The 52,960-nt window shown below is 65.1% G+C and carries 61 protein-coding genes, 4 tRNA genes and 1 pseudogene (2 of these 66 running past the window's edge); 37 read left to right on the top strand and 29 right to left on the bottom strand.

Features of this window, described 5'->3' with window-relative positions; genetic code table 11:
- Positions 1–122 carry the 5' end (the start) of a tetratricopeptide repeat protein gene (locus ACZK33_RS16325; protein WP_423173787.1) on the bottom strand. It extends 865 nt beyond the left edge of the window, so only the first 122 of its 987 coding nucleotides appear in the window; its start codon is at positions 120–122; the stop codon falls past the left edge of the window.
- Between the two features lie 222 nt (positions 123–344).
- Here ACZK33_RS16325 and ACZK33_RS16320 point away from each other — a divergent pair, with 222 nt between their 5' ends.
- Both ACZK33_RS16320 and ACZK33_RS16315 read left to right on the top strand, forming a co-directional pair.
- Positions 345–1,535, top strand: coding sequence for a glycoside hydrolase family 18 protein (locus ACZK33_RS16320; protein ID WP_423173788.1), 1,191 nt, complete (start codon positions 345–347; stop codon positions 1,533–1,535).
- A 90-nt stretch (positions 1,536–1,625) separates the two neighbouring features.
- Positions 1,626–2,018, top strand: a complete 393-nt coding sequence (locus ACZK33_RS16315; protein WP_049401221.1) for a VOC family protein — start codon at positions 1,626–1,628, stop codon at positions 2,016–2,018.
- A 129-nt stretch (positions 2,019–2,147) separates the two neighbouring features.
- On the opposite strand, the gene ACZK33_RS16310 is transcribed toward ACZK33_RS16315, so the two are convergent.
- Genes ACZK33_RS16310 through ACZK33_RS16300 form a run of 3 tightly spaced genes read right to left on the bottom strand, consistent with a single transcriptional unit; the run spans position 2,148 to position 4,277 of the window.
- Positions 2,148–3,707 (bottom strand): PepSY-associated TM helix domain-containing protein, encoded by a 1,560-nt coding sequence (locus ACZK33_RS16310; RefSeq protein WP_329893986.1) that lies wholly within the window; start codon positions 3,705–3,707, stop codon positions 2,148–2,150.
- 10 nt (positions 3,708–3,717) lie between these two features.
- Positions 3,718–3,981: a hypothetical protein gene (locus ACZK33_RS16305; RefSeq protein ID WP_423173789.1), complete on the bottom strand. Its 264-nt coding sequence runs from the start codon at positions 3,979–3,981 to the stop codon at positions 3,718–3,720.
- Positions 3,981–4,277, bottom strand: coding sequence for a hypothetical protein (locus ACZK33_RS16300; protein WP_005410439.1), 297 nt, complete (start codon positions 4,275–4,277; stop codon positions 3,981–3,983). The genes ACZK33_RS16305 and ACZK33_RS16300 overlap by 1 nt, the downstream gene beginning before the upstream one ends.
- Before the next feature lie 429 nt (positions 4,278–4,706).
- Here ACZK33_RS16300 and thrS point away from each other — a divergent pair, with 429 nt between their 5' ends.
- The 11 genes from thrS to ACZK33_RS16245 all read left to right on the top strand — a co-directional run bounded on the left by thrS (position 4,707) and on the right by ACZK33_RS16245 (position 13,155).
- The gene (gene thrS / locus ACZK33_RS16295) at positions 4,707–6,608 is read left to right on the top strand and encodes a threonine--tRNA ligase (RefSeq protein WP_121504558.1); all 1,902 of its coding nucleotides are present in this window, start codon (positions 4,707–4,709) and stop codon (positions 6,606–6,608) included.
- Positions 6,609–6,656: 48 nt separating this feature from the next.
- Positions 6,657–7,199, top strand: a complete 543-nt coding sequence (gene infC / locus ACZK33_RS16290) for a translation initiation factor IF-3 (protein WP_005410437.1) — start codon at positions 6,657–6,659, stop codon at positions 7,197–7,199.
- Positions 7,200–7,465: 266 nt separating this feature from the next.
- A complete protein-coding gene (gene rpmI, locus ACZK33_RS16285) occupies positions 7,466–7,663 on the top strand; it encodes a 50S ribosomal protein L35 (protein ID WP_005410436.1) in 198 nt (65 codons plus the stop codon).
- An 11-nt stretch (positions 7,664–7,674) separates the two neighbouring features.
- Positions 7,675–8,034, top strand: coding sequence for a 50S ribosomal protein L20 (gene rplT, locus ACZK33_RS16280; RefSeq protein ID WP_006380762.1), 360 nt, complete (start codon positions 7,675–7,677; stop codon positions 8,032–8,034).
- A 193-nt stretch (positions 8,035–8,227) separates the two neighbouring features.
- Positions 8,228–9,223, top strand: a complete 996-nt coding sequence (locus tag ACZK33_RS16275; protein WP_005417865.1) for a phenylalanine--tRNA ligase subunit alpha — start codon at positions 8,228–8,230, stop codon at positions 9,221–9,223.
- An 85-nt stretch (positions 9,224–9,308) separates the two neighbouring features.
- Entirely contained in the window at positions 9,309–11,690 is a 2,382-nt protein-coding gene (gene pheT / locus ACZK33_RS16270; RefSeq protein ID WP_423173790.1) for a phenylalanine--tRNA ligase subunit beta, read from the top strand.
- Positions 11,691–11,717: 27 nt separating this feature from the next.
- Positions 11,718–12,017: an integration host factor subunit alpha gene (locus tag ACZK33_RS16265; protein ID WP_005410432.1), complete on the top strand. Its 300-nt coding sequence runs from the start codon at positions 11,718–11,720 to the stop codon at positions 12,015–12,017.
- Positions 11,998–12,354 (top strand): MerR family transcriptional regulator, encoded by a 357-nt coding sequence (locus ACZK33_RS16260; RefSeq protein ID WP_005410431.1) that lies wholly within the window; start codon positions 11,998–12,000, stop codon positions 12,352–12,354. The genes ACZK33_RS16265 and ACZK33_RS16260 overlap by 20 nt, the downstream gene beginning before the upstream one ends.
- Before the next feature lie 68 nt (positions 12,355–12,422).
- Positions 12,423–12,499, top strand: a tRNA-Pro gene (locus ACZK33_RS16255).
- 117 nt (positions 12,500–12,616) lie between these two features.
- Entirely contained in the window at positions 12,617–12,817 is a 201-nt protein-coding gene (locus ACZK33_RS16250) for a hypothetical protein (protein ID WP_014037933.1), read from the top strand.
- Entirely contained in the window at positions 12,814–13,155 is a 342-nt protein-coding gene (locus ACZK33_RS16245) for a low molecular weight protein tyrosine phosphatase family protein (RefSeq protein ID WP_110712974.1), read from the top strand. The genes ACZK33_RS16250 and ACZK33_RS16245 overlap by 4 nt, the downstream gene beginning before the upstream one ends.
- Here the strand turns inward: ACZK33_RS16245 and ACZK33_RS16240 are convergent.
- Entirely contained in the window at positions 13,134–13,571 is a 438-nt protein-coding gene (locus ACZK33_RS16240; RefSeq protein ID WP_032128661.1) for a GNAT family N-acetyltransferase, read from the bottom strand. The genes ACZK33_RS16245 and ACZK33_RS16240 overlap by 22 nt on opposite strands.
- A gap of 85 nt (positions 13,572–13,656) precedes the next feature.
- Complete coding sequence (locus ACZK33_RS16235; RefSeq protein ID WP_032128662.1) at positions 13,657–14,166, bottom strand: DUF3011 domain-containing protein; 510 nt, start codon at positions 14,164–14,166, stop codon at positions 13,657–13,659.
- Positions 14,167–14,406: 240 nt separating this feature from the next.
- Between ACZK33_RS16235 and ACZK33_RS16230 the strand changes: the two genes are divergently transcribed.
- Positions 14,407–14,802, top strand: coding sequence for a hypothetical protein (locus ACZK33_RS16230; protein ID WP_012511691.1), 396 nt, complete (start codon positions 14,407–14,409; stop codon positions 14,800–14,802).
- Positions 14,803–14,826: 24 nt separating this feature from the next.
- Here the strand turns inward: ACZK33_RS16230 and ACZK33_RS16225 are convergent, their stop codons facing one another.
- On the bottom strand, positions 14,827–15,519 hold the full coding sequence (locus tag ACZK33_RS16225) for an aspartate/glutamate racemase family protein (RefSeq protein ID WP_149909451.1): 693 nt from the start codon (positions 15,517–15,519) through the stop codon (positions 14,827–14,829).
- Positions 15,520–15,605: 86 nt separating this feature from the next.
- On the opposite strand from ACZK33_RS16225, the gene ACZK33_RS16220 reads away from it, so the two are divergent.
- The 5 genes from ACZK33_RS16220 (at position 15,606) to ACZK33_RS16200 (ending at position 17,921) form a co-directional block, all read left to right on the top strand.
- Positions 15,606–15,917, top strand: coding sequence for an ArsR/SmtB family transcription factor (locus tag ACZK33_RS16220; RefSeq protein ID WP_423173791.1), 312 nt, complete (start codon positions 15,606–15,608; stop codon positions 15,915–15,917).
- Positions 15,917–16,267, top strand: a complete 351-nt coding sequence (locus ACZK33_RS16215) for an SRPBCC family protein (protein WP_087923174.1) — start codon at positions 15,917–15,919, stop codon at positions 16,265–16,267. Before ACZK33_RS16220 ends, ACZK33_RS16215 begins: the two co-directional genes overlap by 1 nt.
- 37 nt (positions 16,268–16,304) lie before the next feature.
- Complete coding sequence (locus tag ACZK33_RS16210; protein ID WP_423173792.1) at positions 16,305–16,913, top strand: ATP-dependent Clp protease proteolytic subunit; 609 nt, start codon at positions 16,305–16,307, stop codon at positions 16,911–16,913.
- A 98-nt stretch (positions 16,914–17,011) separates the two neighbouring features.
- On the top strand, positions 17,012–17,653 hold the full coding sequence (locus ACZK33_RS16205; protein WP_032128667.1) for a LysE family translocator: 642 nt from the start codon (positions 17,012–17,014) through the stop codon (positions 17,651–17,653).
- 94 nt (positions 17,654–17,747) lie between these two features.
- Positions 17,748–17,921 (top strand): DUF1328 domain-containing protein, encoded by a 174-nt coding sequence (locus tag ACZK33_RS16200; RefSeq protein WP_006380555.1) that lies wholly within the window; start codon positions 17,748–17,750, stop codon positions 17,919–17,921.
- Between the two features lie 22 nt (positions 17,922–17,943).
- On the opposite strand, the gene ACZK33_RS16195 is transcribed toward ACZK33_RS16200, so the two are convergent.
- The 4 genes from ACZK33_RS16195 to ACZK33_RS16180 all read right to left on the bottom strand — a co-directional run bounded on the left by ACZK33_RS16195 (position 17,944) and on the right by ACZK33_RS16180 (position 19,479).
- The gene (locus ACZK33_RS16195) at positions 17,944–18,276 is read right to left on the bottom strand and encodes an SMR family transporter (protein ID WP_005410423.1); all 333 of its coding nucleotides are present in this window, start codon (positions 18,274–18,276) and stop codon (positions 17,944–17,946) included.
- A 13-nt stretch (positions 18,277–18,289) separates the two neighbouring features.
- Entirely contained in the window at positions 18,290–18,862 is a 573-nt protein-coding gene (locus tag ACZK33_RS16190; RefSeq protein WP_049401207.1) for a TetR/AcrR family transcriptional regulator, read from the bottom strand.
- A gap of 86 nt (positions 18,863–18,948) precedes the next feature.
- Complete coding sequence (locus ACZK33_RS16185; protein WP_032128669.1) at positions 18,949–19,182, bottom strand: DUF1653 domain-containing protein; 234 nt, start codon at positions 19,180–19,182, stop codon at positions 18,949–18,951.
- A 12-nt stretch (positions 19,183–19,194) separates the two neighbouring features.
- Complete coding sequence (locus tag ACZK33_RS16180; RefSeq protein WP_032128670.1) at positions 19,195–19,479, bottom strand: hypothetical protein; 285 nt, start codon at positions 19,477–19,479, stop codon at positions 19,195–19,197.
- Positions 19,480–19,883: 404 nt separating this feature from the next.
- On the opposite strand from ACZK33_RS16180, the gene ACZK33_RS16175 reads away from it, so the two are divergent.
- The 3 genes from ACZK33_RS16175 (at position 19,884) to ACZK33_RS16165 (ending at position 21,156) form a co-directional block, all read left to right on the top strand.
- A complete protein-coding gene (locus tag ACZK33_RS16175; RefSeq protein WP_049423877.1) occupies positions 19,884–20,090 on the top strand; it encodes a hypothetical protein in 207 nt (68 codons plus the stop codon).
- A gap of 131 nt (positions 20,091–20,221) precedes the next feature.
- On the top strand, positions 20,222–20,785 hold the full coding sequence (locus tag ACZK33_RS16170; protein ID WP_049401711.1) for a DUF3011 domain-containing protein: 564 nt from the start codon (positions 20,222–20,224) through the stop codon (positions 20,783–20,785).
- 167 nt (positions 20,786–20,952) lie between these two features.
- Positions 20,953–21,156, top strand: a complete 204-nt coding sequence (locus tag ACZK33_RS16165; protein WP_005417823.1) for a hypothetical protein — start codon at positions 20,953–20,955, stop codon at positions 21,154–21,156.
- 153 nt (positions 21,157–21,309) lie between these two features.
- Here the strand turns inward: ACZK33_RS16165 and dxs are convergent, their stop codons facing one another.
- The 7 genes from dxs to ACZK33_RS16130 all read right to left on the bottom strand — a co-directional run bounded on the left by dxs (position 21,310) and on the right by ACZK33_RS16130 (position 27,907).
- The gene (gene dxs, locus ACZK33_RS16160; protein ID WP_423173873.1) at positions 21,310–23,217 is read right to left on the bottom strand and encodes a 1-deoxy-D-xylulose-5-phosphate synthase; all 1,908 of its coding nucleotides are present in this window, start codon (positions 23,215–23,217) and stop codon (positions 21,310–21,312) included.
- 105 nt (positions 23,218–23,322) lie between these two features.
- Positions 23,323–23,988: an HNH endonuclease gene (locus tag ACZK33_RS16155; protein WP_019336875.1), complete on the bottom strand. Its 666-nt coding sequence runs from the start codon at positions 23,986–23,988 to the stop codon at positions 23,323–23,325.
- Between the two features lie 507 nt (positions 23,989–24,495).
- Complete coding sequence (locus tag ACZK33_RS16150) at positions 24,496–26,286, bottom strand: acyl-CoA dehydrogenase C-terminal domain-containing protein (protein WP_285302354.1); 1,791 nt, start codon at positions 26,284–26,286, stop codon at positions 24,496–24,498.
- 65 nt (positions 26,287–26,351) lie between these two features.
- On the bottom strand, positions 26,352–26,828 hold the full coding sequence (locus ACZK33_RS16145; RefSeq protein ID WP_032130304.1) for an LEA/WHy family protein: 477 nt from the start codon (positions 26,826–26,828) through the stop codon (positions 26,352–26,354).
- Between the two features lie 162 nt (positions 26,829–26,990).
- The gene (locus tag ACZK33_RS16140) at positions 26,991–27,542 is read right to left on the bottom strand and encodes a lipocalin family protein (RefSeq protein WP_049401708.1); all 552 of its coding nucleotides are present in this window, start codon (positions 27,540–27,542) and stop codon (positions 26,991–26,993) included.
- Between the two features lie 141 nt (positions 27,543–27,683).
- Positions 27,684–27,759 (bottom strand) — tRNA-Phe (locus tag ACZK33_RS16135).
- 72 nt (positions 27,760–27,831) lie between these two features.
- Positions 27,832–27,907 (bottom strand) — tRNA-Phe (locus tag ACZK33_RS16130).
- Positions 27,908–28,243: 336 nt separating this feature from the next.
- Here ACZK33_RS16130 and ACZK33_RS16125 point away from each other — a divergent pair.
- Positions 28,244–29,269 (top strand): NADP-dependent oxidoreductase, encoded by a 1,026-nt coding sequence (locus tag ACZK33_RS16125; protein WP_423173793.1) that lies wholly within the window; start codon positions 28,244–28,246, stop codon positions 29,267–29,269.
- Positions 29,270–29,348: 79 nt separating this feature from the next.
- Here the strand turns inward: ACZK33_RS16125 and ACZK33_RS16120 are convergent, their stop codons facing one another.
- On the bottom strand, positions 29,349–30,191 hold the full coding sequence (locus ACZK33_RS16120) for a bifunctional transcriptional activator/DNA repair enzyme AdaA (RefSeq protein ID WP_423173794.1): 843 nt from the start codon (positions 30,189–30,191) through the stop codon (positions 29,349–29,351).
- Between the two features lie 132 nt (positions 30,192–30,323).
- Here ACZK33_RS16120 and ACZK33_RS16115 point away from each other — a divergent pair, with 132 nt between their 5' ends.
- Entirely contained in the window at positions 30,324–31,085 is a 762-nt protein-coding gene (locus tag ACZK33_RS16115) for an SDR family oxidoreductase (protein ID WP_423173795.1), read from the top strand.
- Between the two features lie 20 nt (positions 31,086–31,105).
- Positions 31,106–31,452 (top strand): annotated as a pseudogene (locus ACZK33_RS16110) (TonB-dependent receptor domain-containing protein); the annotation flags it as partial.
- 335 nt (positions 31,453–31,787) lie between these two features.
- On the opposite strand, the gene ACZK33_RS16105 reads toward ACZK33_RS16110, so the two are convergent.
- A complete protein-coding gene (locus tag ACZK33_RS16105) occupies positions 31,788–32,468 on the bottom strand; it encodes a hypothetical protein (protein WP_423173796.1) in 681 nt (226 codons plus the stop codon).
- A gap of 74 nt (positions 32,469–32,542) precedes the next feature.
- On the opposite strand from ACZK33_RS16105, the gene ACZK33_RS16100 reads away from it, so the two are divergent.
- From ACZK33_RS16100 to ACZK33_RS16090, 3 genes are read left to right on the top strand one after another with little or no spacing between them, the layout of a single operon-like run.
- Positions 32,543–33,217 carry a vWA domain-containing protein gene (locus ACZK33_RS16100; RefSeq protein ID WP_423173797.1) on the top strand — a complete coding sequence of 225 codons (675 nt, stop codon included), beginning with the start codon at positions 32,543–32,545 and terminating at the stop codon, positions 33,215–33,217.
- Positions 33,218–33,240: 23 nt separating this feature from the next.
- Complete coding sequence (locus tag ACZK33_RS16095) at positions 33,241–34,026, top strand: PP2C family serine/threonine-protein phosphatase (RefSeq protein WP_478453594.1); 786 nt, start codon at positions 33,241–33,243, stop codon at positions 34,024–34,026.
- The gene (locus tag ACZK33_RS16090; RefSeq protein ID WP_423173799.1) at positions 34,027–35,961 is read left to right on the top strand and encodes a helix-hairpin-helix domain-containing protein; all 1,935 of its coding nucleotides are present in this window, start codon (positions 34,027–34,029) and stop codon (positions 35,959–35,961) included.
- Between the two features lie 61 nt (positions 35,962–36,022).
- On the opposite strand, the gene ACZK33_RS16085 is transcribed toward ACZK33_RS16090, so the two are convergent.
- From ACZK33_RS16085 to ACZK33_RS16075, 3 genes are all read right to left on the bottom strand, one after another.
- Positions 36,023–36,517 (bottom strand): hypothetical protein, encoded by a 495-nt coding sequence (locus ACZK33_RS16085; protein WP_478453592.1) that lies wholly within the window; start codon positions 36,515–36,517, stop codon positions 36,023–36,025.
- Positions 36,514–37,125, bottom strand: a complete 612-nt coding sequence (locus ACZK33_RS16080; RefSeq protein WP_423173801.1) for a hypothetical protein — start codon at positions 37,123–37,125, stop codon at positions 36,514–36,516. The genes ACZK33_RS16085 and ACZK33_RS16080 overlap by 4 nt, the downstream gene beginning before the upstream one ends.
- A 734-nt stretch (positions 37,126–37,859) precedes the next feature.
- Complete coding sequence (locus tag ACZK33_RS16075) at positions 37,860–38,090, bottom strand: hypothetical protein (protein ID WP_423173802.1); 231 nt, start codon at positions 38,088–38,090, stop codon at positions 37,860–37,862.
- 419 nt (positions 38,091–38,509) lie between these two features.
- On the opposite strand from ACZK33_RS16075, the gene ACZK33_RS16070 reads away from it, so the two are divergent.
- The 6 genes from ACZK33_RS16070 (at position 38,510) to ACZK33_RS16045 (ending at position 43,150) form a co-directional block, all read left to right on the top strand.
- Entirely contained in the window at positions 38,510–39,094 is a 585-nt protein-coding gene (locus tag ACZK33_RS16070; protein WP_423173803.1) for a hypothetical protein, read from the top strand.
- On the top strand, positions 39,091–40,020 hold the full coding sequence (locus ACZK33_RS16065) for a Kiwa anti-phage protein KwaB-like domain-containing protein (protein WP_478453589.1): 930 nt from the start codon (positions 39,091–39,093) through the stop codon (positions 40,018–40,020). Before ACZK33_RS16070 ends, ACZK33_RS16065 begins: the two co-directional genes overlap by 4 nt.
- A gap of 396 nt (positions 40,021–40,416) precedes the next feature.
- Complete coding sequence (gene yhhA, locus ACZK33_RS16060; RefSeq protein WP_423173805.1) at positions 40,417–40,590, top strand: YhhA family cyclophane-containing RiPP; 174 nt, start codon at positions 40,417–40,419, stop codon at positions 40,588–40,590.
- A gap of 220 nt (positions 40,591–40,810) precedes the next feature.
- Entirely contained in the window at positions 40,811–41,722 is a 912-nt protein-coding gene (locus ACZK33_RS16055; RefSeq protein ID WP_478453587.1) for a hypothetical protein, read from the top strand.
- Complete coding sequence (gene yhhC / locus ACZK33_RS16050; protein ID WP_423173807.1) at positions 41,719–42,303, top strand: cyclophane-containing peptide 2OG-Fe(II) oxygenase YhhC; 585 nt, start codon at positions 41,719–41,721, stop codon at positions 42,301–42,303. Before ACZK33_RS16055 ends, yhhC begins: the two co-directional genes overlap by 4 nt.
- On the top strand, positions 42,296–43,150 hold the full coding sequence (locus ACZK33_RS16045; RefSeq protein WP_423173808.1) for an aKG-HExxH-type peptide beta-hydroxylase: 855 nt from the start codon (positions 42,296–42,298) through the stop codon (positions 43,148–43,150). The genes yhhC and ACZK33_RS16045 overlap by 8 nt, the downstream gene beginning before the upstream one ends.
- 326 nt (positions 43,151–43,476) lie before the next feature.
- Here ACZK33_RS16045 and ACZK33_RS16040 read toward each other — a convergent pair.
- From ACZK33_RS16040 to ACZK33_RS16025, 4 genes are all read right to left on the bottom strand, one after another.
- A tRNA-Ala gene (locus ACZK33_RS16040) sits at positions 43,477–43,552 on the bottom strand.
- Between the two features lie 94 nt (positions 43,553–43,646).
- On the bottom strand, positions 43,647–44,573 hold the full coding sequence (locus ACZK33_RS16035; RefSeq protein ID WP_423173858.1) for an alpha/beta hydrolase: 927 nt from the start codon (positions 44,571–44,573) through the stop codon (positions 43,647–43,649).
- Positions 44,563–45,456 (bottom strand): alpha/beta fold hydrolase, encoded by an 894-nt coding sequence (locus ACZK33_RS16030; RefSeq protein WP_423173859.1) that lies wholly within the window; start codon positions 45,454–45,456, stop codon positions 44,563–44,565. Before ACZK33_RS16030 ends, ACZK33_RS16035 begins: the two co-directional genes overlap by 11 nt.
- A gap of 20 nt (positions 45,457–45,476) precedes the next feature.
- Positions 45,477–46,532: a sugar phosphate isomerase/epimerase family protein gene (locus tag ACZK33_RS16025; protein WP_423173860.1), complete on the bottom strand. Its 1,056-nt coding sequence runs from the start codon at positions 46,530–46,532 to the stop codon at positions 45,477–45,479.
- 101 nt (positions 46,533–46,633) lie between these two features.
- Here ACZK33_RS16025 and ACZK33_RS16020 point away from each other — a divergent pair, with 101 nt between their 5' ends.
- Entirely contained in the window at positions 46,634–47,215 is a 582-nt protein-coding gene (locus tag ACZK33_RS16020; protein WP_049401702.1) for a TetR/AcrR family transcriptional regulator, read from the top strand.
- 180 nt (positions 47,216–47,395) lie between these two features.
- The gene (locus ACZK33_RS16015) at positions 47,396–49,726 is read left to right on the top strand and encodes a TonB-dependent receptor (protein WP_032130294.1); all 2,331 of its coding nucleotides are present in this window, start codon (positions 47,396–47,398) and stop codon (positions 49,724–49,726) included.
- A gap of 74 nt (positions 49,727–49,800) precedes the next feature.
- Here the strand turns inward: ACZK33_RS16015 and ACZK33_RS16010 are convergent, their stop codons facing one another.
- Together ACZK33_RS16010 and rnd are read right to left on the bottom strand one after the other, a co-directional pair.
- The gene (locus ACZK33_RS16010; protein ID WP_032130293.1) at positions 49,801–50,874 is read right to left on the bottom strand and encodes a hypothetical protein; all 1,074 of its coding nucleotides are present in this window, start codon (positions 50,872–50,874) and stop codon (positions 49,801–49,803) included.
- Positions 50,875–50,964: 90 nt separating this feature from the next.
- Positions 50,965–52,044, bottom strand: coding sequence for a ribonuclease D (rnd, locus tag ACZK33_RS16005; RefSeq protein WP_423173861.1), 1,080 nt, complete (start codon positions 52,042–52,044; stop codon positions 50,965–50,967).
- Between the two features lie 84 nt (positions 52,045–52,128).
- Here rnd and ACZK33_RS16000 point away from each other — a divergent pair, with 84 nt between their 5' ends.
- A protein-coding gene (locus tag ACZK33_RS16000) for a formylglycine-generating enzyme family protein (protein WP_032130291.1) crosses the window boundary here: on the top strand, positions 52,129–52,960 show its 5' portion. It continues 1,055 nt past the right edge of the window; the window shows 832 of its 1,887 coding nt (coding positions 1–832); the start codon lies at positions 52,129–52,131; the stop codon falls past the right edge of the window.

Raw genomic sequence — 52,960 nt, 5'->3', positions numbered from 1 at the left:
GCCTGCTGCAGGTCGCCTTCGTGGAAGGCGTCGTAGGCGCGTGCCTCCAGGGCCTGGCATTCGTCGAGGGTTTCGTCGTCCAGCAGGTCGCCGTCGTCGAGATTGTCGTGGTTGGTGCTCATGTCCATGCGCGGTTGAAGGTCCGCGGCTACCTTAGCCGATGCGCGAGCCCGCGAAGGCGGCGTCGGCGTGTGTCCTGCTGCAGTGCATGAGGGTCGTTGCATGACTGGCGCGTTGTCGTCATCCGGCGGGATGCACTTGTCCACTGGACGACATGCCACGACAACCGTCCCACAGCCCCATCCGTTTGCTAACGTGGCTGCGCCTTCGAACCGGGAGATCCCATGTTCCGCCAGACTGTGGCTGCCCTTGCCGTGCTGATTGCCGGTGCTTTGCCCATGGCCGTGCATGCGGCACCCGCGCAGCCGCCGATCTTCGGTGCCTACTACCCCGGTGGTTCGGCCGAGCGCTACCCGGTGTCGAGCATTCCGGCCGAGCGCCTCACCCACCTGTTCTACGCGTTCTCCACCATCGAGGACGGGCGCTGCACGATCGGTGCGGAAGCGCCGAAGAATTTCGCGGCGCTGGCCGAGCTGAAGAAGGCGCACCCGCATCTGCGCACGCTGATTTCGATCGGTGGCTGGGGGGCAGGCGGATTCTCCGATGCAGCGCTGACCGAGGCCAGCCGCAAGCGCCTGGTCGACTCATGCATGGCGCTGTTCTTCGATCGTCATGCTGGCAGTTTCGATGGCGTGGACATCGACTGGGAGTTCCCGGTCAGTGGCGGGCCGAAGGAGCTGGCACACCGCCCGCAGGACCGCGCCAATCTGACCCGGCTCGCGCAGGCGTTCCGCGTGGCCCTTGATGCGCATGGACGCAAGGCGGGGCAGCCGATGCTGTTGACCGCCGCACTGGCCGCCGGTCGCCTGCAGACCGATGGCCCCTACGATCCAGCCGCAAGCTATGACCTGCCGGCGCTGGCCAAGGTGTTCGATTTCATCAACCTGATGAGCTACGACATGGGCACCGGCTTCTCGGCGGTGTCGACGTTCAATGCGCCCCTGCATGAAGTGCCGACCGATCCGCTGGCGCCGGAACTGCGGCGCTGGAACAACGTTGCCGGCGCGGTGCAGTACTACCGCGAGCGCGGGGTGCCAGCCCACAAGCTGGTGCTGGGTGTGCCGTTCTACGGGCGCGGCTTCAAGGTCACCGGCGATGCGCCGGATGGGCTGTACCAGTCCTACAGTGCACCGGCCGATGCCGGCGACTGGCGCGTGATCAAGGTGCGCTATCTCGACCAGCCGGGCTGGACGAAGCACTGGCAACCACAGGCGCAGAGCCCGTGGCTGTACAACGCCGAGCAGAAGGTTTTCATCAGCTATGAAGACCCGCGCTCGATCGGCCTGCGTGCGCAGTTCGCCCGCGAGCAGGGCCTGGCCGGCGTCTTCATGTGGGAGCTGACCGGCGACGACGAACAGGCCAGCCTGCTCAACGCCATGCTGGGCCCCTGGCAGAAGGCACGCATCGGCGATTGAGCTGCATCAGGCGATGTCCGGCGCAACGCCGCAACGCCATCGGCCCGACCCCGCACAGCATGTCCATGCCCGCAGCGCTACGCTGCGGGTATGATCCATCTCGAACGCCTGGACCATCTGGTCCTCACCGTCGCCGACATCGACCGCAGCTGTGATTTCTATCAGCGCGTGCTCGGCATGCAGGTCGTGCGCTTCGGCGCCGGTCGTACCGCGCTGCAGTTCGGCCAGCAGAAGATCAACCTGCATCCGGCCAGCGCCCCGCTGCAACCGCATGCGCTGCGGCCCATGCCGGGCAGCGCCGATCTGTGCCTGGTCACGCGCACGGCGACGACCGATGTGCTGGCTCACCTGCAGGCGCAGTCCGTTGCAGTGGAGGAGGGGCCGGTCGCACGTACCGGCGCGCTGGGGCCGATCGAATCGGTGTACTTCCGCGACCCGGATGGCAACCTGATCGAAGTGAGTCGTTACCCCGGCGAGGCATGATCCTGCTTGGGTAGCGTCGAACTTGCTCGACGGAGCTTGGCGCGAGATCAACAGCTGTCGAGCATGCTCGACGCTACAGGGGGCGTTGCGCGTAACGGTCGGTAGCGCCGGGCCATGCCCGGCGACGGCTCAGTTGGCCCAGACGCTGTTGGGGTCGCCATTGCGGGCGCGGCGTTGGCTGGCCACAGCCAGGCGGGCGAAGCCGAAGGCCATGGCCAGCGCGATGGCATCGACCCAGAACAGCGGCCAGTGGCCACGCGCGGCAGCACGCCACAGCCAGTCACCATTGAGCGCGCCATGCAGGATCGGCACCAGCGCGGTGCTGATCGCCGCCGCCCACAGCAGTTCGCGTGCCGCCTGCGCCGGGCGTCGCAGCGCGGCCCACAGCGCACAGGCCGCCCAGCTGCCGAAGCAGGCCCAGCGGATGCCGTGGTCGACCGCGGACGGTGCCAGCCGCTCCAGCACCAGTGCGGTGACGAACGCCACCGAAATCGCAACGCACAGCCCGATGCAGACGCCGACCGTGGCCCGTGCCATGTTCACCCCGGCACGCGGTTGCTGCGGCTGGCGACGCTTGCGCCGCGATTCGATCCACAACAGGTTGCCGGAGTAGAACAGGAAGGCACCGCCAAGGCCGAGCAGGAAGTACAGCCAGACCACTACGCCGTTGCCGAACTCGCCGAAGTGCAGGGCATAGGCCGCGCTGAGCGTGGCGTGGTTGGCGTCGCGCTGGCCGGGCAGCTGCGAGGCCAGGACGTTGCCGGTGGCCACGTCCAGTGCCACCGCGCCGAGCGGGCCGAGCGTGCCGGTGGATTCGCCGGTGATCTCGATGGTGGCGTTGGCATCGCCGGCGTTGGCCAGCTTCAGGTAGGCCGGTTCGAAATTGGCCACGCCCTGTGCGCGGGCCACTTCAAGCGCGCGTGCATGCAGCACGCGCAGGCTGCCCGGCGGTGCCGGGATGCCGCTGGCGTCGCGCACAGGCGCGGTGTCCATTGCGGTTGGTACCGCCTGCAGGGCCTTGCCGTCGTAGATCAGCGGGTTGAGCAGGGCCATCTGCACGAACACCAGGCAGAGCAGGGCGCCAGTGACCGCGAACATCAGGTGGAAGGGCAGGCTGAGCACGCCGATCACGTTGTGCGCGTCCTGCCACAGTTGTTTCAGGTTGCGGCCCGGACGCAGCGCGAACAGATCACCGAACAGCTTCGGCAGGTGGATCACCAGGCCGCTGAGCAGGGCCATGCCATACAGCAGGCTGACGATGCCCATCACGTAGATGCCGGCCACTGGCAGTCCGAGGCTGTAATGCAGCTCGTTGACCAGTTCGGCCAGCCCGGTCTGTGGCGGCGTGGTGCTGCCGGCGATCTGTCCCGGCCAGGCGTAGCGCCAGCTGCCGTCATCGGCCTGCCAGTAGGCCAGTGGCTGCGGGTGTTCGGTGCCGGGGAAGGTCATGCCGACGTGGCGGCGCGCTTCCGGATGCGCGGCAAGCACGTCCTCCAGCAGGTACTGCGCGTCGTCCAGGCCGGCGGGGAGTGCGGTGGCTGCACCGGGCGTCTGCCACAGCGGCAGGTCGTGGTGGAACAGGGTCAGCGCACCCGCGTAGAAGGCCACGAACAGGCCGAAGCCGGCAACCAGGCCGACCCAGGTGTGCAGGGTGGTGAACGTGCGCAGCGTCTGCGAACTGAACTTCATGGGAAAGGTCTCATTGCACCGCGCCGGTCAGGCGCAGCAGCCCAAGCACGGCGAAGCCGGTGGCGGCGCTGCCACCCAGCACCAGCCACGCACGCAGCGCGCTGCGGAAACTGAACGCCCACAGGGCGGCCAGCATCCACAGCGGGATGAAGGCGATGAGGGTCGGCACCAGCGCCCGTTGCCACGGGCCGGGCGGCAGCCACGCCAGCAGGCCGGTGACGGCTGCGGCGAGGAGGAAGCCGGCGATGATGCCGGCAAGGGCACGCGGCCACATCAGGGCGACTCCGTACCGGGGCGGTGCCAGGCCGCCAGCGCCGGCAGCAGCATGGCGGCCAGCATCCAGGTGCACAGCATCGCCACCAGGCCGGCGGCAAAACCAAGCTCGGCCATCCACAGCCACAGCGCGGCGGCAGCGGCGACCAGGCCGATCTGGCGGCCAAGGCGGCCGGCACGGCGCAGGCGCGGCCAGCGGCAGTGTGGCGAGGCGGCATAGAAGGCCAGCGCCGAGAACATCGCCGCCAGCATGCCCAGGCTGCAGAAGCCGAGCGTGGAAAGGCCGACGGTGATCATCGCGGGCGGCCAGCGTGGCAGCGGGCCGGCGAACGCGGGGCACGGGCGGGGCCGGCGGGAGCCGGTCGGAGCGGGTGGCGCATCACGGGGTCCTGGGGGAAAGCGGGCAGGCTGGCACAGGGCGGCCTGCGCCGACATGGTAATCATTGCAATTTCACGCCGCCAGCGAGACCCATTCAGCAGACCGTACGGTAGGCCTTGGGCTTTCCCCTGCGCTGGTTTAAGATCAGCGTAGAACCCTGACTGGAACAAGGTGGCCCGCGCCCAGCGCCGGCCGAGCGTGCGACATGAGCACTACCACCGCCCACTGTTGACCTGCCCCCGAAGGCCCTGTGTTCCAGGCGCCCTCGCGGCGCTTTTTTATTGCCCGGGCGCCGCCCCGGGAACGCTTTCCAGCCCGCCCCGCGGGCCCCGCACGAAGCCACTGCGATGATCAACATTACTCTTCCCGACGGCAGCCGCCGCGAATTCGAAAATCCCGTCAGCGTCATGGAGGTCGCCCAGTCGATCGGCGCCGGCCTGGCCAAGGCCACCATCGCCGGTGCCGTGGATGGCGTGCTGGTCGATGCCAGCGACGTCATCGACCACGATGCCAGCCTGCGCATCATCACCGCCAAGGACGAGGAGGGCGTGGAGATCATCCGCCACTCCTGCGCCCACCTGGTCGGCCACGCCGTCAAGCAGCTGTACCCGGACGTGAAGATGGTGATCGGCCCGGTGATCGCCGAGGGCTTCTACTACGACATCTACTCCGAGCGCCCGTTCACCCCGGACGACATGGCCGCGATCGAGAAGCGCATGGGTGAACTGATCGCCCAGGACTACGACGTCATCAAGAAGGTGACGCCGCGCGCCGAAGTGATCGAGATCTTCAAGACCCGTGGCGAGGACTACAAGCTGCGCCTGATCGAGGACATGTCCGACGACATCCAGGCGATGGGCATGTATTACCACCAGGAATACGTGGACATGTGCCGCGGCCCGCACGTGCCGAACACGCGCTTCCTGAAGGCCTTCAAGCTGACCCGCATCTCCGGCGCCTACTGGCGCGGTGACGCGCAGAACGAGCAGCTGCAGCGCATCTACGGCACCGCCTGGGCCGACAAGAAGCAGCTCGAGGCGTACATCAAGCGCATCGAAGAAGCCGAGATGCGCGACCACCGCCGCATCGGCAAGCAGCAGGACCTGTTCCACCTGCAGGAAGAAGCGCCGGGCCTGGTGTTCTGGCACCCGAAGGGCTGGGCACTGTGGCAGGTGGTCGAGCAGTACATGCGCAAGGTGTACCGCAAGACCGGCTACGGCGAAGTGCGCTGCCCGCAGATCCTGGACGTGAGCCTGTGGCAGAAATCCGGCCACTGGGACAACTACCAGGACGCGATGTTCTTCACCGAATCGGAGAAGCGCACCTACGCGCTCAAGCCGATGAACTGCCCGGGCCACGTGCAGGTGTTCAACCAGGGCCTGCACAGCTACCGCGACCTGCCGATCCGCTATGGTGAGTTCGGTGCCTGCCACCGCAACGAGCCGTCCGGCGCGCTGCACGGCATCCTGCGCGTGCGTGGTTTCACCCAGGACGACGGCCACGTGTTCTGCACGGAAAACCAGGTCGAGGCGGAAGTGACCGCGTTCCACCAGCAGGCGCTGGCGGTCTACCAGCACTTCGGCTTCGATGAGATCCAGGTCAAGATCGCGCTGCGTCCGGAATCGCGCCTGGGCGATGACGCCACCTGGGACAAGGCCGAGGGCGCGCTGCGCTCGGCACTGTCCAGCAATGGGGTGGAGTGGCAGGAGCTGCCGGGCGAGGGCGCCTTCTACGGCCCGAAGATCGAGTACCACCTGAAGGACGCGATCGGCCGTACCTGGCAGCTGGGCACCATGCAGGTCGACTTCATGATGCCGGGCCGTCTGGGCGCCGAGTACGTGGACGAGAACAGCCAGAAGAAGCACCCGGTCATGCTGCATCGCGCCATCGTGGGCTCGATGGAGCGCTTCCTGGGCATCCTGATCGAGCACCATGCCGGCCAGTTCCCGACCTGGCTGGCGCCGACCCAGGTGGTGGTGGCCAACATCACCGACGCCCAGGCCGAGTACGTCTCGGGCGTGACCAAAACCCTTGCGGAGCAAGGCTTCCGCGTCAGCTCGGATTTGCGTAACGAGAAGATCGGCTATAAAATCCGCGAGCATACGTTGCAGCGCGTGCCCTACCTGCTGGTCATTGGTGACCGCGAGAAGGAAAATGGGGCTGTGGCGGTGCGTACGCGTTCTGGCGAAGACCTGGGCAGCATGAGCCTGCAGGCCTTCATCGAGCGGCTCCAGGCCGAGGGCGCGTAAGCAAAGGTCCGGTCCGGGGGCACAGGCACCCGGACCGGTTCGATACCCTTGGGAGAACGTAATATCAGCACCCCTGACAACAAACAGAACCGCAAGAATCAGGAAATCCGTGTGCCGCGCGTCCGCGTGATCGGCAGTGACGGAGAAATGATCGGCGTGTTGTCGCGCGACGAAGCGCTGTCCATGGCCGAAGATGAAGGCCTGGACCTGGTCGAAATCCAGCCGCAGGCCGATCCGCCGGTCTGCAAGATCATGGACTTCGGCAAGTTCAAGTTCGAAGCGCAGAAGAAGGCCAGCGAGGCCAAGAAGAAGACCAAGCAGGTCGAGATCAAGGAAGTGAAGTTCCGTCCGGTCACGGACGAGGGCGACTACCAGATCAAGCTGCGCAAGATGCGCGGGTTCCTCGAAGATGGTGACAAGATCAAGGTCAACATCCGTTTCCGTGGCCGTGAAATGAGCCACCAGGAACTGGGCCGCGAAATGGCCAACCGGATCGAGACCGATCTGGGCGAGGACATCGTCATTGAATCCCGTCCGCGCCTGGAAGGGCGTCAGATGGTCATGATGATCGCGCCGAAGAAGAAGACCTGAGGCCTGACGGGCCGCCTTCCGGGGCGCCTGGCTGAATGGTTCAGGGTAGAGGGACGCCATGGGCGTCCCTTTGCTTTTGCAGGAAGCCGGTGAATTGCCGGCGAAAGGGTTGCAGGGGCTGGTGGCAGGGCGGTTTTGCCTGTATCATGCCCGGCTCGACCCACCCAGGACGGGTCGTACGCCGATCATGGCAGGACGGAAAGAGCGGCCCAGGCCGCCGCCAGATCAGTCAGAAACCAGGGTCATATCCCATCAAGGACATTGCAATGCCCAAGATCAAGACCAACCGGGCAGCGGCCAAGCGTTTCCGCAAGACCGCCTCGGGCAAGTACAAGTGCGGCCACGCCAACCGTAGCCACATCCTCACGAAGAAAGCGACCAAGCGTAAGCGTAATCTGCGTCAGACGGGCCATGTCCGTGCAGAAGACGCAGGCCGTCTGGACCGCATGCTCCCTTACCTCTGAGGAACTGAAAAATGGCACGAGTTAAGCGTGGCGTACAGGCGCGTCGCCGCCACAAGAAGATTCTGGATCTCGCCAAGGGCTATTACAACGCCCGTCGCAAGGTCTTCCGCGTCGCCAAGCAGGCGGTCATCAAGGCACAGCAGTACGCCTACATCGGCCGTAAGCAGAAGAAGCGCAACTTCCGTTCGCTGTGGATCACCCGTATCAATGCGGCTGCCCGCATCAACGGCCTGAGCTACAGCCGCTTCATGAACGGTCTGCTGAAGGCCGGCATCACCCTGGATCGCAAGGTCCTGGCTGACATCGCCGTGCACGACGCAGCCGGCTTTACCGCGCTGGCCGAAAAGGCCAAGGGCGCGCTGGCGGCATAAGTCCTTCCCGATGCCGTAACCGTTCACTCGGAACGGTGTCAGGTCAAGGCAATGCATGGGGAAGGGCGCAAGTCCTTCCCCATTCTTTTTTGGGTCCCGGTGAGGCCATGACGGCAGCGCGGGGACGGCGGTGGCGACAGGGGTCGGCCCTTCGCGCATCGCGATGGCAGATCGACTGGAGTTCCGGCCCCCCATGAGCGACATCCAATCCCTCACCACCCAGGCGCTGGCCGATGTGGCCGCCGCACAGAGCCCCGACGTGCTGGAACAGCTGCGCGTGGCCCTGCTTGGCAAGAGTGGCAGCATCACCTCGCAGCTCAAGCAGCTCGGCGCCCTGCCGGCCGACGAGCGCAAGGCCGCCGGTGAAGCGATCAACCAGGCCCGCGACGCGCTGACCCGCGCGCTGGGCGAGCGCAAGGCGCTGCTGGAAGACGCGGCACTGGATGCGCGCCTGGCCGCCGAAGCCATCGACATCACCCTGCCGGGCCGCAATGGCGACCGCGCCGGCCTGCATCCGATCACCCGCACCCTGGAGCGCATCACCGGCATCTTCGGCCGGCTGGGCTACGAGCTGTCGGAAGGGCCGGAGATCGAGGATGACTGGCACAACTTCGAGGCGCTGAACTTCCCGCCGCACCACCCGGCGCGCGCCATGCACGACACCTTCTACTTCGGCGACGGCCGCCTGCTGCGCACGCATACCTCCGGTGTGCAGGTGCGCTACATGGGCGACCACGCGCCGCCGCTGCGCATGATCGCCGCCGGCAAGGTGTACCGCAGCGACAGCGACCAGACCCATTCGCCGATGTTCCACCAGGTGGAAGGCCTGCTGGTGGACGAGCATTCGACCTTCGCCGACCTGAAGGGCACGCTGGCCGAGTTCGTGCGCGCCTTCTTCGAGCGCGACTTCGAGATGCGCTTCCGCCCCAGCTACTTCCCGTTCGTTGAACCGGGTGCGGAAGTGGACATCGCCTGGCAGCAGCCCGATGGCAGCACCCGCTGGCTGGAAGTGCTCGGCTGCGGCATGGTCCATCCGAACGTGCTGCGAAACGTCGGCATCGATCCGGAGCGCTACACCGGCTTCGCATTCGGCATGGGCGTGGAGCGCTTCGCGATGCTGCGTTACGGCGTCAACGATCTGCGCGCGTTCTTCGAGAACGATGTGCGCTTCCTCAAGCAGTTCGCGTAAGCGCCGGTCCGTAGAGTCGAGCTTGCTCGACTGCTTCTAAATTCGCAGGCCCAGGCGCATGCGCCGGGCCCACCAGGGTGACACCATGAAATTCTCCGAAAACTGGCTGCGCAGCCACGTCCCGACCCGCGCTTCGCGCGATGAACTGAGTGCGGTGCTGACCGCCATCGGCCTGGAAGTGGAAGAAGTGACCGCGCTGGGCGAAGGCCTCGAGCACGTGGTCGTGGCGCGCATCGTCGACGCCGTACGCCATCCGGAAGCCGACCGCCTGCAGGTGTGCAAGGTCGATGCCGGGCAGGGCGAGCTGCTGCAGATCGTGTGCGGCGCACCGAACGCACGTCCGGGCTTGATTGCGCCGCTGGCGATGGTCGGCGCGCAGATTGGCGAGCTGAAGATCAAGCCGGCCAAGCTGCGCGGTGTCGAGTCCAACGGCATGCTGTGCTCGGCCAAGGAGCTGGGCCTGGACAACGATGCCTCCGGCCTGCTGGAGCTGCCGGATGACGCACCGATCGGTCAGGCTCTGGTCGAGTACCTGGGCCTGCCGGACGCCAGCATCGAGATCAAGCTGACCCCGAACCGCGCCGACTGCTTCAGCCTGCGCGGTATCGCCTACGACGTCGCCGCCGCCACCCGCAGCGACGTGCTGGATTTCACCGCCGAGACGATTCCCGCCATCGGCAGCCGTGAGCTGGCCATCCAGCTCGACGCCGGCGCCGAAGCACCGCGTTACCTGGGCCGCGTCATCGAAGGTGTCAACGCCGCCGCCGAGACCCCGCTGTGGATGGCCGAGCGCCTGCGCCGCAGCGGCGTGCGCCCGGTCTCGCTGCTGGTCGACATCACCCAGTACGTGATGCTCGAGCTCGGCCAGCCGATGCACGCGTACGACCTCGGCACCCTGCAGGGCAGCATCGCCGTGCGCCGTTCGCGTGCCGGCGAGAGCCTGAAGCTGCTGGACGGCCGCGACGCCGCGCTGGACGACAGCTTCCTGGTCGTGACCGACGCCGATCGTGCGGTCGGCCTGGCCGGCCTGATGGGCGGCTTCGACACCCGAGTCACCGATACCACCACCGCCGTGTTCCTGGAGGCCGCGCACTTCGCGCCGGCCGCGATCATGGGCCGTGGCCGCAAGCTGGGCCTGCACACCGATGCCGGCCACCGCTTCGAGCGCGGTGTCGACCCGGCACTGCCGCGTACCGCCATCGAGTACGCCACCCGCCTGGTGCTGGACCTGGCCGGCGGTACCCCGGCGCCGGTCACCGAGGTCGTGCGTGAGGCTGACTTGCCGCAGCCGGCAACCATCGTGCTGCGCCGCGCCCGCATCACCCGCGTGCTCGGCATCACCATCGAAGATGCGGAAGTCGAGCGCATCCTGCGCGCGCTGGGCATGGACGTGGTTGCCACCGCCGACGGCTGGCAGGTCACGGCGCCGAGCCGCCGCTTCGACATCGCCATCGAAGAAGACCTGATCGAAGAGCTGGCGCGCATCCACGGTTACGAGCAGATCCCGACCACGCTGCCGGGCGGCGCCTCGCGCGTGGCGATGCCGAGCGAGACCCAGCTGGACGCGCTGAGCGTGCGCCGCCAGCTGATCGCCCGTGACCAGCAGGAAACCGTCAATTTCGCCTTCGTCGACGACGCGCTGCTGAGCCAGTGGCAGCTGCGCGACGGCCTGGTGCCGCTGGCCAACCCGCTGTCGGCCGAACTGGCGGTGATGCGCCCGTCGCTGCTGCCGGGCCTGGTCGCCACGTTGGGCCGCAACGCCGCCCGCCAGCTCGGCCGCGTACGCTTGTTCGAGCTCGGCCGCGTGTTCGCCCAGCAGGCCGGAGACGGCCAACCGGCGCCGCTGGAAACCCCGCGCGTGGCCGCGGCGGTCTGCGGTGATGCGCAGGCGGTGCAGTGGGGCCTACCGACCCGCAAGGTCGATTTCCATGACCTGAAGGGCGATCTGGAATCGCTGGCGGCTGCCAGTGGTGCGGTACTGGAGTTCCGCCCGTCGGCCCGCCCCTACGGCCACCCGGCCCGTTCGGCCGAGGTGTTCCGCGATGGCGTGGCGATCGGCTGGATCGGCCAGATCCACCCGCGTCTGGCCAAGGCAATGGACATCGAAGCCGACGTCTATGCCTTCGAACTGGACCTGGAGCCGCTGACCGCCCGCCGCCTGCCGCGTGCCGGCGAACTGTCGCGCTTCCCGGCAGTGCGTCGCGACCTGGCATTCCTGGTGCCTGAACAGGTGGCCTGGGCCGATCTCGCGGCCACCGTCCGCCAGGCTGCTGGCCCGCTGCTGCGCGACCTGAACCTGTTCGACCGCTACGTCGGCCAGGGCGTCGAGCCGGGATTCAAGAGTCTCGCTATGGGCTTGATTTTGCAGGACAAGTCGCGCACTCTGACGGACCGCGACGTGGATGCGGTGGTGGCCGAGGCGGTCACTGCCATCGAGCGTGAACATCACGCCCGGATCCGCGGCTGAGCGGGCAGCACTCGGGGGTAGCAGGCAATGGCATTGACCAAGGCGGAGATGGCGGAAAAGCTGTTCGACGAAGTCGGTCTGAACAAGCGGGAAGCCAAGGAATTCGTCGACGCGTTTTTCGATGTGCTGCGTGAAGCATTGGAACAGGGACGTCAGGTGAAGCTGTCGGGCTTCGGTAATTTCGATCTGCGGCGCAAGAACCAGCGCCCGGGTCGCAACCCCAAGACCGGCGAGGAGATTCCGATTTCCGCCCGTACGGTGGTCACCTTCCGTCCGGGCCAGAAGCTCAAGGAGAGGGTGGAAGCTTATGCTGGATCCGGGCAGTAACCGCGAACTACCGCCGATCCCGGCCAAGCGCTACTTCACCATCGGTGAAGTCAGCGAGCTGTGCGACGTCAAGCCGCACGTCCTGCGCTACTGGGAAACCGAGTTTCCCAGCCTTGAGCCGGCCAAGCGCCGAGGCAACCGCCGCTACTACCAGCGCCACGACGTGCTGATGGTGCGGCAGATCCGCAGCCTGCTGTACGAACAGGGCTACACCATCGGTGGTGCACGCCTGCGCCTGGACGGTCCCGATGCCCGCGAGGAATCGGCGCTGAGCAACCAGATCATCAAGCAGGTGCGCATGGAGCTGGAAGAAGTGCTGCAGTTGTTGCGCCGCTGATCCCATTTCCATCGTAATCCGCTATACTTCACGGCCCGCCGCACTGGCGGGCACATCGCAGCATCAGTCGGGGCGTAGCGCAGCCTGGTAGCGCATCTGCCTGGGGGGCAGAGGGTCGTCGGTTCGAATCCGGCCGTCCCGACCACTGTGATGAATCAAGAAGCCTGCGCAGCGATGCGTGGGCTTTTTTGTGCGTGCGGTGTATGCTGCGCGCCACTCGTACTACCGCGGCTGCTGAACCCGGTACTCACGAGAACACATCATGGAATCTGCAAGAAACCGTGCCTGGCGTCGCAGCCAGGCGCGCAACCGTGGTGGCGACCGCGCCACGACCGCCTACAGCTACAAGCCCGAGAAGAACTGGAAGCTGCTGTACACGCGCGATGCCAAGCTCGCGCGCGCACGCCAGCTGGGCTTCACCTATCCGGTGCTCAGCGCCCGCCAACTGCAGGAACAGGAATGATCAACCTGCTGTTCGTCTGCAGCCGCAACCAGCTGCGCAGCCCGACCGCCGAAGCCATGTGGCGACGGCGGCCCGGCTTCACTGCGCTGTCGGCCGGCACCAGCCCGCATGCACGACACCCCATCGGCCCGGCGGACATCCGCTGGGCCGATGTCATCTTCGTGATGGAGGCCAAGCACCAGCATCGCCTGCAGGCCGCATACGCGCGCCTGCTGGAACACAAGCGCCTGCATTGCCTGGATATCCCGGACGACTATCGCTGCATGGATCCCGTGCTGATGGATCTGCTGGACATCAAGGTGACCGCGTATCTCGATCAGCTGCCGGCAAAGCGGTAGATCAGCTCCGGGTCGCCGTCATCCAGTCCATGCACGATGCCGCTGTCGATGAAGCCCGATGCAACGAGCAGGCGCTGCATGGCGATGTTGGAGGCATTGGTCGAGGTGAACAGCTTGCGCTGTCCACGCTGTGCGATCGCGTGCCGCAGCAGTGCGGCGCCGACGCCCTGGCTGCGCCGCTCGCGCGCGACCATCAGCATTTCGACGAAGCCTTCGCCGAAGAAGTGCTCATGGAGGGTCATGTAGCCAACGATCTCGCGCTCCTGCTCGGCAACATGCACGTTGCCCCGCGCCAACCACTCGCCAATCTGTTCCGCCCGTCGAGGGTCGCTTGCCGCCACGCTGTCGAGTGCGATCAGCGCGGAGGCATCGGCGGGCGTCGCGTCGCGGAGGCGCAGCGCAGTCGCAGCGGGCATGATCGGGCTCCTGACAGGAGGGCCCAGTCTATCGGCTATGCCACAGGTGCAGTCGCACCCGCCGCAGCCAGCGCGTGCTCGGCAGTCAATACACGCGGAACTCGGCCCGGCAGCCGTCGCTGACCCACACGCCGCGGCGGTCCCAGCCCCAGTTCTGGTCCTCGATGCAGGCCGTCACCGACTTCTGCTTGATCAGGCGCACCTCGTGGCGCACACGGATGCGGCATTCCTTGTCCTTCTTTTCGTAGGACTCGCAGACCAGGCGCTCGCCATCATCGTCACGGTCCCTGCCGCGGCCCGGCCAGCGTCCGCGCCCATAGCCGTCAGCGACGAACTCGGCGCGGCAGCCGTCGGTCACCCACAACGTGCGGCGGCTCTGGCCCCAGTTCTGGTTCTCCACGCACCGGGTCACCGACAGTTGCCTGGCCAGGCGCATGGGGCCTTCGATCGGGCATTGCGCGGTCTTGTTGAACTGCGATTCGCAGCGCAGCGCCGGAATGTGATCGGTGTCGTAGTCCTGTGCGGCCACGGTGGTGGCGGCCAGCAGCAGGGCAAGGGAGGTGCCGGTGATCGTCAGCAGCAGGCGATGGGACATGTGCAGGCTCGGTGGGGATGGGGCGGCAAGAATGGCCCAGTCCGGGGCTGCCGGAACGCTTCGTTCCGAAGATGGCTCAGTGGCGGTTTAGTAGTACGCGCGGGCCCATGCAGAGGCTTACATCCCGTATCATCGCTGCACATCCGATCGCATCGGTTTACACCCTCTTACATGTCTCCCACGCCGGTCGGCACAGCCTGTGGCTGTTGTCACTGGCATGCGGCCGGCGCGTGGAGGAGGATGCGCGGACCACGACGACCACAGGGGGTTGCGTTGATCAGCAGTACCGTCATTCATCGCTCGGCCGACGCAGGTGGCGCCGAGGTGCGGGTCCTGGACACCACGTTCAAGGGCAAGCATGTGTTCATTGCCTGGGGCCTGCGCGGGCCGGAACTGACCCGCAGCGCGGACCCGGCTGCCACCGTGGCCGCACGCAAGGCGCTGCACGCGGTTGCCGGCCACAGCGAGGGGCCGCGCAGCCCGGAAGTGTTCATCGCCAACCAGTCGGCGGTGGCGATCACGGTCTATCGCCTGCTTACCGAGGCGCGCTCCGGCGATGCCATCTTTTTCCTGTGCGATTCACAGGCGGTGGTCGAGTGGCTCATCACCGCGCTGGAAGTGCAGGGCGCGGACTGATTCCGCGCTCCGGCGCGCATCGATTCACGCCAGCGCCGCGTCCACCGCAGCCCGTGCGTGCAGCGCAGTGGTATCGAACAGCGGCACTGCGCTGTCTTCCGGTCGTACCAGCAGCATGATCTCGGTACAGCCCAGGATGATGGCTTCGGCACCGCGCGCCACCAGTCTCGCGATCACGCCGGCGTAGACCTGTCGTGAGTGCTCGCTGACCACACCGGCGATCAGTTCCTGGTAGATGATGTCGTGCACGCTGCGACGATCATCGGCTTCGGGAACCAGCACCTCCAATCCGAAGCGATCCTGCAGCCGGCCGCGGTAGAAGTCCTGTTCCATGGTGAAGGCGGTACCGAGCAGGCCCACCTTGCGTGCGCCTGCCTGCACGATGGCCTGGGCGGTGGGGTCGGCGATATGCAGCAGCGGCAGTGGGCAGACCGCCTCGATGCGGTCGGCCAGCTTGTGCATGGTGTTGGTGCAGATCAACAGCAGATCGGCGCCACCGGCCTGCAGGCGCCGTGCAGCGTCGGCCATGTGGTCGCCCAGCGCATCCCAGTCGCCGTCATGCTGCAGCTGCTTGATGCCGGCGAAATCCACCGACCACAGCAGCAGCTGCGCCGAATGTGCGCCACCGAGGCGCTGCCGCACGTCCTCGTTGATGAGCCGGTAATACTGCGCCGAGCTTTCCCAGCTCATGCCGCCGATCAGGCCAAGGGTCTTCATGCACAGCTCCATGCCGGGGAGCCGTCATTGCAGCACAGCCGATGCGGGAGTTGCACTACACATTAGTGATTGCTAATGTGTTGGTCATGATCGAGAACGCCCTCTTCAAAGCACTGGCCGACCCCACCCGCCGCCACATCTTCGAAAAGCTGGCCGAAGGCGGGCAGCATGCCAGCGCGCTGCGCGAGGGCATGGCGATCAGCCAGTCTGCGATGTCCCAGCACCTGGCGGTGCTGCGCGATGCCGGGCTGGTGAGCGAACAGCGCCAAGGCCGCTTCGTCCACTACGAGGTCGATCCGCGCGGGCTGGCGCACATCGGCAACTGGCTGCAGCGCTACCGGGCCTACTGGCCCGCGCGGATGGATGCCTTGCAGGATCTGCTGGAGGAGATGGACTGATGGACGATGTTCTGAACGAAGCGGTTCCGGCGTTGGTGATGGAGCAGCGGCTGCCAGCGCCACCGGAGCGGGTCTGGCGCGCACTGTTCGATCCGGCGCTGCGTGAGCGCTGGTTGCCTGCGGCCGATCTTGCCGATCCGCAGCCCTGCCTGTGCGAACAGGGGCGGGAGCTGGGTTTCCACCTGCGAGACGCGCATCCCCCACATCTGCACAGCCTGGTGTGTTTCCGGCTGCGCGCGGACGAGGGTGGAGGAACGGTGCTGACCATCGTGCATCGGCTCACCGACCTGCGCGCGCTGATGCCGCCGGCCTCCAACGACGACCATCGCACGGTGATGCGCGCGGCTTGAGCCGGCGCCTGGATCGAACACTACAGGGAGCAGGCACATGCGGGACAGAATGCAGCTGGTACCGATGGTGGTGGAACGCAGCGAGCGCGGCGAGCGCTCCTATGACATCTACTCGCGGCTCCTGCGTGAACGCATCATCTTCCTCAACGGCGAAGTCGATGACAACGTGTCGGCGCTGGTCTGCGCGCAGCTGTTGTTCCTGGAATCGGAAAACCCGGAAAAGCCGATCCATCTGTACATCAACTCACCGGGCGGGGTGATCTCCAGCGGCCTGGCGATGTACGACACGATGCAATACATCTCCGCTCCGGTGCATACCCTGTGCATGGGCACCGCGCGCTCGATGGGCTCGTTCCTGCTGATGGCCGGCGAACCTGGCCACCGCGCGGCGTTGGCCAACGCGAGCCTGCACGTGCACCAACCGCTGGGGGGCGTCCAGGGCCAGGCGTCCGACATCTTCATCCACGCCGAGGAGATGCAGCGCACAAAGCAGCGCATCACCCGGCTGTATGCGCAGCATTGCGGACGCAGTGTCGAGGAGGTCGAGCAGACCCTGGACCGCGATCGTTTCATGAGTGCCGAGCAGGCACGCGAATGGGGCCTGATCGACCAGGTACTGGCACGGCGCGACGCGCTCGTGGCCTGAGCCTGCCACTGTAACCACCACATCCATGCTGCGCTGTATGTGCCGCACCAGCCAGGCCGCCACTATGCTGGTGCGGTCTTCTGAAGTGGATGTCCGATATGGCCCTGCATACCTGGTGGTGGTTCCTCGCCACGGTGTTCGTTCTGTGTGGTACGCCGGGGCCGAACATGCTGCATATCCTCGGTCGCAGCGTCGGGCTCGGCTTTCGCGGTAGCGTGCCGGCGATGGCTGGCTGCCTGCTGGCGATGCTGCTGGTGCTGGCGGCCTCCGCAGCAGGCTTGAGTGCGCTGCTGCATTCCTCGCCGATGCTTTTTGAGGTGCTGCGCTATCTGGGCGTGGCCTATCTGGCCTGGCTGGGCCTGAAGGCATGGCGTGACAGTTGCCGGCCGGCACCACCGGTGACGGTCGATGCCGCGTTGCCGGTTGCGGCGTCGCTGGGCGCGTGGAAGGTGTTCCGTGGTGGCCTTCTGGTGGGCCTGAGCAATCCCAAGCTGCTGCTGTTCGCTGCGGCGTTCCTGCCGCAGTTCGTCGACCCGTCGCGTGGCCAGGCGCTGCAGTACAGCGTGCTGGTCGCCACCTTCGCCGGCTGCGAACTGTTCTGGTACGTGATGTATGCCGCCGGTGGCCATGGCCTGCGCCGATGGTTGGCCAAACCCTTCGCGCGGCGCTGGTTCGAGCGGCTGGTGGGCAGCGTGTTCCTGGCCTTTGCGGTGGCCCTTCTGCGTTTCCGCCCGCGCTGATTCACGCCGCGCACGCGGCCTGTTCACGACTGCCGCATCGGCTACGGCCTAGCCTGATCATCCAGTACGCAGTCCCCACGGGGAAAGGTTTGACATGATCAAGTGGGCCATCATCTTCGCCATCATCGGCGTCATTGCGGGCGTGCTCGGCTTCGGCGGCATTGCCGGTGCCGCGGTCGGCATCGCCAAGTTCCTGTTCTGGGCCGGCATCATCATCGCCGTGGTGCTGTTCCTGCTCGGCATGACCGTAGCGAAGAAGGTCAGCTAGCGTTGATCGCGCAGCAGCGTACTCAGTGTGCGCTGCTGCGCGAGAACAGATTGATCACCAGTACGCCAGCACAGATCAGGCCGATGCCGATCAACGCCGGTGCATCCAGGCGCTGCTTGAACACCACCAGCCCGATCAGCGAGATCAGCACGATGCCGACGCCGGACCAGATCGCGTAGGCGATGCCGGTCGGGATCGACTTCATGGTCATCGACAGCAGGTAGAAGCACAGTCCATAGCCGACCAGCGCGCCCAGTGTCGGCGCCAGCCGGCTCATGCCGTCGGATGCCTTCAGCAGCGACGTGGCAATTACTTCCAGCACGATGGCAGCGGCAAGGTAGAGGTAGGGATTCATTGAGCGCTCCTGCTTACTGCGGGTCGCATAGTTTCAGGGCCTGTTCGGCCATCGCCAATGCGTTGGCGCGTTCTTCCTCGTCCAGCGGTCGCCCATAGGCCGTGGCCCAGTAGCCATCGGCAGCGCAGCGCGCCGCATACAGTCGGGGATCGTTGGCTTCGCCGGCGAACTCGGCCAGCATCGCACGCTTCCAGGTACGCCAATGCGCGAGCAGGGCTGGTTCCATCAGGTTGCCCAGGGTCAGGCCGATGTCGTTGTCCTGTTCCTGCTGCAGCAGATGCTCGAAATTGGCCTGCACATAGGCGCGGCTGAAACGGCCATGCCCTTCGGGGTTTTCCTGCAGCAGGGCACGCACCCGCGCTTCGAATTCGCCGATGAGCGCTCCGATGGCTTCATCCACCAGCGCCTGCTTGCTGCTGAAATGATGGAACAGCGCACCCTTGCTGACACCGGCGGCCTGTGCGACGTCCTGCACGGTCAGCGCGGCCAGGCCATTACGGCCGATCACTTCAATGGTGGCCTGCAGCAGTGACTGGCGCACGCTGTCGGGCGCCTTGCGGCGCGAGCGGGAGGGGGATGCGGACATGGCGGGAAGAAACCGACTGGACGGTACGATTGTAACGCAGGCCCGTGGTGTTACCGCGCTGCCGGCCAGGGCCGGCAGCGGAACCGTCATGCGTCGATGCGGGCGAAACGCGGCTGCGGTCCGTGTTCGCCCGGTACCTGTTCGACGAACATGGCATACGGGCGCACCCACAGGCCGCCTTCGCCATAGAGCGCGCGATACAGCACCAGTGGCTCCAGCGTCTCGCTGCTGCGGACGATATCGAGCACGTCGTACTCGCCGCCCTTGAAGTGGCGGTAGCGACCCGGGGCCAGGGTGGGTAGCGGGCTCAGCTCAGCCATGGGATGCGCGCCTCACTTGCGTGCCGGGCTGGCCGGCTTCGCGCAGTAGGCATCGATGGCCTCGGCGGTATTGGCCAGGCCCTGTGCCTGTGCCAGTTCCCACGGGCGTTCGCAACGCTGGCTGTGCTCGCACCACTGGTAGCCGGCCGAACCAATGCATCCGTGGGCATCGCGATCGCCGCCCACCTTCGGTATCGCAGACGAGGTGGGTGCCGCATCGGCACGTGCGGCGGCGTCGTGCTGGTTGGCGCACGCGGTCAGCACCAGCAGGGCTGGAATCAGAAGAAGCGCTTTCATCGGGCGGGCTCCGTGCCTAAAGCGACAGTGTCTGTCGCAAATAGCCCTCCAGCAAGCGCTCAGTGCATGGCGGCGCGGATCAGCTCTTCAATCAGCACCAGATAGCTGGCGACGAAATAGAACTTCAGCAGCGTCCAGCGCTGCTGCGAGAAGAAGGTGCGCATGTGGAAGGGGCCCCTGTTGGTGACGGTAGTGTGAAGCTCCGTCAACTCCGTGACAAGGGTCACGGAACGCCTTCACTAAACAGCCTCAGGGATGTGAGGGTTGGGAAGCGCCCGACCGAATCCTGAGGCATTTTCGTACAAATCTGATGGGCCATCTCCGACGCGATCGATAGCCTGAGGGTGTACTGGCACGTGGCCCTGCCGCCTGTCACCGCCTCTTTCCTTCCGCAGGAGCTTCTCATGGTCTTTACCGTCCAATGCACTGCCCGGCACTGGTCCGTGTTGCATCCGAAGGCGGGTGACGCCACCCGTTACGCCCGCGGTGCCGATGCCTTCGACGCGGCCGCTGCGCTGGCCCTCGAGCACCATCGTCGCACCGGCCAGCGCAGCACGGTCCGGGTCGAGGCGCTCGGCAGCACCGTGGATGCGCTCCATATCGGGGAGTGACGCCACCGGCCGAGGCGCAGTCAGCCACGGTTGAGTTGTTTGAATGGGGAAAAAACCGCCGTGGTGCGCCCCCTGTGCGCCGCGCCACGAATCCCGGATGCTTGCGCCATCGTATTCATCCGGAGATTCCGATGGGCAAGGCACTCACCTGGCGAACCCTGGCCTGCACGCTGCTGCCGATGCTGGCGGCCGCAGGCGGCGCGCAGGCGCAGAGCTATGGCTACGGTTATGACGACGATCGCTATGGCGGTCGTGATGGCGGCGGCATCGTCCGCTGCGAATCGATCAAGAACCGCAGCAATGAATGCCGTCTGGAAGGCCGTGCCCGGATGATCCGCCAGTTGTCCGGTTCGCCGTGCGTGGAAGGCGAGACCTGGGGGCAATCGCGCTACGGTGTGTGGGTCACCCAGGGCTGCCGTGCCGAGTTCGTTGGCGAGTACCGCCGTGGCGGTGGCTGGGGTGGTGGCCATGGCAACGGCTGGGGCAACGGTGGCAATGGCTGGGGCGGGGGTGAGGTGATCACCTGCCATTCCAACGGCCACCGCCAGGAGTACTGTGATGCCCGCATCCGTCGTGGTGTGCGCCTGGTGCGTCAGGATTCACGCAGCGCCTGCATCGAGGGCCAGACCTGGGGCTGGAACCGTCGTGGCATCTGGGTCAGCGACGGCTGCCGGGCGCAGTTCCAGGTGAATTGAGCTCGCCCATCGAAAATCAGAATAATCTGATACAGCTCACATTTTGAACGTCGTATCTTCTGTGATCAGGGCACCCCTGCGTGCCCCTGATCCGTCGCGATGAAGTCTGCCGTAACCGGCACGCCCGTCCCGCCACCGTCGATACGCTGCCTCAAGGAGTGAGCTGCATGTTGATCCGCCTGCAATGCGAGCAACGCCAATGGCGCGTGCTGCACCCGGACCGGCCGGAACCGATCGAGTTCCGCGATGGTGCCCGGGCCTACGATTTCGCTGAAACCCTTGCACGCCTCCACTTCGTCGACACCGGGCAGCGCGCTGCGGTGCGGGTGGAGGCCAGCGGTGCGTTCGTGGAAGCGGTCAGCTACGGCTGAGGGTTGGGGTTTCCGACCAGATCATCGTTCCGGAGCCCGCTAACCACGCACAGCGTGGATCTACTTTGCATCTGTCTCCACGCATGGCGTGGATCGACCCCGTGTTCCGCAGTAGATCCACGCCATGCGTGGATCTACTGGTGGTGACCGGCCTCAGCCTGCCGCGCTGAGCGGCGGGGTGCCTGCGGCCAGCTGCGGCCAGCGCTTGAGCACTGCCGTACGAATGCCCGCCGCATCAATGCCGGCCTCGGCCAGCAGGTCCTCGCGGCTGGCGTGGTGCTGATAGCTGTCTGGCAGGCCCAGATGCAGGATCGGGCGCAGTACGCCTTCGGCGTTGAGCAGCTCGCCGACGCCGGAACCGGCGCCACCGGCCACCACGTTGTCTTCGATCGTCACCAGGCCCTCGTGCTGGGCGGCCACGGCCAGCACCAGCTCGCGGTCCAGCGGCTTGATGAAGCGCATGTTGACCACGCTCAGGCCCAGTTCGCGGCCGACCTGCTCAGCGGCGGCCACGGTGCTGCCGAAGGCGAGCAGCGCGACGCGGCTGCCCTGCAGGCGCAGCTCGCCCTTGCCGATCGGCAGGGTCGACAGGTCGGTACCGGCGGCAACGCCGGTGCCGGTGCCGCGCGGATAGCGCACGGCAGCCGGGCCCGGATGCTGCAGGCCAGTGCTGAGCATCTGCCGGCACTCGGCTTCGTTGGACGGTGCCATCACCACCATGTTCGGCACGCAGCGCAGGAAACTCAGGTCGAGGTTGCCGGCATGGGTCGCGCCGTCCGGGCCGACCACGCCGGCGCGGTCGATCGCGAACAGCACGTCCAGGTCCTGGATGGCCACGTCATGCACCAGCTGGTCGTACGCGCGCTGCAGGAAGGTGGAATAGATCGCCACCACCGGCTTGCCGCCCTGGGTGGCCATGCCGGCGGCGAGGGTGACCGCGTGCTGCTCGGCAATTGCCACGTCGAAATAGCGCTGCGGGTATTCCTTGCTGAAACGCACCAGGCCGGAGCCTTCGCGCATCGCCGGGGTGATGCCGTACAGGCGTGGCTCGGCAGCGGCGGCATCGCACAGCCAGTCGCTGAACACATCGGTGTAGGTCGGCTTCTTGGCACCGGCCTTGGCCACCAGTCCCTTGTCCGGATCGAACGGGCCGACGGCGTGGTAACCGATCTGGTCGCCCTCGGCCGGCTCGTAGCCCTTGCCCTTGGTGGTCATCACGTGCAGCAGCTTCGGGCCCTTGGAGGCGCGCAGCGTCTTCAGCGTGGACAGCAGGGCAGGCATGTCGTGGCCGTCGATCGGGCCGGTGTAGTGGAAGCCCATTTCCTCGAACATCGTGGACGGCACGAACATGCCCTTCCAGTGTTCTTCCCAGCGCTTCACGAAGCGCGCCGGATTGTTCTTCTTGTCGCCGAGGATCTTCTTGCCGCCTTCGCGCAGCGCATTGAGCGTGCGGCTGCCGGTGGCACGGCCGAGCATCTTGGTCAGGCCGCCGACCGCCTCGGAGATCGACATGTTGTTGTCGTTGAGGATCACCAGCAGGTTCGGCTCGGGCTCCATGCCGCCGGCGTGCATCAGCGCTTCGAACGCCATGCCGGCGGTCATTGCGCCATCACCGATCACTGCAACGACCTGGCGGTTGTCGCCTTCGGACTGGCGGGCGATGGCCATGCCGAGTGCGGCCGAGATCGAGGTCGAGGAGTGGCCGACGCCGAAGGTGTCGTACTCGCTCTCTTCGCGCTTCGGGAACGGCGCGACACCGTCCTTCTGCTTGACGGTGTGGATCTCGTCGCGGCGACCGGTCAGGATCTTGTGCGGGTAGGTCTGGTGACCGACGTCCCAGACCAGCTGGTCCTGCGGGGTCTGGTACAGGTAGTGCAGGGCCACGGTGAGTTCGATCACGCCCAGGCCGGCGGCGAAGTGGCCGCCGCTCTTGCCCACCGACTCGATGAGGTAGGCGCGCAGTTCGTCGGCGACCGCCCTCAATTCGGATTCGTCGAACGTGCGCAGGTCATCCGGTGTCTGGATGCGCGCGAGGCGGGGATAGCGGGCAGAGTCGATCATCATGTTCGCACTTGTTCTGAACGCCCATTTTCGCCCTCAAACGGGGGTGGGGCAAGCAAACGCCGCCGTCCGTGACAGGACGGTGAGGGTTGCATTTTCGGGCGTTCAGGTGCTCAGTTTCGACCGCTTGGGCAATTGCGCCTTCAGGAAGGCCATCTGGTCGGCCAGGATGTTGCGGTTGGACAGGATCAGATGCTCGATCCAGCTGGGCCGGTAAGGCACCGCCAGCAACGGCATTCCGGCCTGCTGGGGGGTGCGGTCGCTCTTGCGCGAGTTGCAGTGGAAGCAGGCGGTGACCACGTTTTCCCAGCAGTCCAGGCCACCCTTGGACAGCGGCATGACGTGGTCGCGGGTGAGCGTGGGGCGGTTGAACTGCTGGCCGCAGTACATGCACAGGTGTGCGTCGCGGGCGAACAGGGCCGGGTTGGTCAGGTTCGGCGTGGGGTCGATCGCGCGGGAGCGGGCGTGGCCGCGGGCGGCGATGATCGGGTGCAGGTCCATGCCGCTCTGCAGGCCGCTGAAGCGGTTGGTGCCGCCGTGGATGTGCAGGCAGGGATCGCCGAGTGTCCAGGCGACGGCTTCGCGGGCGTAGAGGCACGCCGCATCCTGCCAGGTGATCCAGTCCAGTACGCGTCCGTGGGCATCAAGCGAGAGCAGCCGGACCGAACCGGGGCGATGCAGCGTCGTGGCGTTGGGCGATGCTTCGGCGCCCGGAGCAGAAAACGGGGCTCCGGCTTCGATCAGACCCAAGCGTGTAGTGTCTGTCTCCATCGGGAGAACAGCTTATACCTGAATGTTGACGATTTGTGTATCGCCTGTCGGCGATACGCAAATCGCAACGATTCAGGTCCGCGCATTCCTCCTATCCCCCGCGCCTGTCGGTGCGCCCCCTTTAGCAACCCAGCCCGCCGTTGGCGCGCTGGGTTGCCCGCGCATTCTTCCTCATCCCCGCGCCTGTCGGCGCGCCCCCTTTAACAAAAGGGGGCTTTTCTCCAGATGGATTTCGGTGGTTTCCATCCACGCATGGCGTGGATCTACGGTGTCGACCAAGGTCGACACCTACCAGCAGCAGAAATCTGTCGAGGGCGGGGTGGGTCCGGTTGCGGGGGCGTGAGCCGCATGGATGCGGCGACCGAGCTTACATGGACGTACTTGCAGCGTCCCCCGCAATTGGACCCACCTCGCCACCCCGCAGGAAGCCAGCTCTTGCCGTTGATGTTGCTGTTGCGGTGGCCGGCCAGCGGCCGGCACTACCGCGGGTGCCGGGCGCAGCCCGGCTCAGGCGCCGAAGCGCTCGTCGTCCATCGCCATCAGCGGGGCGGCGCCGGCCTGGATCGCGGCGGCGTGGCTGAGGGTGCGCGGCAGCACGCGGGCGAAGTAGAACCGTGCGGTCTCGCGCTTGCCCTGGGCGAAAGCGGCGCCGTGCGCGCTGGCATCGGCGGCCGCCACGCTGCGGGCCCACCAGTAAGCCAGCACCACGTAGCCCGAATAGAACAGGTAGTCGTAGCTGGCTGCACCCAGTTCGTCCGGGTTGGCGGCCGCGCGCTGCAGCACGTCCAGGGTCAGCTTGCCCCATTCGGCGGCCTTGGCGCGCAGCGGGCCGATGAACTCGGCCAGCGCTTCGTTGCCTTCGTTGGCCTTGGCGAACGCCTCGATCTCGGCCAGCATCAGCTTCAGGCCGGCACCCTGGCTGGACGCGGTCTTGCGGCCGATCAGGTCCAGCGCCTGGATGCCGGTGGTGCCTTCATACAGCGTGGTGATGCGTGCATCGCGGGCCAGCTGCTCCATGCCGTGTTCGCGGATGTAGCCGTGGCCACCGAAGCACTGCAGGGCGTTGTAGGTGTTCTCGATGCCCCATTCGGTCTGGCAGGCCTTGGAGATCGGGGTCAGGAAGCTCACCAGGGTGTCGGCGCGCTCGCGCTCGGCGGCATCCTCGGCGTGGTGGGCGACGTCGATCAGGGTGGCGGCGTGCAGGGCCAGCAGGCGGCTGCCCTCGACCAGTGACTTCACCGTCAGCAGCATGCGGCGCACATCCGGATGGACCAGGATCGGGTCGGCCGGCTTGTCCGGGAACTTGGCGCCGCTCAGGGCGCGCGACTGCAGGCGCTCACGGCTGTACTTCAGTGCGTTCTGGTAGGCGCGCTCGGACAGGCCGATGCCCTGCAGGCCGACGCCCAGGCGCGCGGTGTTCATCATGGTGAACATGGCCTGCAGGCCCTTGTGCGGCTGGCCGACCAGGTAGCCCTGCGCACCATCGAAGTTCATCACGCAGGTGACCGACCCCTTGATGCCCATCTTGTGCTCGATCGAGCCGCAGCGCAGTGCGTTGCGCTCGCCGACGTTGCCTTCGCGGTCGACCTTGAACTTCGGGGTGACGAACAGCGAGATGCCCTTGGCACCCGGAGGGGCGTCGGGCAGCTTGGCCAGCACCAGGTGCACGATGTTGCCGGTCAGGTCGTGCTCGCCGGCAGTGATGAAGATCTTGGTGCCGGTGATCGAGTAGCTGCCATCGGCATTCGGCTCGGCCTTGGTCTTGAGCAGGCCCAGGTCGGTGCCGCAGTGCGGTTCGGTCAGGCACATGGTGCCGGTCCAGCGGCCCTCGATCAGCGGCTTCAGGAAGGCCTCGTGCTGCCAGGCTTCGCCGTGCTGCTTCAGCGCTTCGATGGCGCCGTGCGAGAGCAGCGGGAAGTTGCCCCACGCCAGGTTGGCGGCATTGATCATTTCGTTGAGCGGCACGCCCAGGGTGTGCGGCAGGCCCTGGCCGCCCAGCTCCGGCGAGGCGGTCAGGCCGGTCCAGCCGCCATCGACGAACTGGTCGTAGGCCTGCTTGAAGCCGGGCGGGGTGGTCACTTCACCGGTGGCCTGGTCGAGCACGCAGCCGATCTCGTCGCCGACGCTGTTGAGCGGGGCCAGCACGGTGGCGCTGAAGCGGCCGGCTTCTTCCAGCACGGCATCGACCACGTCGGCGGTGGCGTCGGTGAAGCCCAGGCGGGCGAACAGGGGTTCGACCTTGAGCACATCGTGCAGGGCGAAACGGAGGTCGGAAAGCGGGGCGGTGTAGCTGCTCATCGGTACGTCTCGATTTGATCAGGGACAGGGGGAGCGGCGCCGGGCGCCGCGGCGGAAAGCGGGAGTCAGCGCAGCACGCCCGGCAGGCCCGGGGCCTGGTTGAGGGTGCTGCGGCTGCTGATGTCGAAGCTGCGCTGCTTCTTTTCCTGCGGCGTGGCTGCCACCGTTCCCTTCAGGCCATAGGCCAGGGTGCGGTTGCTGGCCAGCGCATCGGCCACCACCAGGCGTGCGGCCGAGCTGGGCACCAGGTTGACCTGGATGACGTCGGCCGAGGTGCCGCCGATGGAAATGCCCGGCTTGGCCTGCAGGGTGCCGGCGTCGCTGTCGCCGACGGTCAGCGCCAGCGCGACGTCATCGAAGGTCATGGGCATGGAGCTGTAGTTCTGCAGGCGCAGGGCCACGGTCCAGTTGCCGTCGGCGCGCACGGTCAGCTGCTGCAGGCTGGCTGCCGGTTCCGAAACACGCTTGACGATGCCGTTGTTGCAGGCAACAAGGGCGAGGGTGCACAGGACGATCAAGGCGATACGGAAGCGGTGGAGCATGGGCGCAGGTCCTCTGGAGGGGTGCGTTGGATAAGCATACTACGGCGTATGGTCGTTTGGATCGCCTGTGGCGACCCGTCGCAGAGGGTAGCGCGTGAATATGGCGGCCGGGCGTGCGCGGCGCCGGATGGCGCGCGCGTGGTGCGCCGGATACGACGCGGTTCAGTCGGCGGGCGTATCGCGAATCGGAGCCATCAGGCGCAGTGGGCCGAGGTCGTAGCCCATCGTCTCGGCTTTCTCTTTCAACTGTTCGAACCGGGTGCGATCCATTTCCGGCAGGCGCGAGAGGATCCACAGGTACTTACGGTCCGGCTCACCGACCAACGCCCACTGATAGTCCGGGTCCAGTGCCAGGACCCAGTAGTCGGCCCAGACCAGCGGCACCCAGCTCAGCCAGTCCGGCACGAAGCGCACCTGCAACTGGCCGGGATGGCCGGCAACCGGGCGTGCAACGCCTTCAGCAACCACGCGTTCTCCGTCGCCGTTGCGGCAGGCATTGGTGACACTGATGCGGCCATCGCGGCGCAGCCCGTAGTTGGCGGTGATTTCGCCAACGCACTGCTTCTGGAACGACACCGGAAGATGCGCGATCTCGTGCCACTGGCCTGCGTAGCGGTCGATGTCCAGCGTGTCGACTGCGCGCACCGGTTCGGCGGCGATCACCGGGGAGGCGGCCAGCAGCAGGCAGGCAAGCAGGGTGGGGCGCAGAGGCATCGGCAGGCTCCAGGCAGGAGTCTGGAGCGTAGGTGCCGCCGCGCATGCCGGTGTAAACGTTTCGTCAACCGGGCGACGGTGGCCGCCGCTTGCGCGTAGCGCGAATAAAAAAAGACCTGCATTTCTGCAGGTCTCTGAAGATGGTGGCCGAAGACGGAATCGAACCGCCGACACGGGGATTTTCAATCCCCTGCTCTACCAACTGAGCTACTCGGCCAAATTGTGTGGCTACCGCGGTGAATGCGGTTTCCGGAAAAAAAAGACCCGCATTTCTGCAGGCCTTCGAAAGTGGTGGCCGAAGACGGAATCGAACCGCCGACACGGGGATTTTCAATCCCCTGCTCTACCAACTGAGCTACTCGGCCACATGTTTCGTTGCAGCGAGGTCGCTGCCAAGGACGCGTATATTACGGAGGTCGGCTGCCTTCGGCAAGCGTTTTGCCAAGATTTCTTCACATTGCCGTCTGCGCGCTCGCAAGTGCTTGATCCTCCGTTCTGGGGCGGGGCGTGGCCAGTCGATAATCGTCTGCGATGGAAATCAGCAGGTCGCTGCCAGCGCCAATGCTGCAAGGGCAAGGGCCGTGCCGGACCCGCGCCGGTCCGGGCAATGGAACGCTGTTTTCGTGGCCGCCATCGGGGATCGCTGCGGCGTAGTGTCGGCACTCCTTTCTCCTGATGCTGGCAACAGCAGAGACCTGGCCATGTCCGATTCCTCGACCACCTCCCGCATCGTGCTCGCCTCGCGTCCACAGGGCGCACCGACCGCCGGCAATTTCCGTCTGGAGCAGGCCACGCTGCCGGCGCCCGGGCCGGGCGAAGTGCTGCTGCGCAACCGCTATCTGTCGCTGGACCCGTACATGCGTGGACGCATGGACGAGGGCCCCTCGTATGCCGCGCCGGTGGCGGTGGGCGCGGTGATGGAAGGGCAGACCGTGGCCGAGGTGCTGCAGTCCAACGCCGAGGGTGTAGCCGCAGGTGATCTGGTGCTGGCGCCGGGTGGCTGGCAGACCCACGCGGTGCTGCCGGCCAAGGCGCTGGGGCGTCGGCTGGATCCGGCCGGCCTGCCGTTGAGTACGGCGCTGGGCGTGTATGGCATGCCCGGTTTCACCGCCTATTCCAGCCTGCATGAAATCGCCCGTTTGAAGCCGGGCGAGACGCTGGTGGTGGCTGCCGCGACCGGGCCGGTGGGCGCGACCGTGGCCCAGCTGGCCAAGCTGCAGGGCGCGCGCGTGGTCGCCATCGCCGGTGGCGAAGCCAAGCGTGCCTATCTGCAGACGCTGGGCGTGGACGTGGCGCTGGATCATCGCGCCGCTGATTTCGCCGCGACGCTGCGCGCGGCAGTGCCCAGGGGTATCGACGTGTATTTCGAGAACGTGGGCGGACACGTGCTGGATGCAGTGCTGCCGCTGCTCAACGACTTCGCCCGCATTCCGGTGTGCGGCACCATCGCCACCTACAACGAGCGGGGCGTCGAGCAGCCCGGCCCGGACCGGTTGCCCGCACTGTTCAGCCAGATCCTGCGCCAGCGCCTGACCGTGCGCGGTTTCATCGTGCACGACTTCAACCACCTGTGGCCGGAGTTCGAACGCGAGATGCCGCAGTGGCTGCGCGACGGCCGCATCCAGTACCGCGAGGATGTGGTGGAAGGGCTGGAGAATGCACCGGAGGCGTTCTTCGGGCTGTTGCAGGGGCGCAACTTCGGAAAGCTGGTGGTGAAGCTGGATTGAGCGTTCGCCGGGATTCGCCGGGCATGGCCCGGCGCTACCGCGCGGTGTGCCGACCAAGGTCGGCAGCTACCGGGTTGCATCAGCCGTTGGCTGCCTTTTCCCGGCGCAGCAGTTCGCGCTTGCGCGCTACGCCCCAGGCATAGCCGGACAGGTCGCCATCGCGGCGCACCACGCGGTGGCAGGGCACGGCCACCGCCAACGGATTGCTTGCGCATGCGCGTGCGACGGCACGGCTTGAGCGCGGCGCGCCGATACGCGCGGCGATATCCGCATACGAGGCAGTCTGCCCGCGCGGAATCTGCTGCAGCGCCTGCCACACCCGTTGCTGGAACGCGGTGCCGCGGATGTCCAGTGGCAACGTGGCGCCTCGCGAAGGATCCTCGACCAGGCCTACGACCTGTGCCACCAGTTGCTCGTAGCCCTGGTCGGCGCCGACCAGTTCGGCTTGGCGGAAGCGTTGCTGCAACGACTGCAGCAGGGTCTCCGGATCGTCGCCGAGCAGGATCGCGACCACGCCGGTCCCGCTGCTGGCCACCAGCACGCTGCCCAGTGAGCTTTCGGCAAGCGCGAAGTGGATGACTTCGCCGCGCCCCCCTGCGCGCCATTGCTTGGGCGTCATGCCCAGCAATTTCGGTGCGTTCTCGTAGAAGCGTCCACTGGAACCGAAGCCAGCATCGTGGAAGGCGTCGGTGATGCGTTCCTGTTGTTCCAGCCCAGTGCGCAGGCGGTCGGCGCGCAGCGCGGCGGCGTACTGCTTGGGGGTCAGCCCGGTGGCCTGCTTGAACAGGCGATGCAGGCGCGTCGGGCTGCAGCCAGCGATATCGGCCAGTTGCTGCAGCGAGGGTTCGTCGAGGCTGGTCTGCAGGTGGCGGCAGACCCGTTCGATGCGGTCATCGAGGGCGGTGGTGGCGGTACTGTCCATGGCCGGATTCTGGCACGTGCCGGTGCTGCGGAAACTCCGTTTCCTGCACTCACCTGTGAGGCCCGGAAACGGAGTGTTGGCGGGCCGAACGCACGGCATCGTGGCGGCCACTTCACAACCGGTACCACGACCATGCGCCTGAACAACAAGATCGCTCTCATCACCGGTGCCAGCGCCGGTATCGGCCGCGCCAGCGCGCTGCGCTTCGCCGCCGAAGGAGCAAAGCTGGTGCTCAACGCACGGCGGCCGGAGCCGCTGCAAGCGCTGGCCGAGCAGATTCGCGCTGCCGGTGGCGAAGCCGTGGTGCATGCCGCCGACGCGGCCAACCCGGGCACGGCGCAGGCGCTGGTCGATCTGGCCCAGCAGTCATTCGGCGGCCTGGACATCGCGCTCAACAATGCCGGCATGCTCGGCCCGGGCGTGCCGGCGGCGGAGTTTCCGGTGGATGTCTGGCGCGAGGTGATGGCCACCAATCTCGACGCCGCCTTCCTTGCGGCACGCGCGCAGCTGCCGGCACTGCTGGCGCGCGGCGGCGGCTCGCTGGTGTTCGTCGGTACCTTCGTCGGCCACACCGTGGGATTCCCGGGCATGGCGGCCTATGCGTCAAGCAAGGCCGGGCTGATCGGCCTGAGCCAGGTGATCGCTGCCGAATACGGTGCGCGCGGCGTGCGCAGCAACGTACTGCTGCCCGGTGGCACCGATACGGAGATGGGCCGGCAGGCCGCACCGACCGGCGATGCCCGCGACTTCGTGCGCTCGCTGCACGCACTCAAGCGCCTCGCCGAGCCGGAGGAGATCGCCAATGCGGCGTTGTTCCTGGCCAGCGATGAAAGCAGTTTCGTTACCGGCAGCGCGATGCGCGTGGAGGGTGGGGTGTCGATCACCCGTACCTGAGTGGGGTCACGTGCGTGGCGCGTAGGCGCTACTCCGCGACCTCGCAGGTTGCGAGCGTCAGCTTTGAGGTGACCCCGGCCTGGCATTTGCACGCCGCGATGGGCAGGGGGGCGAAACGCCCACGTTCAACGAAATGGGATATCGGCGTGACGGCCAGGCCGGTCTCGCGCTGGACCTCGCTCCCGCCAAGAGCAAGAACTGGGAGGTGGGAAGCAAGTGGCACGCCCAAGATGGAAAGCAACTGGACGTCAGCCTGTTCCGCGCGGAAACCGAAGATGAGTTGGCCGTGGCTAGCAGCATCAACGGTCGCAGCACCTACCGAAACGTAGAGCGGACCCGGCGTCAGGGGAACTGGCGCAGGAGCGTCCGGGACGTATGCTCTGACGTGAGCTGAGTTCAGCAGGTGTATGAGGCGCGTTTGGCCGAGATGCACTAACGCGCGTCGAACCCCATTGCGAGACAAGGGTGTCGGAGCAATCCGGAACCCCTTTTCTCGTCAACAATCTCCCGTCTTTTCCCAAAGATGACTTCGCCGGGGTTGCGCGCTCACCCGTGCGCTTCCCTGCGCGGGCTCTGGCCATCGTCACAGACCGGTGGCAGAACTGCCGCTGCGCTTGGTGGATGATTGAGGCCCAGGCACCTATGTCGCTGGGCAATATTCCCATCGTCTCAGCCAGCCACCTGGCCGATCTAGGCCAACGCTCACTTCGATGACCGACGCGGCTTGGCTGTGGCCAGCGGCTTAAGGCCGATCTCCCGATCGCTGACAATCAGTTCGGCCAGAGGTCCTCTGAGCGATTCGAGCCTCACAGAACCCGGCTGACCGGCACTAAGTGAGGCGAGCCTCGATGATGGCTTGGCGTTGCGGTCGTAGGCGATGGCAATCAGGCCGTGGGCATTGAAGACCAATGCACTGGCTCCAATGGCCGCGCAGCCGGCGGGCCCCTTCTCGGAGCCCGCGTCCACCATGACGAACTGAATGCCGTTGACCGTCTCGTCGGCACTGACGTGCCAGCCGGCCGCGTGCGCTGCGTTGGCTTGAGGCGACAGGGCAGCCAAGGCGGGGCGAGGGCACTGCGCGTCCGCTTGCGGCCGCTGCTTTGCCGACGGCAGTTGGACGGTCGGCACCAACCGCAGCGTGCCCACCCGCGCTGCAGAGAGGGCGGGCGTTCCCACGTTCAACACTGGCAGCGTTGGCGCTTTTTCTGCGGCTTCCTTTTCAACGGTCCTATTTGGCATGGACTTTGCATCGGCTGCAGTGCGCACGAGCAAAGCGGTCGCCAATATCAGGATCACGGTGCCAGAAACGGCCAAAGGGGCCCAATCCGCGAATCCTTGCGGTGCCCAAGTTGGCAGTGAAGCGGAGGAGGAGTGCGTGGCCATGGTCCATCATAGATTGGGTTGGAAGGCGGAGCTATGATGGCGTTTCTAGCCAGTGGACAGGGAGATCCAGCGTCATGACTGATTTTGATCAAGTGCCTTTCGGGGCCAGCGATTTTGCCGAGAATCCGGAAAACCGCTGCGCCTGTTTGCTTCTGTTGGATACATCTGGATCGATGGGAGGCAAACCGATTGAGGAGCTCAACGCCGGTCTCCTGCAGTTCCAGGAAGAGCTGAACTCGGATTCCCTGGCGGCCAAACGGGTAGAGGTGGCCATTGTCACGTTCGGGCCCGTCCAGACCGTGACTGACTTTGTTACGGCCGACAGCTTTTATCCGCCGGTCCTATCGTGCACCGGGGATACCCCGATGGGGGCCGCGATCGAGCAAGGCCTGGAGATGGTTCGGCAGCGCAAAGAGGTCTACAAGGCCAACGGCGTGTCCTACTACCGGCCGTGGGTGTTTCTGATCACCGATGGAGCGCCTACCGATTCCTGGCAGCGTGCAGCCGCGTTGGTTAGAGAGGGGGAAGCAACGAAGAACTTCCAGTTCTTCGCAGTGGGCGTGAAAGGCGCGGATATGGACGTCCTCGGCCAGATCTCCACACGTGCCCCGCTCAACCTCAAGGGGCTCCAGTTCAGGGAGCTGTTCAAGTGGCTTTCTAACTCCATGGGCGCGGTTTCCCGTTCGACCCCGGGCGACAACGTGCCCTTGGTGAACCCTATGGCGCCAGACGGCTGGGCCAGCGTGTAATGGAGTTGCAGGATTGGCGCGTGGTGGCAGCGTCTTCCATTGGCACTTCCCACATCAAGTTTGGGACGGATTGCCAGGACGCCTACGAGCAGGAGTTCTTCCAAGTGCACGGCACCGTGCTCCTGGTGGCGTCCGATGGCGCCGGAAGCGCCTCGCAATCGGCAACGGGAGCGAAGCTGGCGACGGCGGAGATTCGGGACTGCGTGCGCAATCATTTTGACGACGGCCAAAGCGTTGAGCAGGTCACCCGGGACGTCGTGCTGAACTGGCTTGCCGGCGTCGCGGCCCGGATCGCGCACAGGGCCGCTGCTGAGGGACTGGAGGTCAGGGAGTATGCGTGTACGTTGGTGGCGGCCATCGTGTCCCCAACCCACGCCTGCTTCTTCCAAGTAGGCGACGGTGCCATCGTCATCCGGCCCCGCGGTGACGACTGGGCTTACGTGTTCTGGCCGCAACACGGCGAGTACATCAACACCACGGTCTTTGTCACGGATCCGGTGGCTGTATTGAATGCCGAGTTTTCGTGCAGTGCCGGTCCCGTCGATGAGGTCGCGGTGTTCACCGATGGCATTGAAGCACTGGTGCTTCACCAAGCCACCCAGAGCGTCCATTCCCCCTTCTTTGACAAAATATTCGTGCCGGTGCGAGCACTGGATAACTTGGGCTACAGCGAGGAGTTGTCGTCCAAGCTCGAGGCATACCTTGGTTCCCCGATGATCTGCGAGCGGACGGACGACGATAAGACGCTCCTGCTTGCCAGCCGGCTGGCGAAGGTGCCCGAGGCATCGGCGTCACCTGAGGAGGCTTAAATGGCCTCGTCTGCTCTGGTTGGCAAATCCGGACCGGTCCGCTTGGGAAAGCAGCTGGGCAAGGGCGGAGAGGGAACAGTCTTCGAGGTTGAAGGCAAACCCGACTCGGCCGCCAAGATCTACTTGGCAGCGATCAGCAGTGAGAGGGCGGACAAGCTGTTGGCCATGGCCGCCCTCCGGACCCCTGCGCTGGACCAACTCACGGCCTGGCCCACCGACGTGCTGCGGCACTCCGATGGCAAGGTCTGCGGCTTTGTCATGGCCAACCTTCGTGCATCGAAGGACATCCACAAGCTCTACAGTCCCAAGAGCCGTTTGGCCGAGTTCCCGCAAGCCGACTGGCGGCTGGTGGTCCGCGTTGCGCTGAACACGGCCAAGGCGTTTTCTGTTCTGCATCGAGCCGGCCACTTGGTCGGGGACGTCAACCACGGCGGCGTGCGGGTGTCGCCCGATGCGACGGTGAAGCTGATCGACACCGACAGCTTTCAGATCACGCACCAAGGGCGCACTTTCTTGTGCGAGGTTGGGGTCCAGGATTTCACGCCGCCCGAGCTCCACGGGAAGGCATTTAAGCAAGTGACGCGAACGGCCAATCACGACAACTTCGGGTTGGCCGTCCTGATTTTTCAGATGCTCATGAACGGTCGTCACCCGTTCGCCGGCCGTTACAGTGGTCCGGGAGACATGCCCATCGAAAAGGCGATCCCGGAGTTCCGTTACGCCTACGGCAAAGACACTGCGCGGACCCGAATGAGCCCGCCGCCGTTGAGTGCCTTGCCTGCCACGGCGTCGCCCTGGGTTGCAGATCTTTGGGAAAAGGCGTTCGGCCCTGACGGGGCCAAGCCAGGCGGGCGTCCGAAGGCTGAAGACTGGGTTCAAGCGCTGAGCAAGCTGGAGCAGAACTTCAAGAGGTGTGCTTCAAGGCCTTCCCATTTCCATTTTAATGGACTCCCCGAGTGTCCTTGGTGTCCGATTGAGCGCGCCGGTATTGCGCTCTTTGGTGGCGGCGCAGTGGTCATCTCCAAGCTCGCCTCTGGTCCGTTCAACCTGGACGCTGTCTGGCGGGACATTACAACGGCGGTGCTGCCCCCAATGCAGGCCATCCCTCAGTTGCAGGCCGTGCAGGCCGCTCCCCAGATGCAAGCGTGGGGCCGGCGTCGGACGTTCTGGCAAACCGCCGGGTGGATGGTGGGCTTGGCAATTGCCGTGCTGGGCATTGCACTCTCGGCCGTGTTCGCGCCCCTCTGGGCTTGCATGGGATGGGCACTGGGGGCGTGGGTGAACAGCCGTGGCCGGTCGGACTCGGCGCCCTTGGCCGCCAGCTACAAGAAGGCCAAGGCCCATTACGACGGACTTGCGGCGCGTTGGACCCAAGAGCAAGCCGACACGCAGCTACAGGCCAAGCATAACCTCCTTCGTCCCCTGCGGGACGAGCATGTCGGTCTGCCCGCAGAACGAGAAAGGCGCTACCGCGCGCTCTTCAACAACCGCCACCAGAGCGCGCTGAAACAGTTCTTGGACAAGTTCGAGATCGAGCGCGCGTCCATTCCTGGAATCGGCGCAACCAAGAAGGCCATGCTGGAGTCTTTCGGTATTGAGACGGCAGCGGACGTCAGTCGCCAGGCAGTCCTCAACGTGCCGGGGTTCGGCCCGGCGTTGACCGACCGCTTGATGAAGTGGCGGCAAGATGCAGAAGCACGATTCCTCTTTGACCCAAACTCGGCGATCGACCCCCGGCAGGTCGCGGATCTGGACCGCACCATTCAAGGACGGCGGGCCCAAATCGAGTCTGATCTGGTGGCTGGCCGATTGGTCATTTTGCAGATGCGACAAGCCGCGATGGCTCGCCGCAGATCCTTGGAGGAGGCCATGCGCGCTGCGGTTGATATGCTGTCGCAGCAAACCGCCGATGCCAAGGCGGCTGGGATTCTGTAGGTCGAAGGAACTCCTCTGGCTGGCTTCGGGAGCCAGAGTGCCTTGCAGAAAACGTCGGGGCCTAGTGCCCCACGGGCGTGGGGGGGACGGTATCGGATGGCTCCCCCACATTGAACAGCACGCGCTTTTCAGCCCCATGCCCCAGGACGACCTGCCAACGGCGGAAGCCGACGGATAGCTCGCCAGCAGAAGGGAGACCCTTCTCAAGAACGACCGTGTTCGAGCTTCTGATGTCGGGCGCCGTTGCTCGAGCGACCAAAGAAGTGCCTTGGCGGACGAGGCTGCACAAAGGCGTTTGGCTGGATTGCGGACTAAAGGTGCTGGTCTCATCCATCTCAATCCGTATCGAAGAGAACACGAGCCCGGTCCAGCAATCGGCGCCCTCTGAAAGGTGACAGGTGAAGCGGTGAGGACCGGTCAGAATGAAGGCGGCCGGTTTTCCCTCCATTGACCAGCCCATCAGCATGGCCAGCTCACCCGTTTCGCGAGGCAGGATCAGAGAGAGGGGCGCGCAGTCGCCCGCCACGGATACTTGGAAATCGCTCGTGGAAATCATCTCAGCGCCTCCAACCGCGGGCGCTGTTGAGCTGCAAAGGACCGATCAGCTGTTCCCACAGAAGCTCGGCGGCGCCCTCCTACGTCAGCTTCTGCTCGCGCGTTGTTCCGAACCCAGACATGCCCATGCTGGTAAGAAACAGTGCCTGGTCGTCGTGGGCGACAGAGAGCGACTCGTTCATGGAGTTGCTGTCCATTGTTTCGCCTTGGACGTAGTTGATGTCCCCTAGTGATGTTGTTGTTCTTCTTGATGCGGAAGTAGTCCAACGACACACGCAAGTTGGGCAGGGCGGTGCCATTGGCGCTGCGCACGTTGACCAACATGCCAGCAGGAGGATTCCCGGTGACGCCGGAGGGAATCAACAGGGAATCTGGGGTGTTGGCCAACTGGCGAGCACGGCCCCGCTGCAGGAAGTCTCGATCCTTGGCCCTCAGCTCACTGGTCATTTGGTACTGCGCCGAGAGAAGTACTTGGGTCCGCCCGCCTTCCAAGGCGAAGCCCGCGGTGAGGTTCCCGGTGCGCACCGGTGCCTCGCCGTCATCCGTGGTTTCATAGCGCAGGTTGACTTCGGTGCCCACGTAATCCCGGCGGAGGATCACGTTGATCACCCCGGCCAGGGCTCCTCCGCCATCGATGGCCGAGGCCGACGCAGGCAACACTTCGATGCGCTCGATTGGGGGGGGGGGGGGCACAGTCAATCATCCATGCAAAGGTGGCAGATAGGGAGGAGGTAAGCCGTTTGATCTCGGTTGAGTGACCGCAGAGCTGGCGTAGCCCCTCCGCACCGTTTGGGTGGGGCGTTGCTTGCGAAGGGCGATCCTGACCCGTTGGCGCGGCAATGCTACAAACGAATTCATTTAAATGAAATCGATTCCTATTTGAATGCACGGAGCGAGGCGCAGCCTTTTACTTCGCTATCCGAAAAAGGCTGATTTGAGGCCCTTTGATGTCTCCACCGGAATAAGAAAAGGGAGAAGAGGGCCGTCCGACCGCGTGCCTGCTCTCGCGCTCAAGGCTTAGGCCGATGGGTAGACCAGAAATGCAGCGGCAGCGCCTGTGACTGCTTGCAATCCCACATCCCAAGCACAACGTTGAGCCAAGGCTGCGACCTCGGCAGGTCCATTGCGGCATCCTTGAACGAACTCGCCCCGGTCCATCGGGCCGGGGCGAGGAGGGCTGACGCGTTGTCAGGGGGATCGGTGGCTCACTTCAGCTCACTTGGCGATATCGCCGCGTTCCTTTTTTTGTTCCATTCGCCATCGTTGGCGTTCCAGTTGCTCTCCAGCCATTGGCGCACGTTCTCGTGACTGCGCACATTGGAAGGAAGATGCTCCTTGATGAGTCACTCCGCTTTTTGGCCGGAGATCTTCTTTTTCCACCCATGTTTGTCGGCAAACCGATTGATAAAGGGAAGGATCTCGTATGCTTCGTGTCGATTCAGCAGCACGTTGTCCGGGAAACCAACGATGCGGGCATTGTCGCCCTCCGATGCCTCCCATGAGTAGTCGTATTGGAGATCCGCGCGAGACAACAGGGGAGCCGTGGAAGCCTTTTCTGTTCCGTCATTGATCAACTCCTTTTAGCAACAGCGATGAAGGGAAGTCCGGGGCAAGCCAGTCGAGCTGCACTGTCAAGCCGTTTGCATCTCTTGGCGATCGTGCAAGGCGTCAAAGTTCCCAAGAATTGGGCCGAACAGGTGGGGGCGGTAGGCGCGCTATGGGCGCGCGAGACCCTCAACGCCAAGGGCCTGCGGGAATCACGGCTGCATGCGAGGGTTATGAGGCGGCCAGCGCCCGAGGGCTTGGTGAGCCACGCCGAGTCGTTAGGACGGTCGGCGCGCAGCTTTTGCTTCCGATCTGGCAAGGATTCTATGCTTCCAGGGGAAAGGCTCCGTTTGGCGCTGGTTTCCCATTGCCGGCCCCGGGAGCGATTCTCAGGCGGTGCGATGCCTGGGAGCGATAATGCCGGTCTACAACAGAAGGGGGCCAATGCATGCAGTTCCGGTTTTGGACAGCGGTTTTCATCTTCTTGGGCTCCTACTTGCCGCTGGCGTTGATCTTGATGGTGCAGGACATCTCGACGGCTTACTGGGGGGCACCGGTTTGCGGGTGGAAAGGGCAATGGGACTGCCAGTTCCAGATCTTCGCCCACCCCTGGCTGGCTTGGGGAAGCGTTGCGGTGACCTTGAGCGCTCTCCTGCTGATGGTGCGGGTGCTGCGGTCAGTCCGCCTGACGCACCGTGTCCACGTTTTGGAGACCAAGGCCATTCCCAATGACCTCATCAACTACGTGCTTCCCTACGTGGTGTCCTTCATGGGCTTGAGCTATGCAGAGCCCCAGAAGTTGGGAGGCTTTTTGGTCTTTTGGGTCGGGCTGTTCGTGATTACCTACCGGTCAGGCCAGATCTTGATGAATCCCTTGCTGATCGTATTGGGCTGGAAGCTCTACGAGGTCAAAGTCGCTCTAGGGCAAACCGGCGTGATTCGCATGGTTAGGGTCTTGAAAAGGGGCTCGCTCGTGCCCAGCATTCAAATGGCCGAAGAAATACAGGACGTTTACCTAATGGGGGATCCGTGACCGATCAAGCACTGAAGGCGCTGCAAGAGTTCGACCTCGACGGCGCAGGGGTCCACGTGTGGGTTTTCAAAGCCAGCACAACCGCAAATCGGTTCTCAGCGAGCTACGTCCGCGTGGACGAGGCACTGGAGGGCACACTGCGGGGGTTCGCCAAGGCGCAAAGGACAAAGATGACCGAGTGGATTCCCTACGGTCATTTGGCCCAGCCCACAGACGATGGCTGCCTTTCCGTTGCTGCAGCAGAGACCGACTTCGCTGCCCTTCAGGCGCTGGTCGACAGGCCCGAGCTTGAGCACCCCGTGAAAGGGCGTGAGCAGCTCAAGAACGCGGTTGGTTACGTCGTGAAGTTCTGCCATGGAGATCGGGTGCTGTATGCGCTGCGGCGTTCCCCGGCGACGTGGAAGACCTCGTATCAGAAGAAGAGCATCATTAACATGTCGTTCCACAATGGAGCGCTCAGCGCGGTGGAGGATGTGGATTTTACGCTGGAGCCAGGCTTTGACCTGTTCGCCTTGGATGGCGCATTGCTCGTGAGCAACAAGCGTGCGTTTGAGTCGATGTTGAAGTATCGGGCTGGCTTCGTGAACGCCTTTGCTCAGCTTCAGGGCGAAGCAGAGTTCGTAGCGCTGTTCACCACGCTGGCTCCCCTGGTAGCACACGTGGGCAGCAATGGCACCCATCTGCGCCGGATGGCGGTCATCCAGGAGCGCAGGCTATATGAAAACCCGAAGTATCTTGCCACTCTCCGCCAAGTGTGTGAAAAACGCCAATGGGGCGTGGCGTTCGACGCCAATGGGCTCATTGTTCCATCCGAAGAGACCGCTGTGGTGATCATGAGGCTGCTTCTAGACCAGCGCCTGATCAGCGAGATCACCGACATCATGTATGACGTGCCAAGCGGTCATCGCGTCGATGCAGTCCAGTAGCCGCCGTTGAGTCGCGGCGGCTGTCCCAGGAACATTTGTGAGGCCTCCAAGGAGAGCGCCGAATCGTTCTCACGGACTTGGGCGGCTGAGCTGAGGTCCTGAGTCGTGGGTGCAGCGTTTCGCGTTGCGAAGCCCGTGCAGCAGTCGCTTGCGCGGAAAATGTCAGGGTCCCCCCCCATTTTCTGCTGCCGTGGGACGCAAGTCGATGCGGCGAAACCGATGATCTAAAATAGAAAAAATGTAACCAGTTGATTTATATCTATTTTCTTGATTTCTTTGGTCCCGGGCCGTGCATGCAATTGCTTCGTAAGTGATTGATCGAAATCCAAAAAATGTGTATTTACAACCCGTTTTGAATCCAATACCATCTCTTCTCCTGCACAAAGGAGGTTGGACATGGATTACCCGCTTAACGAAGGCAGTATCGACGCTCGCAACACCGGCGCCGAGGTGGAGATGAACTTGGCGGCTGTCTCCAGCGTGGCGCTTGCCCGCTTAGCCGAAGAAGTTCGCAACGACGACATGGCCATGGGCGGCTACGATCGCGTGCACAACCGGCATAACAGGTGAGCACGTCGACTGCCCAAGTCGACACAGTTCTGTTGAAAGTAGCCAGTAGGTGCAACATTGATTGCACCTACTGCTATGTCTACAACATGGGGGACGAAGGTTGGCGTGGAATGCCCGCCCTCCTGAGTGACGCGACCGTCGACGCGCTTTGCCGACGGCTTTCAGAACTGGCGCAGACCCAGTCTCGCAAGTTCGCCATGTGCTGCATGGTGGTGAGCCGATGATGCTGGGCCCGCGCCGGCTGAAGAAGCTATTGGCGGCATTAAGGAGCGTGCTCTCCCGAGACTATCCGATCGCCATCCAGTCCAACGGGGTCCTGTTGACCAAGGAGATCCTCGACGTTTGCGATGAATCGGATGTGTCCCTGTCCATCAGCATCGATGGTCCCGAGGACGTCCACGATCGCTTCAGGGTTGGCAAGAAGGGCCAGGGAACGCATGGTCAGACCCGTGCAGGGATTTCGCTTCTCAAGGCTCACCCCTCTTCCGAGCGTCTCTTCTCAGGAGTGCTGGCGGTCATTGATCCCGGCTCCTCGCCTGCTGCGGTCTATGCCCACTTGACGTCGCTCGGTGCGCCCTCAATCGACTTTTTGTATAGGGACGGGAACCACTCGGTTCTTCCGTATGGAAAGGTTGCCGCGCAGTCGATCGAGTATGGGCAGTGGCTAGAGGGCATTCTGGATTGCTACCTAGCAGATCCAGCCCCGCCCAAGATTCGCTTCCTGGACGATCTGATCAAGCTTGTGCTGGGGGGCAGGGGCGTCAAGGAAGGCCTGGGCGAAATGGATTACGGCATCTTGATCGTGGACACCGACGGCAGCATCACGAAGAATGATACGCTCAAGAGCACAGAACCCGGGGCTGATCGTTTTGAGCAAGCGTGGTCTGTTCATACCCATGGTTTTTCCGAGGTGGTCCAGAGCGATGAGTTCGCTCGCTACCACAAGATCCAGCGCCCTACTGCATCAAGGTGCCGTTCGTGCACCGAGTTGTCGGTGTGTGGCGGGGGCATGCCGCTTCATCGCTGGAGCCAGGACGACGGTCTTAACAATCCGTCCGTCTACTGCTCGGATCAGTTGCACATCATCGGATCTATTCGAAACAGGCTAAGGGGTGAGGGGCTCATCGCGTGAAAGGGTTCTTGGAAAGTGCGAGCGCACTTGATCGCCATCCCTTCGATCATTGTTCGGTCCCCTGCGCCCTGGGGAGGGCAGAGAGCGAAGTCGTGCTGTCCTGGCTTGAGACGTCTGCCCCATGGCACCTGAAGGTGGCAAGTTTCTACGAGCAGTATGAGTTCAGCCTGCTCGACTGCGAGCTACCGCCGGCGATCGATGCATTGCTGGGGCGACCCATCATCGAGGCGGTCCGTTCCAAGGTGGAAGCCGTGTTCGGCACTCAACTGGGCGAACAGTGTGACGTGACCGCCCACAAGTTGGTGCGCGGGCAGCGTATCCGCATCCACAACGACTACATTCCCGGTCAGGAGACACATCGGGTCCTGGTTCAGCTCAATCGTGGGTGGGTCGATGAGAACGGGGGCATTTTGATGCTGTTTTCCTCGGGCGACGCTGCGGACTTGGCTAAAGCGTTTCGTCCCCAGCACGACACCAGCTTTGCGTTCGCCATTGGTCCAACCTCGCACCATGCAGTGACGCCCATCGTGTCGGGCGATCGATACACGTTGGTGTTCTCCTTCTATGCCAGAAATGCCTAACGTATTTGTCGCCCAGGTCGCCTCAGCGCTCTCCTTTTCAAAGCCGAGTTGGTTCCCCGGTCTGTCAAAGGTGCTGATCCAAGCGTGGGGCGAGGCATCTCAGGCCGCCTCCTTTGATTACAGGACCTCTCATTACGTCGGCGGGCCGGACTGCAACCCTCGATGGGTCCAGACGCTGGAAGCAGGGGAGGGCAAGTTGACATGCCTTGAGGTGCTGGCTCCTGCCGTAGAGGCGCCCTATCAAGGGCAAGGCTTAAGTTTTCTTTCCGCCCATGAGGTGGCCGAAAGTCCCAAGGCGATCTTTCATGACGCGCTGAGCACGGATGCAATCCCGGCTTCGTTGCTTGCCTCCGTCACCGATTTGGCGAAGGCGACGCACTTGCTTCGTTCTGCGGGGGAGGGGATGGACACCAGTCACAGCGATCCCGCGCTTCCTTTCAGCGTCTTCGTGTCCGTTCCGGCTGTCCACGAACGGTTCGCGGCGCTGCGCTTGGCCGAGGGGTTCATCCACGAAGCCATGCACCTGCAGTTGTCACTGATCGAACGGGTCCTTCCAATGATTCATGACAGTGAACTGACCTTCTTCTCGCCGTGGCGTGGGGGGCACCGCCCCGTAGGTGGTGTCCTGCATGGGTTGTATGTGTTTGCAGTGATCCACGAGTGGCTTTCCCTTCGTGGGCCAGCCTGCGCTTACGCACAGCGCAGGCTGCCAGAGATTGGTGAGGAAGTTTCGCAGTTGGCGGCCTTTGCTGACGCAGACGGATTGACGCCCGTCGGCGCTCAGCTCGCCCGCCGCCTGTTCGATTCGGTCCTGCCCAAGTCCTCTGGGAACGCAGCGCCGCGATAGCCCCGCCACAGGGTAGTCGGCCGCGGGACCTTCATTGCTGCCCGCAAACCGACGTCCCCCCGAGATTGAGTAGCGAGACGGGTTGGAGTCCATTCCTCAATGACAAGGAGATTGGACGTGAAGAATCGTTTTTCCGAAGAACAGATCATTGGCTTTCCGGGGAACATTTCGCGCAGCACAGGGAGGATGCCTGTCATGGCCCTGGGAAACAGTTGGGAAAAGCCATCCTTGGAAAGATCTGTTTTTGCTTGGATTGACTGGCGTGGAACAATAAAAAAGGTTGGACAGCCTCCTGTCCAACCTCTTGATAGATAAAGAAAATTTAATGGTGGAGCCAAGGAGGATCGAACTCCTGACCTCGTCATTGCGAACGACGCGCTCTCCCAGCTGAGCTATGGCCCCACGGCAGGGTTTCAGTGTAGCGCTGCCTGCCGGGCTTGCCAAGCGCCGGGCCGGGCCGGCGACGGCACAAGGCCTGCCACCGTCCCAAACCGGTTCAGTGCAGGGCCCGGCGCAGCAAGGCGCCCGCGCGCTGAACCGCTACGTCAGTGCTGGCACTGACCGTGCGCAGGTGGATGCAGGCGTGGATCATTCCGGACAGGCGCTCCAGCGTGCAATCGACGCCCGCAGCCTGCAGGCGATGGGCGTACTGCTCGGCCTCGTCGCGCAGCGGGTCGTGCTCGCAGCTGAGGATGGTGGCTGGCGCCAGCCCCTGCAGGTTGGTTGTGTGGGCGGGCGAGGCCAGTGACGGCGGCTGATCCCGTCCCCCCAGATAGGCCTGCCAGCAGCGCTGCATCAGTTCGGCGCTGAGATAGTAGCCAGTGGCGTAGTCGCGGTAGGAATCGCTGCCCATGCCGGCATCCAGCGCCGGGTACAGCAGCAGCTGGTGGCGCGGTTGCGGCAGGCCCCGTTCGCGCAGCAGCAGGCAGCAGGCGGCGGCGAGGTTGCCGCCGGCGCTGTCGCCACCGATTGCCAGCCGCCGTGGGTCCAGGCCGAGGCGCTCGGCGTTGTCCTGCAACCACTGCCAGGCGTCGGCGACGTCATGCAGTGGAACCGGGAACGGGTGCTCCGGCGCCAGCCGGTAGCCCACTGCGGCGATCACGCAGCCACTGGCATTGGCCAGCGCACGGCAGGGGCCGTCATAGACCGCCAGCGAGCATTGGAACCAGCCGCCACCGTGGGCGAACAGCAGAGCCGGTACCGGTCCATCGGGCAGCCCTTCCGGCGTGTAGAAACGCAGCTCCAACGCATGCCCGTCGCGCGCGATTACCGTGTGTTCGATCACATGCGCAACCGGCTGTGGTGCTCCCTGCAACTGTGGCAACGCGCTCTCGCTGATCGCCCGCAGTTCGCGCAGGTCTTCCGGCAGCGCATGGGCGGCGACGGCGTCGACGAACTGCTGCAGCGCCGGTTCAAGCAGCATGGCGTGCCTCCCGCAGGAACGGCAGCAGTTGTGCAAGGAATGCCTGTGGCGCTTCTTCCATGATGAAGTGGCCGCAGCCCGGCACGATGCTGCCGCGGACATCGTCGGCATGTGGCTGCAGGGTCAGCATCGGCGCATCGCCGGTGGCGTGCTCGGCGCCGATCGCCAGCACCGGCATCGGCAGGCGGCGCTGCGCGCGCTGCTTGTTCTGGCGGATCGTCTCCGGAATCGCGCGATACCAGGCGAATCCTGCGCGCAATGCGCCCGGACGGCTGTAGGCGGCAATGTAGGTATCGGCGGCCACCGCATCGCGCCGGTACGACCAGCGATCGAACATGAATTCCAGGTAGGCGCGCTCGCGACCGGTGATGAGCGCCTCGGGCAGGTCGGCCACCTGGTTGAACATGAAGTGCCAGAGGAAGATGTTGTCAGCAGGTGCGGCGAAGATGCCCGGTTCCGGCGCCAGGCCGGGAATCACCGCTTCGGTGACCGCCAGCTGGCGCACGGCCTGCGGCTGATCGCTGGCCAGCGCATAGGCGATCCACATGCCGATGTCATGCCCGACCACCTGGTAACGATCGTGGCCCAGTGCCTGCATGGTCTGGTGCAGGACGGCGGCGGCACTGCCGGTGTCGTAGCCGTGGGCGGGGCGGTCGGATTCGCCGATGCCCGGCGGATCCACGGCAATCGCTTCGAAACCGGCTTCGGCCAGCGCATGCAGCACGTGGCGCCAGGCATACCAGGTCTGCGGCCAACCGGGAATCAGCAGCACCGGCTCGCCATGGCCGGCGGAAACACAATGCACGCGCTGGCCGTCGATACGCAGGTAGTGATGGCGCAGGGCATCGTCGCCGGCAGTGCCAGCGGAAGAAAGGGTGTTCATGGGGGTTGCTCCGTTGGGGCTCAGGCGATGCCGAGCATCTGCTGCATCTGTGTGGTGCTGATCGGTGCACCGGCGAAGTCGTCGAAGATCTTGTCGGTGACCGGAATGATGTGGTCGCGGATGAACGCGGCACCTTCGCGCGCGCCGGCTTCCTGGTCCTTCAGGCAGCACTCCCATTCCAGCGTTGCCCAGCCCTGGTAGTCGTACTGGGCCAGCTTGGAGAAGATCGACTTGAAGTCGACCTGGCCGTCGCCCAGCGAGCGGAAGCGGCCGGCGCGCTCGGTCCAGTCGGCATACCCGCCATAGATGCCCTGGCGGCCGCTCGGGCGGAACTCCGCATCCTTGACGTGGAACATGCGGATCAGCGGGTGGTAGATGTCCAGGTACTCCAGGTAGTCCAGCTGCTGCAGCACGAAGTGGCTGGGATCGAACAGGATGCGGCAGCGCGGGTGCTGGTCGACGCGTTCGAAGAAGCGCTCGAAGCTGGTGCCGTCATGCAGGTCTTCGCTGGGATGGATCTCGTAGCAGAGGTTGACGCCGTTGTCCTCGCAGGCATCGAGGATCGGCCGCCAGCGTCGTGCCAGTTCGTCGAACGCCGCGTCGATCAGGCCCGGCGGGCGCTGCGGGAACGGGAACAGATACGGCCAGGCGAACGAGCCGGAGAAGGTGCCCATGTCCTGCAGGCCCAGCCGTCGCGAGGCACGGGCGGCCAGGCGCAGCTGCTGCTGCGCCCATTCGCTGCGGGCCTTCGGGTTGCCGCGCAGTGCTTCGGGGGCGAAGCCATCGCAGAGCTCGTCGTAGGCCGGATGCACGGCCACCAGCTGGCCGAGGATGTGGGTGGTCAGTTCGCTGACCTGCAGGCCGTGCTCGGCCAGGGTGCCGCGGAGGTCGTCGCAGTAGTCCTGGCTGTCGGCAGCCGTGGCGAGGTCGAACAGGCGTGCATCCCACGCGGGAATCTGCAGGGCCTTGAAGCCGTGGCCGGCGGCCCACGCGGCAATGCTGGCGAGGCTGTTGAACGGGGCCTGGTCGCCGGCGAACTGCGCCAGGTGCAGGCTGGGGCCCTTGAGGGTCTGCATGTGTTGCTCCAATTGTTTGTCGATCAACAAAGAATAGGCGCGACCCTCGCGGTGGTCAACACCCGCGTTACACTGCGCGCCTCACTGGAGCAGGCAGGCAGATGGCAGGGCGACCGCGCGAATTCGACAGGGACCAGGCGTTGCGCAAGGCGATGCTGCTGTTCTGGCAGCACGGCTATGAAGGCACGTCGATGTCGGCACTGGTGGAAGCACTGGGCATCGCCTCTGCACGCATCTATGCCGCGTTCGGCAGCAAGGAGCAGTTGTTCCGCGAAGCCGTTGCGCTGTATGAGGAAGACGAGGGCGGCTTCGCGCCGCGCGCGCTGGAGCAGGCCACGCTGCGCGAGGCGATCGGGTCCATGCTGCGTGACGCCGTGTTGACCTACACCCGGCGCGGGCGGCCACACGGTTGCCTGGTGGTGTCCTCGGCCAGCAGCGTGTCGCCCGATGGCGAGGGCGTACGGGACTGGCTGGCCAGCCATCGTCGCCAGCGTACGGCGGCGATCATTGCGCGGCTGCAGCAGGCGCAGGCCGAAGGGCAGCTGGCCGGCGATGTGGCGGTGCAGGCACTGGGCGATCACTTCGCCACGGTGCTGCACGGCATTTCGGTGCAGGCCCGTGACGGCATCAGCCGCGAGCGGCTGCTGGCGATGGTCGATGTGGCGTTGACCCCGCTGCCCTGAGTCAAGCCTTCAGGGCGTGCGGAATGCCCGGTGACTGTGCCGAAACCGCTTGTTTCTCCGGGTTTGGGCGCTGCGCAACGAAATCGTAACAATTTGGGGGATAATGGCGGCTTGCGCAGTTATCCTCCTTTTTGCCGCCCGGCTCGCGCAGGCCGCACGGACGCCTCCTCAGAGCATTTCATGCCCTCCCATTCCGATTCCCGCCGCCTGTCGGGTATGTCGTCTTCCTTCGTTTCCTTCCGCCGCCATCCGCTGGCCCTGGCCTGTGCCGGCCTGGCCCTGGTCGGCAGCTTCGGCGCCGCCGCACAGGACAGCGCGCCGACCCCGACCGGCCTGGACACGATCACCGTGACCGCCGAACACCGTGAGCAGAACCTGCAGGAAGTGCCGGTCTCGGTGGGCGTGGTGCAGGGCGAGCGCATGCGCGACTTCACCGCCGGCGGCGACGACACCCTGCTGGCGCTGTCCGGCCGCGTGCCGAGCCTGTATGCGGAAACCACCACTGGCCGCATCTTCCCGCGCTTCTACATCCGTGGCCTGGGCAACATCGACTTCTACCTCGGTGCCTCGCAGCCGGTGTCGATCATCCAGGACGACGTGGTGCTGGAACACGTGGTGCTGAAGTCCAACCCGGTCTATGACGTGGACCAGGTGGAAGTGCTGCGCGGCCCGCAGGGCTCGCTGTTCGGCCGCAACACCACCGCCGGCATCATCAAGTTCGACACGCTGAAGCCGACCCAGGACTACACCGGCCGCGTCAGCGCCAGCTACGCGTCCTACAACAGCGTGTCGATCGACGGCGGCTTCGGCGGCCCGATCAACGACATCGCCTCGTTCCGCGTGTCGGCCCTGTACCAGCACCGCGATGACTACGTCGACAACACCTACAAGGGCCCGAGCGCCGACGGCACGGTCAGCCCGAAGAAGAACGCCATGGGCGGCTTCGATGACCGCAACGTGCGTGCGCAGCTGCTGCTGACCCCGAGCGACCAGTTCTCGATCCTGGCCTCGGCCCACGCCCGTGATTACGAGGGCACCTCGACCCTGTTCCTGCGCGGTGCGCTGACCAAGGGCTCGAACAAGACCGATGTGCCGCGCGACAAGGTCGCCTACGACGAAGCCGGCAACAACCCGCAGGCGTACAAGACCTATGGCGGTTCGGTGAAGGCGCGTTATGACTTCGGCGCGATCGACTTCACTTCGATCACCGCCTACGAAACCACCTCCGGTTACAGCCGTGGCGACACCGACGGCGGTGCCGCGGTGAACTTCCCGGTCAACGGCGTGCCGAACGGCTACGGCCAGTCGATGGGCCGCATCCGTGACCTGGACCAGTGGACCCAGGAATTCCGCCTGGCCAGCCATGACGACAGCGCCCTGCAGTGGCAGGCCGGTGCGTTCTACTTCAACGGCAGCGACACCACCGACTTCTACCAGCGTGCATGGTTCCTGCAGGGCGCGGCCCGCAACCCGAACAACTGGGTGCGCCTGCGCAACAAGAACACCTCGTGGGCCGGTTTCGGCCAGATCAGCTACGCCTTCACCGACAAGTTCACCGTCACTGCCGGCCTGCGCCAGACCAAGGACGAGAAGCACACCCGCCTGCTGAAGACGGCTGACACTGCCGCTGGCGTGGTCACCTACAAGGGCCGCACCGACGTCAAGATGTCCGACACCACCCCGAGCTGGGATCTGAGCGCGATGTATCAGATCACGCCGGACGTGAGCGTCTACGCCAAGGTCGCACGCGGCTTCCGCGGCCCGACCATCCAGGGCCGTTCGGCGGTGTTCAATGCCGACTTCACCACCGCTGATTCCGAGACCATCCTGTCCTGGGAAGCGGGCGTGAAGAGCAGCCTGTGGGACAACCGCCTGCGCCTGAACGCCACCGCGTTCACCTACACCGTCAACGACATCCAGCTCAACGGCAACGATTCGGACGGCAACGGCGTGCTGTTCAACGCCGACAAGGCCAAGGCCTACGGTTTCGAAGCGGACATGGAGCTGCGTCCGATCCCGAACCTGACCCTGAGCGCCGGCCTGAGCCTGCTGCACAGCGAGATCAAGGACAAGCGCGTCTACGCGCAGGTCTGCGGCCTCAACGGCCAGGTGGTGTGCACCGTCGGCGACCCGACCATCAAGGTCGGTGCCAACACCTTCGCGCAGATCGACGGCAACCCGCTGCCGAACGCGCCGAAGTACAACGTCAACCTGGCGGCCCGCTACGACTTCCCGGTGAGCGACGCCGGCACCATGTTCGTCTCCACCGACTGGAACAAGCAGGGTTACACCAGCTTCGTGCTGTACGACAGCAAGGAGTTCAACTCCAAGGGTGACTTCGAGGGTGGCCTGAAGATCGGCTACTCGGGCAACTACGGTGCCTACGAAGTGGCGCTGTTCGCGCGCAACATCACCAACGAGAAGAACCTCAAGGGTGTGATCGAAAACTACATGGCCGCGGTCTACAACGAGCCGCGCACGGTGGGTGTCTCGCTGAACATGAACTGGTAAGCCCACCCCGTCGTGTAACGGAAACGGCGCTCATCGAGCGCCGTTTTTCGTTGCTGGCCAGGCATCATCCGTGCTCAAGGCGTGGCGCTGACGCCCTTGCCCAGCGCTGCATCGGACGGCGCACTGGGGCCCAGCACCTGCAGCTGCATCGCCTCCATCCGCTCCAGTACCTTGCGCTGCTTGCCGTTGAGGCCGCGCGAGGTGATTGCGATGTGCTTGCGTGCAGCGTCCAACGGCGCGGGTTGGTAGTGCACCCTGAAGCGGCGCAGGGCGCAGCCCGTCAGCTTGTCGACCGGTGCGCAGTCGTTCGCGTTGAAATCGATATCGCCGTCGGCGGCAACAATGAAGGGGCTGAGCAGGATCTGCCCTTCGTGGGCAGTGAAGGCCAGTGGCGCGTGGGCCTTGGCGATGACCGCCTGGATGCGTACGGCAGGGATGTCTTCAGGGACGATCCTGTCATCCCAGTAGCCTTCGGTGGGGCGCGAGGTTTCATAGTTCTGGGTGCCCCATGCCACGCAGTTGCCGGAAGCCACGTGCACCGAGATGCAGACCTGCTGGGAGTGCTGATCGGTCAGGACGCCCGGTGGTACCCAGACCTTCTTCCAGGAATAGAAACGGTAGTCGACGTCGGCAAGGCGGGTGGCGCCGATGTCCTTCGATACTTCGTCCATGGTCCCCAGCGGCTTCAGCTTGGCCACGCGGGTGTTCAGGCGGTAGTTCTCCGCACCGTTCAGCAGATAGGTGCCCGGCGGAATCAGATGCACCTCGAACACGTCCATCAACACCGTCCGCTGCGGGCCGGTTTCCAGTTCGTTGGTGTTGAACAGCTGCACATAGCCCTGGGAGGGAATGTCCTTGTGCTGGAAGGACACCCGCGTCGAGAACCCGGGCAGGTCGGTCGAGCGGTTGCCCAGATGAAAGCCGGGGACCGGAGAGCCGACGCCTGGCCCGCCGTTGTGCACGACATACGGGGCCGGCACCAGCACGGCAACCAGACCATCGCGGGTGGCACCGTCAATGATGTCCACCAGCTTGGCTGTGTTCTCCTTTTCCTGTGCATAGGAAAGCGGTGCGGCCTGCCCAGCGCATGCCAGGACCAACGGGGTTAGCAGCAGTGCGCAGGCGGTCGCGATCTTGAGGGTCTGCATCGACGTCTCCTTGTCAGTACCGGCAAACCCTAGCACGGCCCCAGCAGGCCTGAGGTGCACGGCGCCGGCGTGGTCCGGCGCCTTGTGCCATCAACGTGCCGGCAGCAGCGCCTGCAACCGCGATTCCAGTTCCTGCTGGCGCCAGCCGGCCAGTGCTGCCGGCCATTGGTGGCGTTCCAGATAGCTTTCCAGATGCTTGCGGGAGGCCAGCACGCCATCCGGCAGGCCCAGCTCGCGGCTGCGCTCGGCCACCGCGTCTTGAAGCTTCTTCACCGCCTGCTTGTTGCTGTCGTTGGCGGGTAGCGCCAGCGGTGCCCCGGCCTCATCGGCCAGCGGTGTGGACAGCGCCTGCCAGACCGCGCCGGCCAGCTTGCGCGGTGCCTTCGGGAACTGCTCGAACAGCTTGCCCAGCGCAGCCTCGTCGGCCGGTGGCGTGCGCGCCAGGGTGGCGGCCAGTTCGTTGTCCAGGATCCAGCTTCGCGGGCGGTCGCTGTTGCGTGCCTGCACATCACGCCAGCGCAGCAGGCGCAGCAGGCGGTGCTGTGCGGCCGCGTCGAGGAACTGCGCCGAGCGCATCGCCAGATGCGGCCAGCGGTCTTCGTCATTGGCGACGCTGGCCAGCAGGCGCTCGCCATCGTCGTGCAGCCACTGCTGGCGGCCGAGTGCCTGCAGCTTGGCATCAATGGCGTCATGCAGCGCGAACAGGTGCTCGACGTCGTCGGCGGCATACTGCAGCTGCGACTCCGAAAGCGGGCGGCGCATCCAGTCCGAACGGGTTTCGCCCTTGGCCAGCGCGACGCCGGTGATTTCCGCCACCAGCTTCTGGTAGCCCATGCCGCCGCCGATGCCGGCCAGCGCAGCACCGATCTGGGTGTCGAACAGCGGCCGTGGCAGCACGCCGCACGCCCACTTGAAGGCGACCAGGTCTTCGCTGGCGCTGTGCATCACCTTGGTGATGGATTCATCGGCCAGCCACGGCGCCAGCGCCTCGGTCATGCCGGGAATCAGCGGGTCGATCAGCAGGATGTCCTGCCCGATCGCCATCTGCACCAGGGCCAGCTGCGGCCAGAAGGTGCGCTCACGGATGAATTCGGTATCCAGGCCGATGCGGGTCGGGCGCTGCAGGAAGTACGCATCCAGCTCGGCGGGGGTGGTGATCCAGGTTGCCACGGGTCAGGGCCTACTACTCGGGTTTGCTCAGGCAGGGGAGAATAGCCTAACGTCGGTGCGCGTCCGTGCCGAAGGAGGCTCTGCTTGCGTTTTTCGTTGTCGCCCGTGCTGTGCACCGTCCTGGCCTTGGCCCTGGCCGGCTGCACGCCGTCGCCCCCCACGGCAACGGACCGGAGTGCCGGGGAACAGGCGCGCCCGTCCGCGGACGCAGACAGCGACGAGCGCCCGCAGGCCGGGCAGGGCAGCGTGACCATCGCCGGTGAGGATGCCGCCGAGGATGTACAGCAGTGGACGCCGCCGCGGGTGGACCGCCAGGGCCGCAGCCTGGCCCAGTTGCGCCGCGCCGCCGAGCAGGCGTTCGCCGAAGGACGGCTCTATGAGGATGCCGATGCCGCCATCCCGCTGTGGCTGGCGGTACAGGAAGAGGATCCGGATGACCGCCAGGCCCGCCAAGGCCTGCAGCGCGCCCGCCAGCGCCTGCAGCAGCAGGCGGATGCGTTGCTGGTGCGGCCGCTGAAGCAGCGCGAGGCGCTGGCCGAGGCCAGCCGCCAGGCGCTGGTGTTGCTGACGCTGGCGCCAAAGGACGAAAAGGTGCGTGCGCTGCAGGGACGGGTGGAGCTTGCCCAGCGTGTGGTGGCCTATAACCGCGCCGGCGAAGAGGACCTGCGCTCGGACCGGATCGGCGAGGACGGGGACGGGGCCATCGGCAACTTCCGTGAGGCACTGGCACTGGATGAGGACAACAGCCGCGCACGGCAGGGACTGGCCGCGGCCGAAAGTGGACTGATCCGCCGCGCCGAAGACGCGGCACGCACGCGTGATTTCGCCAGCGCCGGCACCTGGCTGGCCGAAGCGAGCAAGGTGCGCGACTCGTCGCCCACCATCGCCGACGCGTTCGAGCGCATCGAGCAGATCC

The organism is Stenotrophomonas sp. 86156_Sma, assembly GCF_056481625.1.
This window is presented reverse-complemented; position numbering and strand designations above follow the sequence as displayed.

Bases quoted from the DNA above. Each gene is read 5' to 3' on its own strand.
- ACZK33_RS16020 (WP_049401702.1), top strand. From the start codon at position 46,634: ATGGCAGGGCGACCGCGCGAATTCGACAGGGACCAGGCGTTGCGCAAG.
- ACZK33_RS16165 (WP_005417823.1), top strand. From the start codon at position 20,953: ATGTTGATCCGCCTGCAATGCGAGCAACGCCAATGGCGCGTGCTGCAC.
- ACZK33_RS16085 (WP_478453592.1), bottom strand. From the start codon at position 36,517: ATGATTTCCACGAGCGATTTCCAAGTATCCGTGGCGGGCGACTGCGCG.
- ACZK33_RS16220 (WP_423173791.1), top strand. From the start codon at position 15,606: ATGATCGAGAACGCCCTCTTCAAAGCACTGGCCGACCCCACCCGCCGC.
- ACZK33_RS16210 (WP_423173792.1), top strand. From the start codon at position 16,305: ATGCGGGACAGAATGCAGCTGGTACCGATGGTGGTGGAACGCAGCGAG.
- ACZK33_RS16170 (WP_049401711.1), top strand. From the start codon at position 20,222: ATGGGCAAGGCACTCACCTGGCGAACCCTGGCCTGCACGCTGCTGCCG.
- ACZK33_RS16105 (WP_423173796.1), bottom strand. From the start codon at position 32,468: ATGGCCACGCACTCCTCCTCCGCTTCACTGCCAACTTGGGCACCGCAA.
- ACZK33_RS16055 (WP_478453587.1), top strand. From the start codon at position 40,811: ATGATGCTGGGCCCGCGCCGGCTGAAGAAGCTATTGGCGGCATTAAGG.
- ACZK33_RS16015 (WP_032130294.1), top strand. From the start codon at position 47,396: ATGCCCTCCCATTCCGATTCCCGCCGCCTGTCGGGTATGTCGTCTTCC.
- ACZK33_RS16180 (WP_032128670.1), bottom strand. From the start codon at position 19,479: ATGAAAGCGCTTCTTCTGATTCCAGCCCTGCTGGTGCTGACCGCGTGC.
- yhhA (WP_423173805.1), top strand. From the start codon at position 40,417: ATGGATTACCCGCTTAACGAAGGCAGTATCGACGCTCGCAACACCGGC.
- ACZK33_RS16120 (WP_423173794.1), bottom strand. From the start codon at position 30,191: ATGGACAGTACCGCCACCACCGCCCTCGATGACCGCATCGAACGGGTC.
- ACZK33_RS16245 (WP_110712974.1), top strand. From the start codon at position 12,814: ATGATCAACCTGCTGTTCGTCTGCAGCCGCAACCAGCTGCGCAGCCCG.
- ACZK33_RS16230 (WP_012511691.1), top strand. From the start codon at position 14,407: ATGCGCGGACCACGACGACCACAGGGGGTTGCGTTGATCAGCAGTACC.
- ACZK33_RS16320 (WP_423173788.1), top strand. From the start codon at position 345: ATGTTCCGCCAGACTGTGGCTGCCCTTGCCGTGCTGATTGCCGGTGCT.
- ACZK33_RS16200 (WP_006380555.1), top strand. From the start codon at position 17,748: ATGATCAAGTGGGCCATCATCTTCGCCATCATCGGCGTCATTGCGGGC.
- ACZK33_RS16045 (WP_423173808.1), top strand. From the start codon at position 42,296: ATGCCTAACGTATTTGTCGCCCAGGTCGCCTCAGCGCTCTCCTTTTCA.
- ACZK33_RS16305 (WP_423173789.1), bottom strand. From the start codon at position 3,981: ATGTGGCCGCGTGCCCTTGCCGGCATCATCGCCGGCTTCCTCCTCGCC.
- ACZK33_RS16150 (WP_285302354.1), bottom strand. From the start codon at position 26,286: ATGAGCAGCTACACCGCCCCGCTTTCCGACCTCCGTTTCGCCCTGCAC.
- rplT (WP_006380762.1), top strand. From the start codon at position 7,675: ATGGCACGAGTTAAGCGTGGCGTACAGGCGCGTCGCCGCCACAAGAAG.
- ACZK33_RS16115 (WP_423173795.1), top strand. From the start codon at position 30,324: ATGCGCCTGAACAACAAGATCGCTCTCATCACCGGTGCCAGCGCCGGT.
- ACZK33_RS16185 (WP_032128669.1), bottom strand. From the start codon at position 19,182: ATGGCTGAGCTGAGCCCGCTACCCACCCTGGCCCCGGGTCGCTACCGC.
- ACZK33_RS16090 (WP_423173799.1), top strand. From the start codon at position 34,027: ATGGCCTCGTCTGCTCTGGTTGGCAAATCCGGACCGGTCCGCTTGGGA.
- ACZK33_RS16035 (WP_423173858.1), bottom strand. From the start codon at position 44,573: ATGCTGCTTGAACCGGCGCTGCAGCAGTTCGTCGACGCCGTCGCCGCC.
- ACZK33_RS16010 (WP_032130293.1), bottom strand. From the start codon at position 50,874: ATGCAGACCCTCAAGATCGCGACCGCCTGCGCACTGCTGCTAACCCCG.
- ACZK33_RS16195 (WP_005410423.1), bottom strand. From the start codon at position 18,276: ATGAATCCCTACCTCTACCTTGCCGCTGCCATCGTGCTGGAAGTAATT.
- ACZK33_RS16070 (WP_423173803.1), top strand. From the start codon at position 38,510: ATGCAGTTCCGGTTTTGGACAGCGGTTTTCATCTTCTTGGGCTCCTAC.
- ACZK33_RS16310 (WP_329893986.1), bottom strand. From the start codon at position 3,707: ATGAAGTTCAGTTCGCAGACGCTGCGCACGTTCACCACCCTGCACACC.
- ACZK33_RS16300 (WP_005410439.1), bottom strand. From the start codon at position 4,277: ATGATCACCGTCGGCCTTTCCACGCTCGGCTTCTGCAGCCTGGGCATG.
- ACZK33_RS16155 (WP_019336875.1), bottom strand. From the start codon at position 23,988: ATGGAGACAGACACTACACGCTTGGGTCTGATCGAAGCCGGAGCCCCG.
- ACZK33_RS16225 (WP_149909451.1), bottom strand. From the start codon at position 15,519: ATGAAGACCCTTGGCCTGATCGGCGGCATGAGCTGGGAAAGCTCGGCG.
- ACZK33_RS16240 (WP_032128661.1), bottom strand. From the start codon at position 13,571: ATGCCCGCTGCGACTGCGCTGCGCCTCCGCGACGCGACGCCCGCCGAT.
- pheT (WP_423173790.1), top strand. From the start codon at position 9,309: ATGAAATTCTCCGAAAACTGGCTGCGCAGCCACGTCCCGACCCGCGCT.
- thrS (WP_121504558.1), top strand. From the start codon at position 4,707: ATGATCAACATTACTCTTCCCGACGGCAGCCGCCGCGAATTCGAAAAT.
- ACZK33_RS16260 (WP_005410431.1), top strand. From the start codon at position 11,998: ATGCTGGATCCGGGCAGTAACCGCGAACTACCGCCGATCCCGGCCAAG.
- ACZK33_RS16175 (WP_049423877.1), top strand. From the start codon at position 19,884: ATGGTCTTTACCGTCCAATGCACTGCCCGGCACTGGTCCGTGTTGCAT.
- ACZK33_RS16235 (WP_032128662.1), bottom strand. From the start codon at position 14,166: ATGTCCCATCGCCTGCTGCTGACGATCACCGGCACCTCCCTTGCCCTG.
- ACZK33_RS16100 (WP_423173797.1), top strand. From the start codon at position 32,543: ATGACTGATTTTGATCAAGTGCCTTTCGGGGCCAGCGATTTTGCCGAG.
- ACZK33_RS16125 (WP_423173793.1), top strand. From the start codon at position 28,244: ATGTCCGATTCCTCGACCACCTCCCGCATCGTGCTCGCCTCGCGTCCA.
- ACZK33_RS16140 (WP_049401708.1), bottom strand. From the start codon at position 27,542: ATGCCTCTGCGCCCCACCCTGCTTGCCTGCCTGCTGCTGGCCGCCTCC.
- ACZK33_RS16250 (WP_014037933.1), top strand. From the start codon at position 12,617: ATGGAATCTGCAAGAAACCGTGCCTGGCGTCGCAGCCAGGCGCGCAAC.
- ACZK33_RS16145 (WP_032130304.1), bottom strand. From the start codon at position 26,828: ATGCTCCACCGCTTCCGTATCGCCTTGATCGTCCTGTGCACCCTCGCC.
- ACZK33_RS16215 (WP_087923174.1), top strand. From the start codon at position 15,917: ATGGACGATGTTCTGAACGAAGCGGTTCCGGCGTTGGTGATGGAGCAG.
- dxs (WP_423173873.1), bottom strand. From the start codon at position 23,217: ATGATCGACTCTGCCCGCTATCCCCGCCTCGCGCGCATCCAGACACCG.
- ACZK33_RS16190 (WP_049401207.1), bottom strand. From the start codon at position 18,862: ATGTCCGCATCCCCCTCCCGCTCGCGCCGCAAGGCGCCCGACAGCGTG.
- ACZK33_RS16030 (WP_423173859.1), bottom strand. From the start codon at position 45,456: ATGAACACCCTTTCTTCCGCTGGCACTGCCGGCGACGATGCCCTGCGC.
- ACZK33_RS16275 (WP_005417865.1), top strand. From the start codon at position 8,228: ATGAGCGACATCCAATCCCTCACCACCCAGGCGCTGGCCGATGTGGCC.
- ACZK33_RS16025 (WP_423173860.1), bottom strand. From the start codon at position 46,532: ATGCAGACCCTCAAGGGCCCCAGCCTGCACCTGGCGCAGTTCGCCGGC.
- ACZK33_RS16315 (WP_049401221.1), top strand. From the start codon at position 1,626: ATGATCCATCTCGAACGCCTGGACCATCTGGTCCTCACCGTCGCCGAC.
- rpmI (WP_005410436.1), top strand. From the start codon at position 7,466: ATGCCCAAGATCAAGACCAACCGGGCAGCGGCCAAGCGTTTCCGCAAG.
- ACZK33_RS16205 (WP_032128667.1), top strand. From the start codon at position 17,012: ATGGCCCTGCATACCTGGTGGTGGTTCCTCGCCACGGTGTTCGTTCTG.
- ACZK33_RS16265 (WP_005410432.1), top strand. From the start codon at position 11,718: ATGGCATTGACCAAGGCGGAGATGGCGGAAAAGCTGTTCGACGAAGTC.